Origin of the sequence: Priestia sp. 40 (assembly GCF_049368575.1) — a bacterium.
In the GTDB taxonomy this organism is placed as follows: Bacteria; Bacillota; Bacilli; order Bacillales; family Bacillaceae_H; genus Priestia; species Priestia zanthoxyli.
Window position 1 is genome coordinate 1,630,683 of record NZ_JBMPZA010000005.1, and the last position, 57,032, is coordinate 1,687,714.

Annotated in this window: 63 protein-coding genes, 1 other RNA gene and 1 riboswitch (2 of these 65 cut by a window edge); of the genes, 17 read left to right on the forward strand and 47 right to left on the reverse strand. The window is 38.9% G+C overall.

The features are described from left to right. Window positions 1-316 carry the end of a M23 family metallopeptidase gene (locus ACO1DI_RS09595; RefSeq protein WP_016765822.1) on the forward strand. 686 nt of this gene lie to the left of the window's left edge, so 316 of the gene's 1,002 nt are visible here — the last part of the coding sequence; its start codon lies off the left edge, out of view; it ends in the stop codon at window positions 314-316. Between the two features lie 30 nt (window positions 317-346). Here the strand turns inward: ACO1DI_RS09595 and ACO1DI_RS09600 are convergent, their stop codons facing one another. From ACO1DI_RS09600 to ACO1DI_RS09705, 22 genes are all read right to left on the reverse strand, one after another. Further along, complete coding sequence (locus ACO1DI_RS09600) at window positions 347-463, reverse strand: methionine/alanine import family NSS transporter small subunit (protein ID WP_107918137.1); 117 nt, start codon at window positions 461-463, stop codon at window positions 347-349. Then, on the reverse strand, window positions 463-1,977 hold the full coding sequence (locus tag ACO1DI_RS09605) for a sodium-dependent transporter (RefSeq protein WP_014457892.1): 1,515 nt from the start codon (window positions 1,975-1,977) through the stop codon (window positions 463-465). Before ACO1DI_RS09605 ends, ACO1DI_RS09600 begins: the two co-directional genes overlap by 1 nt. 248 nt (window positions 1,978-2,225) lie before the next feature. After that, window positions 2,226-2,978, reverse strand: coding sequence for a sporulation protein YunB (gene yunB / locus ACO1DI_RS09610; RefSeq protein WP_013085335.1), 753 nt, complete (start codon window positions 2,976-2,978; stop codon window positions 2,226-2,228). Between the two features lie 89 nt (window positions 2,979-3,067). After that, window positions 3,068-3,370: a YunC family protein gene (locus ACO1DI_RS09615; protein ID WP_423145211.1), complete on the reverse strand. Its 303-nt coding sequence runs from the start codon at window positions 3,368-3,370 to the stop codon at window positions 3,068-3,070. Between the two features lie 120 nt (window positions 3,371-3,490). Further along, window positions 3,491-4,345: a DUF72 domain-containing protein gene (locus tag ACO1DI_RS09620; RefSeq protein ID WP_014457889.1), complete on the reverse strand. Its 855-nt coding sequence runs from the start codon at window positions 4,343-4,345 to the stop codon at window positions 3,491-3,493. A 101-nt stretch (window positions 4,346-4,446) separates the two neighbouring features. Continuing rightward, window positions 4,447-5,844 carry a Fe-S cluster assembly protein SufB gene (gene sufB, locus ACO1DI_RS09625; protein ID WP_013059643.1) on the reverse strand — a complete coding sequence of 466 codons (1,398 nt, stop codon included), beginning with the start codon at window positions 5,842-5,844 and terminating at the stop codon, window positions 4,447-4,449. 45 nt (window positions 5,845-5,889) lie between these two features. Continuing rightward, the gene (gene sufU / locus ACO1DI_RS09630; RefSeq protein WP_013085338.1) at window positions 5,890-6,324 is read right to left on the reverse strand and encodes a Fe-S cluster assembly sulfur transfer protein SufU; all 435 of its coding nucleotides are present in this window, start codon (window positions 6,322-6,324) and stop codon (window positions 5,890-5,892) included. Beyond that, window positions 6,314-7,534: a cysteine desulfurase gene (locus ACO1DI_RS09635; protein WP_014457888.1), complete on the reverse strand. Its 1,221-nt coding sequence runs from the start codon at window positions 7,532-7,534 to the stop codon at window positions 6,314-6,316. The genes sufU and ACO1DI_RS09635 overlap by 11 nt, the downstream gene beginning before the upstream one ends. Next, the gene (gene sufD, locus ACO1DI_RS09640) at window positions 7,534-8,841 is read right to left on the reverse strand and encodes a Fe-S cluster assembly protein SufD (RefSeq protein WP_226701655.1); all 1,308 of its coding nucleotides are present in this window, start codon (window positions 8,839-8,841) and stop codon (window positions 7,534-7,536) included. Before sufD ends, ACO1DI_RS09635 begins: the two co-directional genes overlap by 1 nt. A gap of 17 nt (window positions 8,842-8,858) precedes the next feature. Continuing rightward, a complete protein-coding gene (sufC, locus tag ACO1DI_RS09645) occupies window positions 8,859-9,644 on the reverse strand; it encodes a Fe-S cluster assembly ATPase SufC (protein ID WP_013059647.1) in 786 nt (261 codons plus the stop codon). Between the two features lie 240 nt (window positions 9,645-9,884). Beyond that, complete coding sequence (locus tag ACO1DI_RS09650) at window positions 9,885-10,250, reverse strand: carboxymuconolactone decarboxylase family protein (protein WP_013059648.1); 366 nt, start codon at window positions 10,248-10,250, stop codon at window positions 9,885-9,887. 123 nt (window positions 10,251-10,373) lie between these two features. Further along, complete coding sequence (locus ACO1DI_RS09655; protein ID WP_014457885.1) at window positions 10,374-11,210, reverse strand: MetQ/NlpA family ABC transporter substrate-binding protein; 837 nt, start codon at window positions 11,208-11,210, stop codon at window positions 10,374-10,376. Window positions 11,211-11,227: 17 nt separating this feature from the next. Further along, window positions 11,228-11,896: a methionine ABC transporter permease gene (locus ACO1DI_RS09660; protein WP_013085342.1), complete on the reverse strand. Its 669-nt coding sequence runs from the start codon at window positions 11,894-11,896 to the stop codon at window positions 11,228-11,230. After that, the gene (locus ACO1DI_RS09665) at window positions 11,889-12,914 is read right to left on the reverse strand and encodes a methionine ABC transporter ATP-binding protein (RefSeq protein ID WP_014457884.1); all 1,026 of its coding nucleotides are present in this window, start codon (window positions 12,912-12,914) and stop codon (window positions 11,889-11,891) included. The genes ACO1DI_RS09660 and ACO1DI_RS09665 overlap by 8 nt, the downstream gene beginning before the upstream one ends. A gap of 131 nt (window positions 12,915-13,045) precedes the next feature. Continuing rightward, a riboswitch (SAM riboswitch) is annotated at window positions 13,046-13,153 on the reverse strand. Between the two features lie 180 nt (window positions 13,154-13,333). Then, entirely contained in the window at window positions 13,334-13,633 is a 300-nt protein-coding gene (locus tag ACO1DI_RS09670) for a thioredoxin family protein (protein ID WP_042991833.1), read from the reverse strand. Between the two features lie 14 nt (window positions 13,634-13,647). After that, the gene (locus ACO1DI_RS09675) at window positions 13,648-13,998 is read right to left on the reverse strand and encodes a toprim domain-containing protein (protein ID WP_025752660.1); all 351 of its coding nucleotides are present in this window, start codon (window positions 13,996-13,998) and stop codon (window positions 13,648-13,650) included. 181 nt (window positions 13,999-14,179) lie between these two features. Beyond that, on the reverse strand, window positions 14,180-14,425 hold the full coding sequence (locus tag ACO1DI_RS09680) for a YusG family protein (protein ID WP_014457881.1): 246 nt from the start codon (window positions 14,423-14,425) through the stop codon (window positions 14,180-14,182). 79 nt (window positions 14,426-14,504) lie between these two features. Continuing rightward, entirely contained in the window at window positions 14,505-14,888 is a 384-nt protein-coding gene (gene gcvH, locus ACO1DI_RS09685; RefSeq protein WP_014457880.1) for a glycine cleavage system protein GcvH, read from the reverse strand. A 135-nt stretch (window positions 14,889-15,023) separates the two neighbouring features. Beyond that, window positions 15,024-15,380, reverse strand: a complete 357-nt coding sequence (locus ACO1DI_RS09690) for an arsenate reductase family protein (protein ID WP_115655035.1) — start codon at window positions 15,378-15,380, stop codon at window positions 15,024-15,026. A gap of 115 nt (window positions 15,381-15,495) precedes the next feature. Then, window positions 15,496-17,280 carry an acyl-CoA dehydrogenase family protein gene (locus tag ACO1DI_RS09695; RefSeq protein ID WP_042991832.1) on the reverse strand — a complete coding sequence of 595 codons (1,785 nt, stop codon included), beginning with the start codon at window positions 17,278-17,280 and terminating at the stop codon, window positions 15,496-15,498. A gap of 23 nt (window positions 17,281-17,303) precedes the next feature. Continuing rightward, the gene (locus ACO1DI_RS09700; RefSeq protein WP_014457877.1) at window positions 17,304-18,482 is read right to left on the reverse strand and encodes an acetyl-CoA C-acetyltransferase; all 1,179 of its coding nucleotides are present in this window, start codon (window positions 18,480-18,482) and stop codon (window positions 17,304-17,306) included. Window positions 18,483-18,494: 12 nt separating this feature from the next. Next, window positions 18,495-20,876, reverse strand: a complete 2,382-nt coding sequence (locus ACO1DI_RS09705) for a 3-hydroxyacyl-CoA dehydrogenase NAD-binding domain-containing protein (protein WP_423145250.1) — start codon at window positions 20,874-20,876, stop codon at window positions 18,495-18,497. Between the two features lie 184 nt (window positions 20,877-21,060). Here ACO1DI_RS09705 and ACO1DI_RS09710 point away from each other — a divergent pair, with 184 nt between their 5' ends. Further along, window positions 21,061-21,210 carry a YuzL family protein gene (locus ACO1DI_RS09710; protein WP_013059660.1) on the forward strand — a complete coding sequence of 50 codons (150 nt, stop codon included), beginning with the start codon at window positions 21,061-21,063 and terminating at the stop codon, window positions 21,208-21,210. Between the two features lie 79 nt (window positions 21,211-21,289). On the opposite strand, the gene ACO1DI_RS09715 is transcribed toward ACO1DI_RS09710, so the two are convergent. From ACO1DI_RS09715 to ACO1DI_RS09740, 6 genes are all read right to left on the reverse strand, one after another. Then, window positions 21,290-22,207: a proline dehydrogenase family protein gene (locus ACO1DI_RS09715; RefSeq protein WP_115655037.1), complete on the reverse strand. Its 918-nt coding sequence runs from the start codon at window positions 22,205-22,207 to the stop codon at window positions 21,290-21,292. A gap of 177 nt (window positions 22,208-22,384) precedes the next feature. Continuing rightward, window positions 22,385-22,642 carry a YusU family protein gene (locus tag ACO1DI_RS09720; protein WP_182421424.1) on the reverse strand — a complete coding sequence of 86 codons (258 nt, stop codon included), beginning with the start codon at window positions 22,640-22,642 and terminating at the stop codon, window positions 22,385-22,387. Continuing rightward, window positions 22,635-23,312 (reverse strand): IucA/IucC family C-terminal-domain containing protein, encoded by a 678-nt coding sequence (locus ACO1DI_RS09725; RefSeq protein WP_423145212.1) that lies wholly within the window; start codon window positions 23,310-23,312, stop codon window positions 22,635-22,637. The genes ACO1DI_RS09720 and ACO1DI_RS09725 overlap by 8 nt, the downstream gene beginning before the upstream one ends. 82 nt (window positions 23,313-23,394) lie before the next feature. After that, window positions 23,395-24,222: an ABC transporter ATP-binding protein gene (locus tag ACO1DI_RS09730; RefSeq protein ID WP_013059664.1), complete on the reverse strand. Its 828-nt coding sequence runs from the start codon at window positions 24,220-24,222 to the stop codon at window positions 23,395-23,397. Window positions 24,223-24,248: 26 nt separating this feature from the next. Next, window positions 24,249-25,298 (reverse strand): FecCD family ABC transporter permease, encoded by a 1,050-nt coding sequence (locus tag ACO1DI_RS09735; RefSeq protein ID WP_116741526.1) that lies wholly within the window; start codon window positions 25,296-25,298, stop codon window positions 24,249-24,251. Next, window positions 25,295-26,299, reverse strand: coding sequence for a FecCD family ABC transporter permease (locus ACO1DI_RS09740; protein WP_014457871.1), 1,005 nt, complete (start codon window positions 26,297-26,299; stop codon window positions 25,295-25,297). Before ACO1DI_RS09740 ends, ACO1DI_RS09735 begins: the two co-directional genes overlap by 4 nt. 179 nt (window positions 26,300-26,478) lie before the next feature. On the opposite strand from ACO1DI_RS09740, the gene ACO1DI_RS09745 reads away from it, so the two are divergent. Then, on the forward strand, window positions 26,479-27,465 hold the full coding sequence (locus ACO1DI_RS09745; RefSeq protein WP_226556351.1) for an ABC transporter substrate-binding protein: 987 nt from the start codon (window positions 26,479-26,481) through the stop codon (window positions 27,463-27,465). Between the two features lie 112 nt (window positions 27,466-27,577). Next, entirely contained in the window at window positions 27,578-27,751 is a 174-nt protein-coding gene (locus tag ACO1DI_RS09750; RefSeq protein ID WP_013085357.1) for a YozQ family protein, read from the forward strand. 33 nt (window positions 27,752-27,784) lie between these two features. Here the strand turns inward: ACO1DI_RS09750 and ACO1DI_RS09755 are convergent, their stop codons facing one another. After that, window positions 27,785-27,922 carry a hypothetical protein gene (locus tag ACO1DI_RS09755; RefSeq protein ID WP_014457868.1) on the reverse strand — a complete coding sequence of 46 codons (138 nt, stop codon included), beginning with the start codon at window positions 27,920-27,922 and terminating at the stop codon, window positions 27,785-27,787. 36 nt (window positions 27,923-27,958) lie between these two features. Further along, window positions 27,959-31,069, reverse strand: coding sequence for an efflux RND transporter permease subunit (locus tag ACO1DI_RS09760; RefSeq protein ID WP_209368002.1), 3,111 nt, complete (start codon window positions 31,067-31,069; stop codon window positions 27,959-27,961). A 268-nt stretch (window positions 31,070-31,337) separates the two neighbouring features. Between ACO1DI_RS09760 and ACO1DI_RS09765 the strand changes: the two genes are divergently transcribed. Beyond that, window positions 31,338-32,210, forward strand: coding sequence for a TetR/AcrR family transcriptional regulator (locus ACO1DI_RS09765; protein ID WP_014457866.1), 873 nt, complete (start codon window positions 31,338-31,340; stop codon window positions 32,208-32,210). 24 nt (window positions 32,211-32,234) lie between these two features. On the opposite strand, the gene ACO1DI_RS09770 is transcribed toward ACO1DI_RS09765, so the two are convergent. Further along, window positions 32,235-32,819, reverse strand: coding sequence for a DUF502 domain-containing protein (locus ACO1DI_RS09770; RefSeq protein ID WP_014457865.1), 585 nt, complete (start codon window positions 32,817-32,819; stop codon window positions 32,235-32,237). A gap of 171 nt (window positions 32,820-32,990) precedes the next feature. Here ACO1DI_RS09770 and ACO1DI_RS09775 point away from each other — a divergent pair, with 171 nt between their 5' ends. Further along, the gene (locus tag ACO1DI_RS09775; protein ID WP_025752640.1) at window positions 32,991-33,785 is read left to right on the forward strand and encodes an SDR family oxidoreductase; all 795 of its coding nucleotides are present in this window, start codon (window positions 32,991-32,993) and stop codon (window positions 33,783-33,785) included. A 129-nt stretch (window positions 33,786-33,914) separates the two neighbouring features. After that, entirely contained in the window at window positions 33,915-35,117 is a 1,203-nt protein-coding gene (locus tag ACO1DI_RS09780; RefSeq protein ID WP_116741534.1) for an MFS transporter, read from the forward strand. Window positions 35,118-35,154: 37 nt separating this feature from the next. Here the strand turns inward: ACO1DI_RS09780 and ACO1DI_RS09785 are convergent, their stop codons facing one another. From ACO1DI_RS09785 to ACO1DI_RS09795, 3 genes are all read right to left on the reverse strand, one after another. After that, window positions 35,155-35,586 (reverse strand): carboxymuconolactone decarboxylase family protein, encoded by a 432-nt coding sequence (locus ACO1DI_RS09785; RefSeq protein WP_014457862.1) that lies wholly within the window; start codon window positions 35,584-35,586, stop codon window positions 35,155-35,157. 136 nt (window positions 35,587-35,722) lie between these two features. Then, window positions 35,723-36,616: a LysR family transcriptional regulator gene (locus ACO1DI_RS09790; RefSeq protein WP_014457861.1), complete on the reverse strand. Its 894-nt coding sequence runs from the start codon at window positions 36,614-36,616 to the stop codon at window positions 35,723-35,725. A 157-nt stretch (window positions 36,617-36,773) separates the two neighbouring features. After that, window positions 36,774-37,400, reverse strand: coding sequence for an FMN-dependent NADH-azoreductase (locus ACO1DI_RS09795; protein ID WP_226556353.1), 627 nt, complete (start codon window positions 37,398-37,400; stop codon window positions 36,774-36,776). Between the two features lie 213 nt (window positions 37,401-37,613). Between ACO1DI_RS09795 and ACO1DI_RS09800 the strand changes: the two genes are divergently transcribed. Continuing rightward, window positions 37,614-38,327 (forward strand): FTR1 family iron permease, encoded by a 714-nt coding sequence (locus ACO1DI_RS09800; protein ID WP_014457859.1) that lies wholly within the window; start codon window positions 37,614-37,616, stop codon window positions 38,325-38,327. 34 nt (window positions 38,328-38,361) lie between these two features. Here the strand turns inward: ACO1DI_RS09800 and ACO1DI_RS09805 are convergent, their stop codons facing one another. From ACO1DI_RS09805 to ACO1DI_RS09815, 3 genes are all read right to left on the reverse strand, one after another. Then, window positions 38,362-39,717 (reverse strand): sensor histidine kinase, encoded by a 1,356-nt coding sequence (locus ACO1DI_RS09805; protein WP_014457858.1) that lies wholly within the window; start codon window positions 39,715-39,717, stop codon window positions 38,362-38,364. Further along, complete coding sequence (locus ACO1DI_RS09810) at window positions 39,695-40,420, reverse strand: response regulator transcription factor (RefSeq protein WP_042991828.1); 726 nt, start codon at window positions 40,418-40,420, stop codon at window positions 39,695-39,697. Before ACO1DI_RS09810 ends, ACO1DI_RS09805 begins: the two co-directional genes overlap by 23 nt. Window positions 40,421-40,578: 158 nt before the next feature. Continuing rightward, window positions 40,579-41,715, reverse strand: a complete 1,137-nt coding sequence (locus ACO1DI_RS09815; protein ID WP_423145213.1) for an MGDG synthase family glycosyltransferase — start codon at window positions 41,713-41,715, stop codon at window positions 40,579-40,581. Window positions 41,716-41,868: 153 nt separating this feature from the next. Here ACO1DI_RS09815 and ACO1DI_RS09820 point away from each other — a divergent pair, with 153 nt between their 5' ends. The 4 genes from ACO1DI_RS09820 (at window position 41,869) to ACO1DI_RS09835 (ending at window position 44,076) form a co-directional block, all read left to right on the forward strand. Then, a complete protein-coding gene (locus ACO1DI_RS09820; RefSeq protein ID WP_209368010.1) occupies window positions 41,869-42,495 on the forward strand; it encodes an undecaprenyl-diphosphatase in 627 nt (208 codons plus the stop codon). A gap of 30 nt (window positions 42,496-42,525) precedes the next feature. Beyond that, complete coding sequence (locus ACO1DI_RS09825; RefSeq protein ID WP_226556356.1) at window positions 42,526-42,672, forward strand: hypothetical protein; 147 nt, start codon at window positions 42,526-42,528, stop codon at window positions 42,670-42,672. A 297-nt stretch (window positions 42,673-42,969) separates the two neighbouring features. Next, complete coding sequence (locus tag ACO1DI_RS09830; RefSeq protein ID WP_013085370.1) at window positions 42,970-43,407, forward strand: MarR family winged helix-turn-helix transcriptional regulator; 438 nt, start codon at window positions 42,970-42,972, stop codon at window positions 43,405-43,407. Between the two features lie 27 nt (window positions 43,408-43,434). Next, a complete protein-coding gene (locus ACO1DI_RS09835) occupies window positions 43,435-44,076 on the forward strand; it encodes a nitroreductase family protein (RefSeq protein WP_013059680.1) in 642 nt (213 codons plus the stop codon). Window positions 44,077-44,108: 32 nt separating this feature from the next. Here ACO1DI_RS09835 and moaD read toward each other — a convergent pair whose 3' ends face one another. The 5 genes from moaD to ACO1DI_RS09860 are packed head-to-tail and all read right to left on the reverse strand — an operon-like array spanning window position 44,109 to window position 47,620. Continuing rightward, entirely contained in the window at window positions 44,109-44,342 is a 234-nt protein-coding gene (gene moaD, locus ACO1DI_RS09840; protein ID WP_209368012.1) for a molybdopterin converting factor subunit 1, read from the reverse strand. 2 nt (window positions 44,343-44,344) lie between these two features. Then, window positions 44,345-44,809: a molybdenum cofactor biosynthesis protein MoaE gene (locus tag ACO1DI_RS09845; protein ID WP_140451778.1), complete on the reverse strand. Its 465-nt coding sequence runs from the start codon at window positions 44,807-44,809 to the stop codon at window positions 44,345-44,347. After that, window positions 44,806-45,333, reverse strand: a complete 528-nt coding sequence (gene mobB, locus ACO1DI_RS09850) for a molybdopterin-guanine dinucleotide biosynthesis protein B (RefSeq protein ID WP_209368014.1) — start codon at window positions 45,331-45,333, stop codon at window positions 44,806-44,808. The genes ACO1DI_RS09845 and mobB overlap by 4 nt, the downstream gene beginning before the upstream one ends. Next, on the reverse strand, window positions 45,321-46,586 hold the full coding sequence (glp, locus tag ACO1DI_RS09855) for a gephyrin-like molybdotransferase Glp (RefSeq protein ID WP_423145214.1): 1,266 nt from the start codon (window positions 46,584-46,586) through the stop codon (window positions 45,321-45,323). The genes mobB and glp overlap by 13 nt, the downstream gene beginning before the upstream one ends. Window positions 46,587-46,603: 17 nt before the next feature. Then, window positions 46,604-47,620: a molybdopterin-synthase adenylyltransferase MoeB gene (locus ACO1DI_RS09860; RefSeq protein WP_140451779.1), complete on the reverse strand. Its 1,017-nt coding sequence runs from the start codon at window positions 47,618-47,620 to the stop codon at window positions 46,604-46,606. Between the two features lie 161 nt (window positions 47,621-47,781). Between ACO1DI_RS09860 and mobA the strand changes: the two genes are divergently transcribed. Next, window positions 47,782-48,351 (forward strand): molybdenum cofactor guanylyltransferase, encoded by a 570-nt coding sequence (gene mobA / locus ACO1DI_RS09865; RefSeq protein ID WP_209368018.1) that lies wholly within the window; start codon window positions 47,782-47,784, stop codon window positions 48,349-48,351. A 12-nt stretch (window positions 48,352-48,363) separates the two neighbouring features. Here the strand turns inward: mobA and moaA are convergent, their stop codons facing one another. The 3 genes from moaA to ACO1DI_RS09880 all read right to left on the reverse strand — a co-directional run bounded on the left by moaA (window position 48,364) and on the right by ACO1DI_RS09880 (window position 50,584). Beyond that, window positions 48,364-49,380 (reverse strand): GTP 3',8-cyclase MoaA, encoded by a 1,017-nt coding sequence (moaA, locus tag ACO1DI_RS09870; protein ID WP_209368020.1) that lies wholly within the window; start codon window positions 49,378-49,380, stop codon window positions 48,364-48,366. A 46-nt stretch (window positions 49,381-49,426) separates the two neighbouring features. Beyond that, window positions 49,427-50,173: a formate dehydrogenase accessory sulfurtransferase FdhD gene (gene fdhD / locus ACO1DI_RS09875; protein WP_405083487.1), complete on the reverse strand. Its 747-nt coding sequence runs from the start codon at window positions 50,171-50,173 to the stop codon at window positions 49,427-49,429. Window positions 50,174-50,239: 66 nt separating this feature from the next. Further along, window positions 50,240-50,584, reverse strand: a complete 345-nt coding sequence (locus tag ACO1DI_RS09880) for a DUF2294 domain-containing protein (protein ID WP_013059689.1) — start codon at window positions 50,582-50,584, stop codon at window positions 50,240-50,242. 364 nt (window positions 50,585-50,948) lie between these two features. On the opposite strand from ACO1DI_RS09880, the gene fdhF reads away from it, so the two are divergent. The 4 genes from fdhF to modB all read left to right on the forward strand — a co-directional run bounded on the left by fdhF (window position 50,949) and on the right by modB (window position 55,966). Further along, on the forward strand, window positions 50,949-53,888 hold the full coding sequence (gene fdhF / locus ACO1DI_RS09885; protein ID WP_209368023.1) for a formate dehydrogenase subunit alpha: 2,940 nt from the start codon (window positions 50,949-50,951) through the stop codon (window positions 53,886-53,888). A gap of 11 nt (window positions 53,889-53,899) precedes the next feature. Beyond that, complete coding sequence (locus ACO1DI_RS09890) at window positions 53,900-54,379, forward strand: DUF1641 domain-containing protein (RefSeq protein ID WP_014457848.1); 480 nt, start codon at window positions 53,900-53,902, stop codon at window positions 54,377-54,379. 125 nt (window positions 54,380-54,504) lie between these two features. After that, window positions 54,505-55,302: a molybdate ABC transporter substrate-binding protein gene (modA, locus tag ACO1DI_RS09895; protein ID WP_209368025.1), complete on the forward strand. Its 798-nt coding sequence runs from the start codon at window positions 54,505-54,507 to the stop codon at window positions 55,300-55,302. A 7-nt stretch (window positions 55,303-55,309) separates the two neighbouring features. Further along, window positions 55,310-55,966: a molybdate ABC transporter permease subunit gene (modB, locus tag ACO1DI_RS09900; protein ID WP_014457846.1), complete on the forward strand. Its 657-nt coding sequence runs from the start codon at window positions 55,310-55,312 to the stop codon at window positions 55,964-55,966. Between the two features lie 129 nt (window positions 55,967-56,095). On the opposite strand, the gene ssrA is transcribed toward modB, so the two are convergent. Continuing rightward, window positions 56,096-56,457, reverse strand: a transfer-messenger RNA (tmRNA) gene (gene ssrA / locus ACO1DI_RS09905). 142 nt (window positions 56,458-56,599) lie between these two features. Next, on the reverse strand, window positions 56,600-57,032 hold the 3' portion of the coding sequence (smpB, locus tag ACO1DI_RS09910; RefSeq protein ID WP_013059694.1) for an SsrA-binding protein SmpB. 35 nt of this gene lie beyond the right edge of the window; the window shows 433 of its 468 coding nt (coding positions 36-468); its start codon lies beyond the right edge, outside the window — the gene reads right to left on this strand; its stop codon occupies window positions 56,600-56,602.

The window sequence follows — 57,032 nt, forward strand, 5'->3', positions numbered from 1 at the left end:
TATTGAGCTTAAAGGATGGAATAAATACGGAGGCTGGCGAATCGGTATTCGTGACCTTCATAATAACTATCACTATTTAGCTCATTTAAGCGGATTTGCAAAAAATTTAAAAGTAGGACAAATTGTAGAACCAGGAACACTCATTGGCGGAGTAGGAAGTTCCGGTTATGGACCTCCTGGAACTTCTGGGAAATTCCCTCCTCACTTGCATTATGGAATGTATAAAGATAACGGCAAAAATGAGTGGTCGTTTGACCCATATCCTCAGTTAAGAACGTGGGAACGAAATGATCGTTTAGAACTAAAGAAAAAATAAAAAAACAGGAAGCTGATGCTTCCTGTTTTTTTATCCTGATGCTTTACTTTCTTTTGCTTTTTTCACAGCATGAGCAATACTTGCGGCCAAGCCGCCCCATATGATGACCATCCCTACAACCATCATTGTCATTGAACTTCCATCCATTATTTAGAAACCCCCTTCTCTTTAACTGACAAACGAATCGTCCCATCTTTCCATCGTGCAAAAGAAAAAGCAATGCCTAAAATAACAGCCAGAGCTGCCACGCCCCAACCAAAAGGACCTACAAAAGCCGTTGCATACTGCTCGTAATTTTCCGAAATATTTTTTCGGAAGTTATCAAACATCATATACCCAAGTACAAGTGGTGTAACTACTCCTAAACATATCTTCCACCATGAACCGATTCGGATATCAGAAACTTCGTTTGCATGCTGCTGAAGGCTGCTCAGCTTTTTAAATACCCAAGCAACTAATACAACTTCTACTAAGCCTGCTAAAGCAACCCCGAAGTTATTAATGAAATAATCGACCACATCTAAGAAATAAAGTCCGCCTTGTGTTGCAAATAATAGCGAGCAAATTGAAGCGATTCCTCCGCCTATTAATACAGATTTTGTACGTGAGATAGTAAATTTATCTTGAATGCCTGCTACAAATGTTTCAATAATTGAAATAAGCGACGTTAATCCTGCTAATGTTAAGGAAGCAAAGAATAACATTCCAAACAGCTGTTTAAAGGCCGGAAATTCATTAATAATTTGCGGGAAAACAACAAAGGCTAGTCCTACCCCTCCCTGAACCACCTTATCGATTGGGATACCTTGCTGAGTAGCCATAAAACCAAGTGCGCTAAACACACCGATTCCTGCTAGTAATTCAAAAGCAGAATTACCGAATCCAGTAATAAACGCATTATTAGTTAAATCAGATTTTTTTGGAAGGTAACTGGAATAAGTGATCATAATAGCAAAACCAACAGATAAACTAAAGAAAATTTGACCATATGCTGCAATCCAAACCTTTCCATCTCCAATTGCGCTCCAGTTTGGTTTAAAGAAAGCGTGCAGACCTTCCATTGCTCCGTCCAATGTTACTGCTCGAATGACAATGATTAAAAATAGAACAATTAGTGTTGGTAAAAAGATTTTGTTTGCTGCTTCAATTCCTTTTTTGATTCCCTTTAATAACACACCTAATGTTACAATCCATACAAGTACAAGCGGAATTAAAACATGTAATACGATGCTTCCTGTTTGTCCTGGTGCTTCAGCTAATTTTAAGTAATCTCCATATAAGAACGCTTCCGTGTCCTTTCCCCAGCTTAACTTAAATGAAAAGATAAAATACGACATCGCCCATGCGATAATGACAGAGTAGTAAACGGAAATAAAAAATGAAATAGCTACTTGCCACCAGCCCAGCCACTCAGCCTTTGGACTTAGTCTCGCTAACGATAAAGGAGAGGAACCTTTATATTTATGACCTATAGCAAACTCCATGATTAAAATAGGAATTCCTGCCGTCAACAAAGCAAATAAATAGGGAAGAAAAAATGCTCCTCCTCCGTTTTCATATGCAGTAGCCGGAAACCTCCATATATTCCCTAGTCCAATTGCTGACCCTGCTGCTGCTAAAATAAACCCTGCTCTTGATCCCCACTGCGGCCTATTTTCCACTGTAATTCCCCCTCTTGTTCTCTCTCTACTCTCTTTTTATCGTAGATCAACGATAATTTTTATAATTTTTAGATTATTCTTTCTATAAGTTCCTATCTCAAATTATAGAAGGGAGAAGATAGTATGTCAAAATATTTTTTATAGAAAATTCAGACAAATATCCCAATGAATAAAAGCAGGTATGAAAGTCTTTTTGAACTTCCACACCTGCTTTTTCAATAACACTTTATCACGTTAATATAATATTGTTAATTTTTCTTCGGAAGTTCAATCGCTGGAGAAGACGAGTTTCCACCGTTAAAATAGTCAGGAACATTTCCAGGAATAACGGTGCCTCCGACTGGGATTGTAGCCGTAACGGTTGTTTTTTTAGTTGCAAATGGGATAATGATTTGCATGTTTACTTTTACTTTGATAGATACTTCAAGAAACGCATTATTTATTCCATACTCCTCGATTTTTCGCACTACGTCTGTTTGAACGTCACCAATAGCATGAAATTTAACCGGAATCAGCGGACCTAGATTTCCAAGCAGAGCATTATTCGTAGCCTGCCCAAGCGGGACTTGGTAGACAATTCCTTGATTCCGCAACTTTTCACTTTTTTCAATACGAATATCTGTTGGAAGTTCAAGGGCATCTAAATTCCCTTTCTCTGCTTCTTTTAAGTTAGCCTGGACAAATGACGTAGTTTGAGCTCTAACTCGGTTCACAAGCGCTGTGTCAATTTTGGCTACTTGACCGTTAGGTGTAGATTCCACTTTAATGACATCTACGTCGAGCTGATCGAGTACCTGTTTATTCACCGCTTTATTAATAACTAAAGTTGCAATCTCTTTTGTTTGTGCTTCAGCATATTTCATCAACGTTGGTTCAATCCCTCTATTAATTAGCCATAATCCTACCCCTGTGGAAAGCATAAAAAAAAGAAAGGTGAGCAACAGAACGTAACGAAAAGGAAGCGGGCCTTTTCTTGTTAATTTCCGACGAAGTTTAACCAAAAAAAATCCCTCCTTACAAGCTATATGTATGCATGTATAAGGAGGTTCACGCTTCTTTTAAAAAGTTTTATCTTAAATTCTCGACTATATTAAAGCATTTTCAATAAAGCATCTTTGCCAATTGTGCCTTTAAAAATCCCTCTTTTTTCAGATTCAAGCGTTACAGATTCAAGCGGCGCTTCAAGAAGCTGCTCAATTGTACGTACACCTACAGCTCTTCCAGCTATTATTTGACGATCAGCTAATTTATCATTTAATAGACCTACGTCTAGTGCTCCGCACATAATGTAGCCTTTATCTGATGAAATTGTTAACAAAGTTGTTTTTGGCAGCAATACGGTAACTGCATTAAACGTATGACCTTCAATTACGATAGGCGATAAGGTAATCATAGTAGCTCACTCCTTTCTTAATCAATTTATGATATTGAAAGAAAAAAGTGAGGTTTTACATATACTTTTCTACCTATTTAACGTTTAGAGTAATCCTCACACATTTTATAGAACTCGGTGCTAAAATTCGTTAAAAAAATCTAGTTGCTTAGGAGCTAAATTCTCGTATTCAATATTTAATAAACTCATGAGCTGTTTGGCATTATGTACAGCATCTCCGCCGGAGTTATTATTAAATAACAGGTAAATGTCCTTCGTTTGTTTTTGCAGCTTTTCAAGACGTTCTTTCCACTCTAGGAGCTCTTTTTCATTGTAACGATACAAAAACCTTACCGCTCGCCAATTTCCTTCTGCTGGCTTGTTCCAACCATGTACGTTTCGTCCATGAAAACGTATGAGTGTTTTCTGTTTATCTGTAGCATGAATCACAATGGGAATAGATCCTTCTCCTGCTTGCGGTTCATCACAAATACCATGAATCCACTTCTCTTGTTCCATAAACGTTAGCGTTTTATCGTAGAAAAACGGCTTAAACCAAGACTGATTTCGAAACTCAAGGGCTACTGGCAAATCTCCAAACTTTTCACGGCTATATCTCAAATATGCTACGTTTTCTTTTGTACAGTCAAACCACGGTGGCATTTGAAATAAAATCATGGCCAGCTTATTTGAACTTACGTACGGCTTCACTGATTCTAAAAATGCATGAAACATTTCTTCTTTGCTATCAAACGGATTTCCTTCTCTCATATGCCCTGTCATGCCTTGATAGGCTTTTACCACAAAACGAAAAGATTCGGGTGTATCATTCACCCACTTTTCTACATTTGATTTAGGTTGAATTGCATAAAAAGATGAATCGACTTCAACAATTGGAAAATGGCCTGCGTATACGGCAAGCTTGTCTCTTGATGAAACGCCCGCTTCATATAATGAATCATGATCTCCCCAGCCTGTGACTCCAATATAAATCATGCCATTCCTCCTCTATTTCCTTAGATTGCTTTTCTTTATTTTAATACAAACGATACAAAAAAACTCGTTTGCATAAACAGCAAACGAGTTTTTATCTATTATTAACCGATTGAACCTTCCATTTCGAATTTGATTAGACGGTTCATTTCTACTGCATATTCCATTGGAAGCTCTTTTGTAAATGGTTCAATAAAGCCCATTACAATCATTTCTGTTGCTTCTTCTTCAGAAATACCGCGGCTCATTAGATAGAATAATTGTTCTTCAGATACTTTCGATACCTTCGCTTCATGCTCAAGTGAGATGTTATCGTTTAAAATCTCATTGTACGGAATTGTATCAGAAGTTGATTGATTATCCATAATTAGCGTATCACACTCAATGTTCGCACGTGCACCTTCTGCTTTACGGCCGAAGTGTACGATACCGCGGTATGTTACTTTACCGCCTTGTTTTGAAATTGATTTTGATACGATCGTTGAAGATGTGTTCGGTGCTAAGTGAATCATTTTTGCACCAGCATCTTGGTGCTGTCCTTTACCAGCAAGGGCAATAGATAATGTCATACCACGTGCACCTTCACCTTTTAAGATAACAGCTGGATATTTCATTGTTAACTTAGAACCGATGTTTCCATCAATCCATTCCATTGTTGCGTTTGCTTCACAAACTGCACGTTTTGTTACAAGGTTGTATACGTTGTTCGCCCAGTTTTGAATTGTTGTATAGCGGCAATACGCATCTTTTTTGATGATAATTTCTACAACGGCACTGTGAAGAGAGTTTGTTGTATAAACAGGTGCTGTACAGCCCTCTACATAGTGGACGTGTGAGCCTTCATCAGCAATAATTAACGTACGCTCAAACTGTCCCATATTTTCAGAGTTAATACGGAAATAAGCTTGTAATGGTGTATCTACTTTTACGCCTTTTGGTACGTAAATGAATGATCCACCAGACCAAACCGCTGAGTTAAGAGCAGAGAATTTGTTATCCGTTGGCGGGATAACTTTTCCAAAATGCTCGCGGAAAATATCTTCGTTTTCTTTTAGCGCCGTATCTGTATCTTTAAATACGATACCTTGCGCTTCAAGATCTTCTTTCATATTGTGATAAACAACTTCAGATTCGTACTGAGCTGATACACCCGCAAGATACTTTTGCTCTGCTTCAGGAATACCTAGTTTATCAAACGTTTGTTTAATTTCTTCAGGAACTTCATCCCAAGAGCGTTCAGACTTCTCAGATGGTTTTACGTAGTACGTAATTTCATCGAAGTCTAAGCTTGCCATGTCTCCGCCCCACTGTGGCATTGGCATGTTGTAGAAGTGCTCTAGAGATTTCAAACGGAAGTCAAGCATCCATTGTGGTTCCTCTTTCATACGAGAAATTTCTTCTACGATTTCTTTTGTTAAACCGCGTTTAGAGCGGAAAATTGATACGTCTTTATCGGAAAATCCATATTTATAATCGCCGATTTCTGGCATTTTTTTAGCCATCTTTTATTACCCCCTACTTGATAGGATTGGGAATGAATGAAGGTCTTATTTTTGTTCGTTAAGACCTTTTTCCATCGCTTTCCACGCTAGTGTTGCACATTTAATACGCGCAGGAAATTTTGCTACACCTTGAAGTGCTTCAATATCTCCTAAATCTATACTATCATCATACTCTTTACCTTGCATCATGTCAGAGAAGATATGGGCCATTTTAAACGCTTTGTCTACTTCTTGACCTTTAATTGCTTGTGTCATCATTGAAGCTGATGACATTGAAATTGAACATCCTTCACCTTCGAACTTTGCATCCACCACTTTGCCGTCCTCTACTTTTAAAGAAAGCTCAATGCGGTCTCCGCACGTCGGGTTATTCATATGAATGTTCACAGTATCTTCATTCAACGTTCCACGATTACGCGGGTTTTTATAATGGTCCATAATTACTTGACGATAGAGAGTATCTAAATTATTAAAAGCCATTTGTAAAATACTCCTTCGTTTTTATTAATGATGACACCAATTTATCTACTTCTTCTTCTGTATTATACAGATAGAAGCTCGCACGTGCAGTAGAAGATACGTTTAAATATTTCATCAGCGGCTGCGCACAGTGATGACCTGCACGAATCGCAATTCCATCAGCGTCTACTACTGTTGCAACGTCGTGCGGATGCACATCTTCAATATTAAACGTCACAACACCCGCTCGCTCTTTCGGTCCGTAAATCGTAATTCCATCTACTTGCGATAAGCGATCCAGTGCATATTGCGCTAACTTGTGCTCATGTGCTTGAATGTTATCTAAACCAACTTCTTCTAAGAAATCAATCGCTGCACCTAAACCAATTGCACCTGCAATGATTGGCGTACCCCCTTCAAATTTCCAAGGAAGCTCTTTCCACGTTGATTCGTATAGGTTTACGAAGTCAATCATTTCGCCACCAAACTCGATTGGTTCCATTTTTTCAAGAAGCTCTTTCTTTCCATAAAGAGCGCCGATTCCAGTTGGTCCGCCCATTTTATGTCCAGAGAAAGCAAAGAAATCACAGTCTAAATCTTGTACATCCACCTTCATGTGAGGTGTACTTTGCGCACCATCCACAACCATTACTGCACCGTTAGCGTGTGCAATTTCTGCAATTTCTTTTACTGGGTTAATCGTGCCCAATACGTTAGATACTTGCATAATCGATACAATTTTTGTGTTAGATGTAATCGTGCTTTTTACCTCTTCTAGTGAAAGTGCATGATCTTCTGTTAATGAAATATATTTTAACGTTGCACCTGTTTCCTTGGCAACTTGCTGCCAAGGAATGATGTTACTGTGATGTTCCATATAAGTAATCACAATTTCATCACCAGGTTTAAGATTCGCACGGCCATAGCTTGCAGCTACTGTATTAAGAGCTGTCGTTGTACCGCGCGTAAAGATAATCTCTTCCGTTGATTTTGCATTAATAAACTTACGAACCTTTTCACGAGCGCCTTCGTATCCGTCTGTTGCTTTTGTACCAAGCGTGTGAACACCTCGGTGTACGTTTGAGTTATATTCTTTGTAATACTTCTCAATTGCTTCAATTACAGCAAGCGGCTTTTGTGAAGTTGCTGCACTGTCTAAATAAACGAGTGGGCTGCCATTTACCTCTTGGTCTAAAATAGGAAATTGTTTACGAATATCAGAGATATTCATTATCGAACTTTCCTTTCAATTAAATCTGTTAATTGCTTTTTAACCGTTTCGATTGGCAACTCGTTTACCACTGGTGCTAAGAACCCGTGAATAACTAGACGTTCTGCTTCTGTTTGCGGAATACCGCGGCTCATTAAGTAGTAAAGCTGAATTGGATCTACGCGTCCAACAGATGCAGCGTGTCCTGCTGTTACATCATCTTCATCAATTAGAAGAATTGGGTTTGCGTCTCCACGTGCTTTTTCACTTAACATTAACACACGAGATTCTTGCTCTGCGTTTGATTTAGATGCACCGTGTTCAATTTTACCGATACCGTTAAAGATTGAAGACGCGCTTTCTTTCATAACGCCGTGTTTTAAAATGTAGCCTTCAGAATGTTTTCCGAAGTGTACGATACTTGTTGTTAAGTTTTGAGACTGCTCTCCACGTCCAACTGTTACCGTTTTTGTATCTCCATATGAACCGTCGCCCATTAGATACGTTGTATTTTCTGAAACTGTATTTCCTTCACTCATTAAGCCTAAAGCCCACTCAATGCGACCATCTTTGCCAGCTACACCTCGGCGGTTCACATAAGTAGTTGTACCTTTAGCTAAGTAGTCAACAGCTCCAAACGTTACTTTTGCATTGCTGTTAGCGAATACTTCCGTCACGATATTGACAACACCGTTTGACTCTTCAGCAGTAGCAATGTAGTTTTCTACATATGTTACTGAGCTGTTGTCTTCAGCTACAACGATAACATGGTTGAATAAAGCTGCTTCTTCATCTTCACGGACAAATACAGCTTGAAGAGGCTCTTGTACTTCTACATTTTTAGGAACGTATACAAATACACCGCCGTTTAATAACGCTGCGTTTAATGCAGTTAAACGGTGCTCATCTACTTTAACTCCGTCTTTCATGAAGTACTTCTCAACAAGGTCGCTATGCTCTTTAGCAGCTGTTTGAATATCTGTGAAGATAACGCCTTGAGACTTTAGCTCTTCTGTTAATGTTGAATATGCAGCTGTTTGGTCACACTGAACATATAGATTTTTAACAGCTTCTGTATCAATCAGTGCTTTAACCACTTCTGGAAGCTCGTCTACAGATGAGATTGTGCTTGCCTGTGAAGTGTGCTTGTCAAATGCAGTAAAGTTCCATTTCGAAATGTTTGTTTTATCTGGCTTTGGAAGTGCAAGATCTTCTGCTTTCGCAAGAGCTTGTAAGCGAAGATCTAGCAGCCAACTTGGTTCATTAGCTTCTTTTGAAAAGCTGCTGATGTACTCTTGATCAAATGGTAATTTCGTATCAATAGTCATAGAGATCCTCCTAACTCTTAAGCTTCTTGCTCTACAGTTTCGTCTTCAATACCTAATTCTTGTTTGATCCAGTCATAACCTTCTGCCTCTAGACGCTGTGCTAATTCTGGTCCGCCTGATTTTACAACGCGACCTTGCATCATAACGTGAACTTTATCTGGTGTAATATAGTTTAGTAAACGTTGGTAGTGAGTAATCATTAAGCAACCAAACTCGCTGCCGCGCAGTTCATTAATACCTTTTGATACAACTTTTAACGCATCGATATCTAAACCAGAGTCGATTTCATCTAAAATTGCAATTCCTGGTTGAAGCATCATTAATTGAAGAATTTCATTACGCTTCTTCTCACCGCCAGAGAAACCTTCGTTTAGGTAACGCTGAGCCATGTCTTGATCCATTTCTAAGAAATCCATGTTTTTGTCTAATTGACGGATGAATTTCATTAGTGAAATTTCTTCGCCTTCTTCACGACGAGCATTAATTGCTGAACGTAAGAAGTCAGCATTTGTTACCCCGCTGATTTCACTTGGATATTGCATCGCTAGGAATAGACCTGCACGAGCGCGCTCATCTACTTCCATCTCAAGTACATCTTCGCCGTCTAGCGTGATGCTTCCTTGTGTAACCTCGTATTTAGGATGTCCCATGATTGCTGAAGATAATGTTGATTTACCAGTACCGTTTGGTCCCATGATTGCATGGATTTCGCCGCCCTTAACTTCTAAATTAACACCTTTTAAAATTTCTTTACCTTCAATTGCAACATGAAGATCTTTAATTGTTAAAGTTGACCCTGCCATATTAAAACCTCCAGTTATAGACGTATATAGTAAAAAACGATATACCTATATCTTTTTAATTATTCTCATTTTATTCTCATTACAATCTTATAACAAATGAAAACTTATAGCAACCTTTTGACCCAAAAGGTTTTAAACCATTATGTACGTTTTTTCAGACTAAATTCAATCATAAAAAAGTTGCCTTAAAAGACTCTGCGGAGCCTTCTAAGACAAGCTTTTTTTACGTGTTATATTTACTTAGTGCGTGTGGCTAGTCAGTTCTGAAATACACTCTTGGACAAGTGTAACGGACTGACTCATCGCTGCGCCTCCGCCAAATGCTGCTGACACTCCGCATGCTTCTAAAATTTCTTGCTCAGTTGCACCTTGATCAATGCAGCCTTTTGTATGATAAATCATACAGTACTCGTCTTGAGCTACTACGCTGATTCCTAGCGCGATTAACTGCTTTTCTTTTTTAGAAAGAGAACCTTCTCCAAAACATGCTTCAGTAAACGCATTAAACGTTTTTGTTACTTCCGGCAATTTTTCACTAAATTTCCCAACACCCATTTTATAATCATGAAGTGCTTGCTCAGTTGAATGACGTGCTTCTTGCTGCATAACGTCAGCTCCCATCATCAGTAAAGTTTTCACGGTTAGTATGCGTGAGAAAAATAAGAGTTATTCGTTTTGCGGCATACAAAAAAAAGCACTTGCCCAGAGGGGACAAGTGCTTTTCTTCTATTATTTATTTACCGGCAGTACTCCGCCTTTGTATTTTTCTTTAATATAGTCTTGAATTTCTTTAGAGTGAAGAACTTTCACTAAAGCTTTCACTGTATCTTTATTTTCGTCACCTTTGTGAACCGTAATGATATTTGCATAAGGGTTATTTTCTTTGCTTTCCACTGCGATCGGATCTTTTACTGGATCTAAACCAGCATCGATAGCATAGTTAGCATTGATAACAACAGCGTCACCTTCATTGTTTTTGTACATTTGAGGTAACAATCCGCCTTCAACATCGGCTTTAAATTTTAAATTCTTAGGGTTTTCCACAATATCTTTAATTTGTGCGTCTGTTTTCTTTACGCCTGGTTTTAATTTGATCACGCCAGCTTTTTCAAAAATCGATAAAATACGTCCTTGCTCTGCTACTGCATCACGCATAATAACTGTGCCGTTTTTCGGAAGATCTTTTAAGCTTTTGTATTTTTTAGAGTAGATACCAATTGGTTCAATGTGAATGGCACCGGCACTTACAAAATCATACCCTTTTTCACCTTTATGATCTTTTAGCACTGAATTCATATAAGGAACGTGCTGGAAATAGTTTGCATCAATTTCATTGTTTGCAAGAGCTGTGTTCGGTAAGATGTAATCTTGGAATTTTTTAATTTCTAAGTCAATTCCTTGTTTTTCTAAAATCGGTTTTGCTTGTTCTAAAATTTCAGCATGAGGCGTATTAGATGCACCCACGACAATTTTCTTTTCATCTTTCGATCCATTGTTAGATCCACATGCAGCTAATCCTACTACTAGCGCAGATGTTAATGCTAAAGCTGAAAGCCATTTCTTCATAATAAATAGTCCTCCCTTTATCTTTTATCAATTTTTGCAGTAATCGCATCTCCAATAAGTTGGATAATAAATACAATAATCAAAATTAAGATCGTAGCGGCTAGCGTTACGTCATTATGACTGCGCTGGAATCCTTCTAAATATGCAAGGTTTCCAAGACCTCCAGCTCCAATCACACCCGCCATTGCCGTATAACCGACTAACGCAATGGTTGTTACTGTCAAACCGGAAATCAAAGCTGGCAGCGATTCAGGTAACAGCACTTTAAAGATAATAGTGCTTGTTGTGGCTCCCATTGATTTAGCAGCTTCAATAACACCTTTATCAATTTCACGCAGACCAATTTCTACAAGACGCGCATAGAATGGTGCTGCTCCAACAATTAAAGCCGGTAACGCTGCGTTAGCGCCTAAAATACTTCCTACCAACGCTTTGGTAAATGGAATCAGTAAAACAATTAAAATAATGAATGGAATGGAACGAAAAATATTTACAACTGCTGACACAATGGCATATAAAGGTTTGTTTTGCCAAAGCTGTCCTTTGGACGTTAAAAATAAAAGCAACCCCAATAAAATACCTAGAACAAACGTGGCTATAACTGAAATAGCCGTCATATATAGTGTTTCATTTGTCGCTTGAATAAAATCATCTAAAATAACGTTTGGAAATAGTTTCTCAAGCATTCGTCATTACCTCCACTTCTACCTGCTGCTCATGAATGTATGCAATGACTTTTTCAACTTCTGTTAATTCTCCGTCTAAATGAACGAACAACGTCCCGTATGAACCTGTTTGTGTATGAGAAATCTTTCCTTGCAAAATATTAATCGTTACATCAAACTGTTTTAAAATCGTTGTAATGAGCGGTTGCTCTGCTTTTCCGCCAACAAACGTCAGCTGAATAATTTGCCCGCTTGGATACAGCTCTTTTACTTGTTCAATCGTTTCAAACGTTTCCTCTGGTTCAGAAATCTGTTGAACGAATCGTTTTGTAATCGGCTGCTTAGGTTTTCTGAATACTTCTAGCACTTGTCCTTCTTCTACTACTGCCCCATTTTCCATAACGGCTACTCGATGACAAATTTTACGAATGACGTGCATTTCATGAGTAATCAATACAATGGTTAACCCAAGCTTTTCATTAATATCTACTAACAGATCTAAAATGGAATCTGTCGTTTGGGGATCAAGCGCTGATGTTGCTTCATCACAAAGCAATACTTTTGGATTGTTCGCTAGCGCTCGAGCAATCCCAACACGCTGCTTTTGTCCGCCGCTAAGCTGTGATGGATAAGCATCTTCACGCCCTTCAAGCCCGACCAGCTTAATAAGTTCGTCTACTCGTTTCATTCTTTTTTCTTTTGAAATCCCTGCTATTTCTAACGGAAAGGCAATATTTTCTCGTACCGTACGTGACCACAAGATATTAAAGTGCTGAAATACCATACTAATTTCTTGTCTAGCTTTTCTGAGTTTTCCGCCTTTAATTTTTCCAATATCATTACCTGCTACTTCGACCGTTCCTGTCGTTGGTGTTTCTAATCCGTTTAGCAAGCGAATCAAAGAACTTTTCCCCGCTCCGCTATAACCAATAATTCCGTAAATTTCACCTTGGTTAACGGTTAGATTCACATTATCAACAGCTGTTACTCGACCGCTTTTAGCCTGATAAATTTTTGTAACGTCTGTTAATGTAATCATATTTCTTCACCTTCTTTAGTAAAAACTTGATTATGTTAGGTTGCCCTATAGAATGAAAAAGCCGTAAAACATTTTTCCCCATCAAAAAAGCCTCTCTGCGCATGACAGAAAGGCTCGATATTTAATCCTTTCTCTCATCTTTCAAAGCGCATAGCTTTGCAGGAATTGGCACCATTTCAGTTAGTCTGACGGTTGCCGGGTTTCACAGGGCTCAGTCCCTCCACCTCTCTTGATAAGAGTTCGCAACAATTATTTTGTTTTTGGGAAATATTCATTCATTTATGAACATTCATGAGTGTGATTTTAGCATGTGTCAGATAGGCTGTCAACAGATTTTACCCTTGGGATAATATCCCAAGATTTCAACAGCCCCAACGGTTCGCTCTCTTTCCATTTCTTCATTTTAAACAAACGTTTGATTATCGAAGTTCTTCAAGCACGTGCTCGATGGAATGAAACGCATAAAGTTTTTTTATCATTTCGCCATTTTTCACTTCAATCAAACAAGGTACACTTTCAATGGAAAATAACTCTGCTTTTGAAGGCATATAATTTAAATTGCTCATTCCGATGGTTACATCCGGCAGCATCGCTTCTGCCACGGTTAACATTTTTTTTGCCAGCTGACACGTTCCGCAAAAAGGCGTATGGAAAAAGATAAAGGCTCTTTCTCCTTCTTTTAACTGATCATCAAGCTGTTTTTCGCTCCATTCTTGCATGTTGCTCATTCCTTTTATGTTAAAAATTCTGCATTAACATCGATATTGGCACTCAGTAATACTGTTGCTATGTGATGTCTAGGGGCGGCAGCAACTTCTCGGTACATTTTATCAATATATAAATGCTCTGCTTCCGGAAGCTCTCGTTTAAATTGTTTTCTCAGCTTATTCCCTGAATCATCAGAGTCAACGAGTATGTATACCTCTTTGTTAAACGTACAGTCAATAATTTCATCCAGCTTTGATAAACTAATCGTACCGTTTGTACAAATAATTTCAATTGGTTCTCGAATGATATCTTGAATACGCTTTTTATCTGATTTTCCTTCGACAATAATTACTTTTTCAATTTCAATTAGCCCCATTTTCATCACCCGTAATCGTCAGTTGTATAGTAACATCATTTCTTTATGCTATACAATATTCGTTAATGTATCACAGTTCACCTGTTTTTTAAAAGAAATTTGCAAGAAAGAACTCTTTTAAAAGGCAGTTTAGGCCATATTATTTCCATAAAACAAGAAAAACAGCGGCAGTTGCCACTGTTTAGCACCATCCTGCTTCTTCGTCGCAGTCTGTATATTTTTGCGTTTCACCTTGTTTTTGTACGTCCGCATATTGATAGAACTTATTATTTTCTTGCGAATATCCTTCTTCAAAGCGGTATTCATTGCCGCTTGTCCCATAACTAACTTCACCAATTGGCTGCTTATCAACATATAATTTCATACCGCCGTCATGAAATTTAGCTGTAACGCGATCTGTAACGTCCATTTTTTGTTTTTCAAACATAAAAAGACACTCCTTTAGCTTGTTTACTAATAGAGTGTCCAGTCAAAAACTTTTCATAAAGACAATTTATGGAGGAGTATTATCCTTCGTTTGTCATTTCTTCGTATTGCTCTGCTGTCATCAGCTTGTCTACTTGAGAAGCATCAGATGGTTTGATTGTAATCATCCATGCTTCTTCGTATGGAGATTCATTAACAAGTTCAGGGCTATCGCCTAAGTTGTCGTTTACTGCTACAACTTCACCGCTAATTGGTGCATAAAGCTCAGAAACTGTTTTTACTGATTCAACGCTACCAAACGGCTCGTCAGCTTCTACTGTTGCTCCTACTTCTGGCAGTTCAACGAATACGATGTCTCCAAGCTCAGCCTGAGCGAAATGTGTAATACCTACGCGGACAACGTCTCCTTCTGTTTTTACCCATTCATGCTCTTCAGAATAACGCAAATCTTTTGGTGTACTCATCTTAATCCCTCCAAAATATGTATCGTAATTTGTTTATATAAAAAGCGCCTTCAACGTGGAGAACACTTTCTACAACCTAAAATAACTTCCTATTAACAGTGTAACGTAAAAGGTAAAAATTTTCTATTTGAAAACTTACTTCCACACGTTCTCAAACTGCTCTTCTTTGAAACCAAGCGTTACTTTTTGTCCATCTGTTAGCAGCGGACGCTTAATTAACATGCCATCTGATGCAAGAATCGATAGAAGTTCATCTTCACTCGCACTGCTTACTTTATCTTTCAGTCCTAATTCGCGATATTTTTTACCGCTTGTATTAAAGAATTTTTTTAATTCTAAACCGCTGTTCTGATAATAAGACTGCAGCTGCTCTTTTGTTGGCGGGTTTTCTACAATATGAATTTCTTCATACGCTACTCCATTATCATCCAGCCACTTCTTTGCTTTTCGGCACGTGCCACACTTTGGATATGAATAAAAAAACAATGACATTTCGTCAACCACCCTTTATTTTAAGCTTTTTTCGTATTTTAACACATCCTTTATCATTTACCTAGATAGAGGCTTCTTAAACAAAAAGGAGCTCGTAAAACGAGCTCCTTTTTTCTTAAACTGTGAACTTCTCTACTTCTAGAAGTGTTTTTGCAATCTCGCGCTTTACGCTAATTACATTAATTGGTGTATAGCGAGTTAACTTACGAAGAGACGAAAGCATAACTCTAAGCGTATCACCTTGTTCAACGCCAATTAACGTTTCTTTTGCATCTGCTTCGATTCGATTAAATGCTTCTTGGCAGAATACTTGCGTATATTTTACTTTTAAGCTGTTTTGATCTACTCCTGTTTTGGAAATGGCTTTTTCAGTACGTAAAACAGTGGATTCCATTGCATATACGTTACTAATCATATCGGAAATATTAACGAGAATTTCTTGTTCTTTCTCTAATTCTTTACCGTATTTCTGTGCAGCTAGACCTAAAAGCAAGAGCGCAATTTTCTTCCCATTTTGCACAAGCATTTTTTCTTGATCTAACGGCTCATTCCCTACTTCCTGCGGCATAAGCATCATCAATTCTTCTTGAAGCGTTTGTGCTTTTTGAAGCAGCGGAAGCTCTCCTTTTAGCGCTTTGCGTAAATATGTGCCTGGTACTAAGAGACGATTAATTTCATTTGTTCCTTCAAAAATACGGTTAATGCGGGAATCACGATACAGGCGCTCGATTTCATACTCACTCATAAAACCATAGCCTCCGTGAAGCTGCACCCCTTCATCTACGATATAGTCAAGAGATTCCGTTGCAAACACTTTATTTAATGAGCATTCAATGGCATATTCAGCAATGGAAGCGGCAATTTGCTTTCCGTCTTTTTGCTGTTCTTCGGAAAGCTGGCCCATATGGTCTTCAAAAAGTCCTACCGTACGGTAAACAGAGCTTTCAGTTGCATACAATTTAGAAGCCATTGTGGCTAACTTTTCTTGCGTTAATGAGAATCTAGCGATTGGCGTTTTAAACTGCTGACGCTGGTTAACATATTGAGACGTAATTTCTAACGCACGTTTCCCTGCTCCAACTGCTCCAACTCCAAGCTTATAGCGTCCAATATTTAAAATGTTAAAGGCAATCACATGGCCTTTTCCAATTTCACCTAACACGTTCTCTTTTGGGACAAGCGCATCTTCAAGAATCAACGTTCTGGTTGATGAGCTTTTGATTCCCATTTTCTTCTCTTCCGGTCCAACCGAAACACCTGGAAATTCGCGTTCAACGATAAAAGCAGAAAATTTATCGCCGTCAATTTTCGCGTACACGACGAACACATCAGCAAATCCGGCATTCGTAATCCACTGCTTTTCTCCATTTAACACATAGTGTGTGCCTTCTGCGTTAAGGCGAGCTGTTGTGCGAGCACCGAGGGCATCGGAACCAGAACCAGGTTCTGTTAACGCATATGCTGCTATTTTTTCCCCTACCGCTAAAGCAGGTAAATATGCTTGTTTTTGCTCTTCTGTTCCAAATAAGACGATTGGCAATGATCCAATTCCTACATGAGCACCATGAGTGATGGAAAATCCGCCTGCTCGAGACATTTTTTCAGCAATTAAAGCCGAGGTAATCTTATCTAAACCAAGCCCACCGTATTCTTCCGGTACATCTGCACCAAGCAACCCTAATTCACCAGCTTGTTTTAATAGCTTTACAGAACGGTCAAACTCATGCTTTTCTAAATATTCCACTTGTGGAAGGACTTCATTTTCTACAAATTCATCTGTCGTCTTGGCAATCATCTTTTGTTCAGATGTATAATCCTCTGGCGTGTAGACGCGGCTTGCATCGCCTTCTTCAATTAAAAAACTTCCACCTTTAATCATTTGTTTTGTTTTATTTGACATGTTCATATCCCCCTTTAAAATGATTATGCTAACAATTCAAATACACCAGCAGCTCCCATTCCTCCGCCAATACACATGGTGACAATTCCAAACTGCTCATTTCGACGCTGCATTTCGTGCATTAAGCTAAGAGTCAGCTTAGCTCCAGTACAGCCTAATGGATGACCTAAGGCAATAGCGCCTCCGTTTACATTTACTTTATCTTCATTAATATTTAATTCACGAATAACGCCAAGTGCTTGAGAAGCAAATGCTTCATTTAATTCAAACAATCCAATATCAGAAAGCTCCAGCCCTGCTAGCTTAAGAGCTTTAGGGATGGCAGCTACCGGGCCAATTCCCATTACTTCAGGCGGAACTCCTCCAACTGCAAATGAGCGAAACTTAAGCAAAGGCTTCAAGCCTTCTGCTTCAGCTTGTTCTTTATCCATTAGAAAAACGGATGCAGCTCCGTCACTTGTCTGCGAAGAGTTTCCAGCTGTTACGGATCCTTTAATCGAAAAGGCTGGACGAAGTTTTCCTAATACATCCGCAGTTGTGCCGGGACGAACTCCTTCATCTTGAGAGAACATCAGCTTTTGTTCACGGAGCTTATTGTTTTCATCGATTTTTCGAAGCGTCACTTCCACGGGAACAATTTCGTCGTTAAACTTCCCTTCTTGAAGTGCTTTTGCTGCTTTTTGATGGCTGCGTACAGCAAATGCATCCTGGTCTTCACGTGAAATGCCGTATTTCATCGCCACTTGTTCTGCTGTATGTCCCATGCCCATATAATATTCCGGCGCATTTTCAACCAGCTGAACATTCGGACGTGCTACGTTTCCAAACATCGGAACAAAACTCATTGATTCTGCTCCTCCAGCTAACACTGCTTTGGCTTGCCCTAGCATAATTCGTTCTGCACCGTAGGCAATACTTTGCAAACCTGATGAACAATAACGATTAATCGTTATTGCTGGCACCGTATAAGGCAAACCCGCAAGAGCGCCAATATTTCGAGCCATATTCAAACCTTGTTCCGCTTCAGGCATCGCACAACCAATAATTAAATCATCAATTGGCCCTTCGTATCCGCCTGCTCGTCGAAGAGTTTCTTTAACCGCGATAGCTCCCAAATCATCAGGTCTAACACTTGCCAGTGAACCTTTTTTTGCTTTTCCGACCGGTGTCCTAGCACCTGCTACAATAACTGCTTCTCTCATTTTTTCTCCCCCTTAATTACGCAGTGGTTTTCCTTTAACTAACATGTGCTGCATACGTTCTTGAGACTTTACTTCTCCAACAAGGCTTAAAAATGCTTCTCTCTCTAAGTCCAGCAAATACTCTTCATCAACTTCCGAACCAAACGCTACACGTCCTCCGGCTAACACAAATGCTAACTTACTAGCAATTTTATAATCATGTTCTGATATATATCCTGAATATTTCATGGATTGAGCTCCTAGCAGCAACGTTGCATATCCTGTTTCTCCAACCACAGGAATCTTAGTTCTTACAGGTGGTTTATAGCCCGTGTCATGTAAAGCAAGGACTGAGTTCTTCGCATCATTCAGCAAGTGATCTCCGTTTACGCTGATAGCATCATAGCGATTTAAAAAGTTTAGCTGTCTAGCTTCAGCAGCAGAAGTGGATACTTTTGCAGTAGCAATGGTTTCAAATGTTTTATTAGCAATTTGCTGAAGATCAAGCGTTACACCGTTCGGTAAACCATTTAGCTGTTTGATATAAAGCTCCTTGTTACCTCCTCCGCCAGGAATTAACCCGACTCCTACTTCTACAAGGCCCATGTAAGTTTCAGCAGAAGCTTGGATTTTAGCTGACGGTAAGCAAATTTCTGCTCCGCCTCCAAGAGTCATCGCAAATGGAGCTGCAACAACCGGCTTTTCATTGTATTTCACCTTCATCATTGCCTGTTGAAATTGTTTAATGACAAGCTCAACTTCAAAATAATTGTCATCTTGTGCTTCCATCAAAATCATAGCTAAGTTAGCGCCAACGCAGAAATTTTTGCCTTGGTTTCCTATGACCAGCCCCTTATAATTCTTGTTCACTTCTTCAAGAGACTGATTTAATAAGCTGATAATATCTAGCCCAATCGCATTGTTAGGAGATGTAAACTGCAGGCACGCCACATCATCTCCTAAATCAATTAAACTCGCTCCGCTGTTTTCTAAAATGACATTATTTTGAGAACGTAAAGATGACAGATGAATTACCTTTTTATTTTCTTTTACCGCTTTATACTCATCATCTTCGTAGTAAAGCGTTTGACCTTCCATTTCTTTATAAAAGCTTGTAAATCCATTTTCTTGCATTTGTTTTATCCACTGCGGAACTGCTAAACCAGACTGCTCCATCTTCTCCATTGACTTTTCTAAACCAATTGCATCCCACGTTTCAAAAGGACCCATTTTCCAGCCAAATCCCCACTTCATAGCTTGATCAATGGCCACGATATCGTCGGCTATTTCATTTTTTAACTGTGCTGCATATACAAGAACGGGACTGATCACATTCCAAAGAAGCTGTCCAGCACGATCATCAGAATATATAAGCGCTTTCATTTTATTTTTCAGCCCTTTTGCCTGCTTGCTTAATTCGGTAGAAGCTGTTTTTAACTTCTTTCTCTCGACGTATTGAAGTGTATTAGGATCAAGTTCTAAAATTTCCTTGCCTTTCTTTAAAAAGAAGCCTTGCCCCGACTTGCTTCCCAGCCAGCCATTTTCCTGCATTTGTTTCATAAATAAAGGCACATCAAACACTTCTTTTTCTTTGCCTTCCACTTTGTCAAATACATTGTTGGCCACATGAATAAATGTGTCTAGTCCCACTACGTCTAACGTTCGAAACGTTGCGCTTTTTGGTCTTCCAATTAAAGGGCCTGTCACAGAGTCAACTTCTCCCACACTGTAATTACCTTTTAACATTTCTTGAACGGTCACAAGTAAACCGTACGTACCGATACGGTTGGCGATGAAGTTAGGCGTATCTTTTGCAATAACTACTCCTTTACCTAATACATCTTCACCAAACGTTTTCATATATTCAACAATTTCTGGTTTTGTGTCATGAGTTGGAATGATTTCTAATAACTTTAAATAACGCGGTGGATTAAAAAAGTGCGTTCCTAAAAAATGCGCTTTAAAATCTTCTGAGCGTCCTTTAGCCATTTCGTGGATCGATATTCCCGAAGTATTTGAACTTACGATACTTCCTTTTTTTCTTACACTGTCAATTTTTTCAAACAACTGCTGTTTAATCTCAAGACGTTCGACTACTACTTCAATAATCCAATCACAGTCGCTTAACTGCTGTAAATGATCTTCAAGATTTCCTGGCGTAATTAACGATAGTGACGACTTAGACGTTAAAGGCGCTGGTTTTTGCTTCGTTAATTTAGCTAGAGCAGTTGTACTCAACCAATTTCTCACTTGCCTATCTTCAAGCGTTAGCTGTTTTTTTTCCTCGTCTGCTGTTAATGAAGTTGGAACCACGTCTAGCAAAAGCGTTGGAATTCCTACATTCGCTAAATGAGCTGCAATTCCAGATCCCATAACTCCTGAACCTAAAACGGCGGCTTTTTTTATGTTCATAATTATCCCCACATCCCCTTTAATATATTGAATGAATGGTCATTCATTTTATGCGTAAAAAAAGAGAGTCACTGTTAATCTCTGTTTTTACTATAAAACATTTTTTAAATTTTCGCAATATATTCACAATATTATCTCTAACTATTTTTAATGTGTTTGGTTATCTTAATACACAGGAGGTGATTTTGTGAGCAAATTAAAGAAGGATCCATCGTCAGCAGGCGTAAGCGCAGCAAGCGTTAAGGGAAATGCTGGACCTGTCAATGAACCGCACGGCCGTGGCAAAAAGACATCTCAAAACCAACAGTACACAAAGCATAATACACAAGGACATTAACCTCAAAATCGAACATGAGTAATCGAATCATGTTCGATTTTTGATTATTTCTTACTTTGTCATCACGACCATTTCATTATTATTTTTTTACGATTCCTTTTAAGACAAATGCGACATTTGCAGGTCTTTCTGCAAGCCGTCTCATAAAATATCCATACCAGTCCGTTCCATAAGGAACGTACACTCTCATTTTATATTGTTCTGCTACAAGCTGAACCTGCCTTTCTGATCGAATGCCGTATAGCATCTGAAATTCAAACTGATCGATTGGAATTCCATGCTTTTTAACAAACTCTTTTGTATACTGAATGATTCGTTCATCGTGAGTAGCAACTGCTGTGTAGTGACCGTTTAATAGGTGTAGTCCAATTATGTTTTTGAAGTTTTCGTCTACGTCTTCTTTATCAGGAAACGCCACGTCTGCTGCTTCTTTGTATGCACCTTTCACTAACCTTAATTTAGGAGCATAAGCATCTAATTCACGGACGTCACTTTCTGTTCGATATAAGTATGCTTGAAGCACCGTCCCTACGTGTTCATACTCATTTTTTAATTGTTTAAATAGCTTAATCGTCTTGCTGCATCTCTTATAGTCCTCCATATCAATCGTCACAAATACGCTATGTTTTTCCGCTTCTTCAAGAATACGCCGCATATGATGAAGCGCCAAACCTTCTGAAATATCCAGTCCCATAGACGTTAATTTTAAAGAAATTTCTGAATCTAATCTTTCTTTGTGTATAAGGTGAATGGCCTTTATGCATTGAGCTGCAGCATGATCAACTTCAGCCTCACTTTCTACAAACTCGCCAAGATAATCAATCGTTACTTTCAATCCCTGTTCATTTAGCTTTCTTATCACACTAACAGCTTCATCGATGGTTTCCCCTGCAACAAATCTTGCTGCTCCAAAACGTAAGCCATAGCGCTTAGCCAGCTTTGTTAACTTTTTGCTTTTTGATAACAATAAAAAAAAGTTTCTTATCGTTTGTTCCAAAGCAACCCCCCGCCTTCACTTGTCATACGCCTCACAAAATTTATTTAATTATCATTAATTTTACCATTTTTCAAACTAGATAGATAGGCACCCTTTATTAACATATGCATACAAAATCAAAAAGCGACCGAGAGCTTTTAGATAAAAAAACATCCATCAGCTTTGTGATGAATGTTTTTATTCTGGTTTTCGCTCTGACGCTCGATGCGCTTCATTCAGCTCTTTTATTTCCTTCACAATCTCGACCATTTCCGCTTTTGCTTCTGGATATAATTGATTCCAATGCTTTGTTAAAGGCGGCATAGATTTTGAGATATGGTTGTAAAGTGCCCACATTTTCACTTTTTCCTGCAGCTGTTCGTCACTTTCTCCAACCATTAGTTCCGTATACTTTGCAATCAAACCGTCGAATTGCTCTTGAAAGGTTTTACTCATGCGCAATCACTCCTTTCTTTGGTTTACAAATAACCGGACACGTTCGACAATAAGTCTCTTTGGCTCCTGTTTGGTAGGACAAACAGCACGTTTGCCGTCCTCTTATCTCCTGCTTTTGTTTCTCTATATATTGAGGAGATGAACTGTACCGAGCAAGCGGATTATGATGATATGAACCAAAGTGACGGCCCTCAGCTTCTTCTAACACGTATCGTAAATTCTTTTGCACTTGCACATTGTCTATTTCTTCGTTTGCTAAAAGCAAATCATCAAGCCAGTGAATATAAACAGCTACGTTTTCCCACAGCGTCAGCTTTGAGATTTTTGTCACTTTACGCAGTACTGACCATATCGGCTCAATTTGATGAGCAAACAATTCATCAAGAAGTTCATCAAGAAGAATTTCGCGATTATCCTCTGTTACTTCTGTCGTCTCAATTTCTGAGATAAACACTTTTGGAAGCCACACCGTTTCAACTTCTTCGGTATGCAAAGATACATTTTTAGTCGATGCATTTATCTTTTTTTGAAACACAATAAATGAATACAAAGCCGCAACCACAACAAAACTATACCGCTTCGCTAACATTGAAGCAGCTGCTCTCAAACTAGCGGCCTCCATCGTCTCTTGAATCCATAACAGCTGCACCTTCACCTTACTTTCATCCATGCAGCTGGCAGGAGACAACCTGTACAGCGAGTTATCTTTAAACGTACAGCGGAATTTTTCTGCTAACTCGCTTTGCTCTTTCTTATTGAGCATGCTGCGTTTCAACTCGCAGCTTATTCACAATACATCGTCCGCGCCCATGAGGAATACAAAGAGGCGTTCCAAATAACGGATCCACCGTCACTTCGCAGTTCATATTAAAGACTCGCTGTACTAAATCACAGTTAATGACTTCTTCTGGTCTTCCCTGCGCATAGATTTTTTTATCTTGAAGCGCTACAATATGATGAGCATAGCGGCAGGCTAAGTTTAAATCATGCAGCACCATTACGATGGTACGATTTTCTTTTTCATTCAGTTCAAATAACAAGTCCAAGATCTCAATTTGATGCGTCATATCTAAATACGTTGTCGGTTCATCAAGTAAAATAATATCCGTATCTTGTGCTAATGTCATGGCAATCCATGCGCGCTGACGCTGCCCCCCAGAAAGCGAATCAACTTGACGATCTGCCAAGTCTGCTAAACCTGTTGCCTCGAGTGCATTTTGTACTTTTTCTTCATCTTCTTGAGACCACTGACGGAACCAATTTTGATACGGATAGCGCCCTTGTTTAACAAGCTGCAGCACTGTCAACCCTTCAGGTGCAACAGGACCTTGCGGAAGAATTGCTAGCTGCTTTGCAATTTCCTTGGTAGGAAGAGAGGAAATTTTAGAGCCTTCTAGTAAAATAGAGCCGGCATGTGGCTTCAACAACCTTGCTAGTGAACGCAGCAGCGTAGATTTTCCGCATCCATTACTGCCGATAAAAACTGTAATCTCACCCTTTGGGATGGTAACGTCAAGCTCATCTATAATCATCGCTTCTCCATATGATAATGTTAGCGATTTTGTTTCTAACGAATGCATGCGAATCGCTCCTTCTACAAAGAATGCTATACGTTTCTTTGTTTATATAGTAAATAAATGAAGTACGGTGCGCCAATTGCAGCTGTAAATACACCTGCTGGCACTTCGATTGGCAAGAAAAATGTTCGGCCAATTAAATCTGCTGCCGTGATTAAAATCGCTCCGATTAATGCCGATAGCGGTATTAAAGCTCCAAATGACGAACCAACAAGCTTTCGGGCAATATGAGGAGCAAGTAATCCTACAAAGCTAATTCCACCGGCAAATGCAACGGCACTTCCAGTTAAAGCTGTGCTCATCAGCAATAGTGCCAATCGATTTTTTTGAACGCGACTTCCAACGTTAGTCGCAATTTCTTCACCTAATTCTTGAACATTTAAATTTCTAATCATTAAAATCGTGATTATAACCAGCCCTATTGTAACAGGAACTAGTACGGAAACACTGGCCCAATTTGAACCATACACCGTTCCGGTAATCCAAATATTTGCCTGACTGGCGCGGTAGATAGGACCCATAATCATAAACAGCGTGGTCATAGCTTTCGTTAACGCTGTTAATCCAATTCCTATTAATACTAGTGTAATAGGAGAGACGCCATTTTTCCAGGCAAACACATAAAGCAAAAGCGCCACTGCCACGGCACCTAAAAATGCGCTAACAGGCATCCAATTAATACTTACGGTTAACGAGTTGCTTTTATCACTAAATAGTGTCAAAAATAACACTACACCAACTGACGCTCCTCCTGTTAATCCAATTAAGTCTGGTGAAGCAAGCGGATTTCTCACAAGCCCCTGCAAGATAGCGCCCGCAATAGCTAGACAAATACCAGCACAAATGGCAACAATAATACGCGGTAGTCTAAAAGATGTAACAACTAATCGTTCAAACTCCAACCCATGACCCGCTAAAATTTTAATTACACGAAGTGGATTAATAAATAAGTCACCCGTACCTGCACTTAACAAAAAGAGTGCAACAAGGAAAGCTGAAAATCCGGTAATGATTAGAGTAGCTTTTATATTAACTAAAAATGAAATTCTCTTTAAGCGAAGAGATAAGTATGTTTTCATGACGCCTTTGCCCCTTTCCTTGCCATATAGATAAAGAAAGGTGTACCAATAACAGCAGTCATGACTCCAACAGGGATTTCTTGAGGCATAATGACATACCTGGCCGCAACATCAGCTAATAAAATTAAAATCCCGCCCACAACCGCACTATAGGGAAATACCCAGCGATAATCTTGTCCTACGATTGCTCTTACAACGTGAGGAACAATAATTCCGACAAAGCTAATGGGACCGGCTACTGCAACGGCTCCCCCGGCTAAGATCGCAATAATGATGCCGCTTATAATTTTGACAAGAGCTGTTCTTTGACCTAATCCTTTGGCTACGTCTTCACCAATCGTTAAAATATTAATTTTTGAAGCGATAAAAAAAGTAACAACAATTGCTGGCACTACATAAGGCAGTATGCCATACAGCATTTCAACCTTGCGTCCTTGCACAGACCCAGCCAGCCAAAAGAGGACTTGATCAAGCGAAGATTCATCCACAGCCAGCAGTCCTTGTGTTAAAGAAGAGAAAAAGGCTGCAATAGCCGCTCCTGCAAGCGTTAGTTTAATAGGCGTTAACCCTTCTTTTCCAATGGACCCAAGAAAATAGACAACCACTACGGTTAATGCCGCTCCTACAAATGCAATCCATGTAAAAGCTTGAAGTGAATTGACCGAAAAAATCATCACTGCAACAACGATAAAAAAGCTGGCCCCAGCGTTCACACCAATAATATCCGGTGAAGCAAGTGGGTTTTTCGTTAACGCCTGCATCATTGCTCCTGCAATTCCTAAACAAATACCTACCACAGCACCGATTATAGCGCGCGGCAATCGAATATTTTGAATAACTATGTGCTCATTCGAACCGTTAAACGCTTGAAAAGCTTCAAATGCTGTTTTGATACTTGTATCTGTGTATCCGAGTACGATACTTAATCCAATACAGATTAAAAGCAGCATGATTCCAATGATGAGCCCCATTACTTTCATTTGAACACTGCGTAGCATCATTTTCATTGCTCTCCTCTAAGATGATTCCTATATATATCTAACCTTTAGTTTAGGAAACATTGAAAAAAGTGTCAATGATTTTGAGAATCATTTTCAACTTTTAATTGACACCGCTTAAAAGTTAGAATATTATCTTAATTGTTAATGAAAATCATTATCACTTACGAGGGGGAAAAGATGTGAATACATATTCTAAAGGCAAGTTGTCATATTTGTTATCCATTCTTACCATTATGACACTGCTTGTGCTGGCAGCCTGCGGTAATTCAAACAGCGCTGACGGGGATAAAAAAGAAAAAACTGAGGGTTCTAGCGAAACTTATACAGTAAAACACGCAATGGATAAAACAGATATTAAAGGAACGCCTAAACGAGTGGTCGTTTTAACAAACGAAGGTACTGAAGCTCTTCTTGCAATGGGTGTAAAGCCTGTTGGTGCTGTTCAATCATGGTTAGGAAATCCGTGGTATGACCATATTAAAGGTCAAATGAAAGGCGTTAAAAGTGTGGGTACAGAAAGCGAACCAAGCTTAGAAGCAATCGCTGCTTTAAAGCCTGACTTGATTATCGGAAATAAGATGCGTCAAGAAAAAGTTTACGATCAGCTAAGTCAAATTGCTCCGACTGTATTTTCTGAAGAGCTGCGCGGAGATTGGAAATCAAACTTTGAGCTATATGCAAAAGCGGTAAATAAAGAAGAAAAAGGTAAAGAAGTATTAGCTGACTATGACAATCGCGTAGCAGATTTAAAGAAACGCCTTGGAGATCAGTTAAAACAAAAAATCTCAGTTGTACGCTTTACAGCTGGAGACGTTCGTATTTATCATAAAGATTCATTCTCAGGCGTTATTTTAGACCAGCTTGGATTTGCTCGACCTGAGTCTCAAGACAAGGATGATTTTGCTGAAATGAATGCAACAAAAGAACGCATTCCGGCAATGGACGGCGATCAGCTATTCTACTTCTCTTATGAAACGGGAGACGGTGAAGCAACAAAGCTTGAAAAAGAATGGATAAACGATCCTCTCTTTAAAAAGCTAAAAGTGGCTCAAGAAGACCATGTTCATAAAGTAGATGATGCTACTTGGAATACAGCAGGCGGTGTTTTAGCAGCTAATATCGTACTTGATGATATTGAAAAAATCTTCTTGGATAAAAAACAATAATAATATGAAAGAAAGAGCTTCGACGAATCGAAGCTCTTTCTTTCATGTATAATGTATTTCCTTTCATCGCACACTAACCGTGGTCTCACTTTATTAAATAGGAGTGGTGAAAATGAATTCAAAAAAACAGCCTAAAAAGCAGCCAGATACAAATGAAATGGCTGACCGCCAGTTCGAAACAGAAGATTATAACCGACAAGATGCACTCTCACAAGGTCTAGCAGAAACACATGAGCAAGTAAGCGATGCCTATCAAGAAGGATCATTTGAAGATACAGATCGTTAATAAAAAAAGAGCTGACTCTAAGTCAGCTCTTTTTTATTTTGAATGCTGCCATGCCGTTTTAGGCAATGACATGGACATCCACTGCTGGCGCTTTGATTTATCAATCGTTACTTTCTTTGCTTTAATTCCTTGTTGAATCAGCTGTTTCATTAGTTTATCAATTGACTTCATCGCTATTCACCTCAAAAGCGGAAATTTGTTTTGCTTCTACTCTTTTACTTTTTTGCGCTTGAATTTCATAAAAAGCTCATAGACAATTGGAACGATAATGAGCGTAAGCAGCGTAGAACTTGTTAGTCCTCCAATTACCGTAACCCCTAGCCCTTTTGAAATAAGGCCTCCACCTTCAAATCCAAAAGCTAGTGGAAGCAGTGCACCAATCGTTGCAATAGCTGTCATTAAGATCGGGCGAAGACGTGTCATTCCAGCTTCTAGTAACGCTTCACGCGTTGAAAGACCCTCTTGCTCTTTATGAATCACGCGGTCAATCAGAACAATCGCATTTGTTACCACTATTCCAATTAGCATAAGAGCTCCAATCATCGAAGAAATACTAATCGTTTCCCCAGAGATTAAAAGCGCCACTAGCGCACCAATGAGTGTAAATGGAAGTGAGAATAAGATAGCAAATGGTGCTAAACCTCCACCAAATGTCAGTACCAGTACGAAGTACACGATACCAATGGCTGCGAGCATAGCAATTCCTAATTGACTAAATGAGTCATTAATTTGCTCTGATGCTCCGCCAAAGCTGATATCCATATCACTTGGCAAATCAATTTTCTTCACTTCTTTTTGGACGTTAGAAGAAACGCCGCCTACATCGTCACTCTTAATATCGGCACTTACCTCTGCATAAATTTTATTATCACGGCGCGTTACCGTATTCGATGTTTTACCTTTTTTAATGTCGACAACTTCATCTAATGTAACTTCCTGTCCAGTTTGAGAGGTCACTTTTGTGCTTGAAAGTTCGGCAAAAGTAGAGAAATCCTCTTTTTCTTTTGGAAGGTACACGTTAATTTCGTTTCCGTCTTTTTGAATAGTTGTTAATACTTCACGCTGTCCAAGGTTGGAAATTTGCATGCCGATTTGACTAGCAGACAAGCCGAGTTCAGCAGCTTTCTTTTGGTTCGGTACTAGCGTATATTCATCAAACGTATCTGAAAGCGTAGAATCGACATTTTTCAGCTCTTTATGCTTTTCTAAAACATGCTGAACTTTATCAGCATAAGGTTTGATTTCATCTAAGCTATCTCCGTAAATAAGGACGTTTAATGAATTATTGCTGCCGCTAGACGCCGTATTCATTGAGCCCCATTCACCTTGATTCGCTTGTTTATTAAGAGCTTTTAATACTTTATCCTGCTCTTTATCAAAGTTTTGTGTATCCTCGTCATATTGCACAAATGTTAAAACGTTATTTTTGCTTCCCGGATTAAAAGAGTTACCTTCACCGAACGAATACTGAACCGTTTTGACACCATCTCGCTTCATCAAGTACGCTTCTGCACGATTCGCTGCTTTTTCTACGTCGCTTTGAGACTGTCCGGCTTTCGGTGTATACGTAAGCGTCAGCGTTTTTTCTTGATCGGATGATAAGAAGCTTACGCCAATAGAAGGAACTAAGAATAAACTTCCTACTAACAGTAGTACGGCTAACCCAAAGGAAATAAGCTTATGGTTTAGCGTCCAGTTCAAAATTCGCTTATATCCGTGTGCTAGTTTGCTTGGCTTTTCTTCTTTTACTTTTACATTTGTTTTAAATAACGAATGAGCAAGCATTGGCACGAGTGTTACCGCTACTAGCAGTGATGCTAACAGTGCAAAAACAACCGTTAAAGCAAATGGTAAGAATAGCTCTCCTACCGGTCCTTCTACGAGACCTAACGGTAAGAATACGGCCACGGTTACGACTGTAGAAGAGAAAATTGGAACAAACATTTCTTTCGTCGCCGCGACAATTAAATCTTTTCCTGTAAGCTTTTCTTCCTGATAAGCCATGCGGCGGTAAATATTTTCAATAACGACAATGGAATCATCTACCACCCTTCCGATGGCTACAGTCATCGCTCCAAGCGTCATAATATTTAAAGAGATATCCATTGATTTGAGCGCCAAAATGGCGATTAATAGCGAAAGCGGAATTGAAATAACGGCAATAATCGTTGAACGAATATCACGTAAAAACAAAAGAATAATAATAACCGCAAAGACCGCACCGATAATAGCTTTATTTAGCATCGTATGAACAGAATCTTCAATCGGTTTACCTTGATCAAAAATATTGTCAACGTGGAGGTCTTTATTTTTCTTTTCTAGGCTATTCATTTTTTCTTTAATATCATTTACAACATTTACTGTGTTCGCATCCTTCGCTTTGACAACTTGTACAGCAATTGAAGGTTTTCCGTTCGTGCGAGAAATAGATTCTGCTTTCCCCGTCACTTTAACGTCCGCAATTTCTTTTAATTTCACAGTTGGAATCGAAGCTGCGGACGGCGCCTGCTGCACGGCTCCTTGTGTCTGCTGCTGGCTCATTCCTTGTTGCTGATTTTGAGCAGCTCCTTGACTAGGCACAGCTGGAATCTCTAAGTTTTCTAAGTCTTTTTCTGTTGTCATCTTTCCGTCTACCACAACGGATTTCTGAGATCCATCCATAGTATACGTACCAGCCGGCACTTTTGCATCAGATGCTTGGATCAGCTTTTTCACTGTATCTTCATCGAGTCCCAGCTGCTTGAGCTTGTCTTGTTTGAATACAAGTTCTGCTTCTTCAACTTGTTCTCCCGATACGCTGACCGAAGAAATTCCCTGCACTTTTTCAACTTGTGGAACAACGGTATTTTTCACATACTTCGTTAAGTCTTCTAATGACTTTTTATCATCTGAAACACTTAATGAAATAATCGGAAAATCACTGATGCTTTGTCTTGAAACATTTGGTTCCTCTACATCATCTGGCAGATCGATGTTTGAGAGAGCGCGTCTAACTTCGTCTTCTGCCTTCTCCATATTTTTACTAAAGCTATATTCAACTTGAATGGTAGCCATATTTTCATAAGAAGACGAGCTAACTGTGTCAACGCCGCTCAGTCCCTGAAGCTTTTGTTCAATCGGCTTACTCACCTTATCTGCCACTTGTTCCGGAGTGGCTCCCGGATAAGTTGCACTTACTGTTACAACAGGCGTTGAAATATCAGGAATGGTCTCTAGCTTCATATTAAATCCTGAATACAGCCCTGCAATAATGACAAAGAGTGTTAACAGCCATACTGCAAATTTATTTTTTAATGAAAATTTAATAAACTTCCCCAATGCATATCCTCCTTTAAATGTATGTATACTAATAAAATTGACTGATCGGTCACAACAACTTAAAATATAAATGACTAACCGGTCAGTGTCAACCCTAAGCAGGCTCTCTCCTGACTTGTTCATAATAAAGACATATTTATGATCATCGTTTTTTAAAGGAACTGACTCTCGTTCTCAACTTTGATATATACCTTTATCTTTTTTAGTGTATGATACTATTATCTAACGAAATGAATGGCCAAATTGTTCAATAAAGGAGGTAGAATACGTGAAAGAAAAAGAGAAAAAAATAATTGAAGCAGCGATTAAGCTTTTTGCCAAAAAAGGATTTAATGCTACCTCTGTGCAAGAAATTGTAGATGAATGCAATATTTCCAAGGGCGCGTTTTACCTGCACTTTAAGTCTAAGGATGCACTTTTATTATCGATTCTAAACTTTTACTATGAAAAGCTTTTTAGTTCTGTTTATGCTCTCGACGAGGAAGTAAACGATGCCCGCAGCCGCTATATGAATCAGCTCATCTATTTCTATGAATTTATTACAGAGCACAGAGATTTTATTATCATGCAAATCCGTGAAAAGTCTATTCCATTTAACAAAGAAGTGGAGACCTTTGTTCATAAAATGCAGCGAGAAACGTTTTACTTTCATCGTAAAAGCCTCGTTAGCGTATACGGAGAAGACGTAACTCCTTATATCTCGGATTTAACAAAAATGATTGAAGGTATTCATCATTCCTTTTTAGAAATTATTATCTTCAATCAATACGAGCTTACCTTTAAAGAAGTAGCGCAGTACATAATGGACCGAGTTGATGTATTAGTAGAAGATTTATTAACTAGAAAACCTCGTCCCCTTATTCCAGCTTCTTTTGGTGAAGACATATACGGAAAGGAACGAACGACTTTTCTAAGTAAAAATGAGCAGGTAAAACAAGCTCTTGAGGAAATTAAACATCTGCTAGACACCAGCGATCATATTTCTGATGAGCACGCAGACAGCTTTCACATTTTAAAAACGGAACTTAAAAAAGATAAGCCTACTGCTGCTATTGTAAAAGGCATGGTGGGGAATTTAACGGAACTTAAACCGTTGGAAGAACCGCTTAATCTTTTAACAACCTTACTCCAACAAAAATAACAGAAGGCTTCAACAAGCCTTCTGTTATTTTTCTGCTTTTGAACTAGATACTCCCCCAGATAACACGAACTTCATTGCCTCTTCCGGCTTAATATCTAACCATTCAATTTCTTCTTTTGGAATCAAAAAAGTAAAGCCCGCTACTTGAAAAGTTTGTGGAACATAGACGGCTACGTGTTCTTTTAATGAATGAATCACCTCGTCTACTTCTTCAGACGTTACAAATCCAATGACTTTCATTGACGTGCCAGGCATCGTCACTAAAGCGACTTTTGAAAATGACTTTTTCTCTCCAAGAAAAGATTGAAACGTGTCTTTAATAACACTATATAGCGTTTTAACAAGTGGTATTTTTTCTAACAATCGATCAATTAAGTTAATAATTTTCCCCGCAAAAAAACGAGTGGATAACCATCCTAAAAACGTAATTAAAACAAGAGTCACCAAGATTCCGATCCCAGGTATATAATCCTGCTTCATATAGGGCTTCAATACGTTTCCTAAAATGCTGTCTAAAAAATTAAACACTCTTACCAAAATATAAATAACAAGGATAATAGGGACAATAGTTAAGAGTCCATTAATAAAACTTTTTATGATTGCTTTCATGCAAACACCTCATTTTTTCTGACATACTGCTGTTCATTATACAATGGATTGGCTTCATCTGCGTCTCTTTATTTTTATTCACATACGTATAAACTAGGGACGTTTTATCAAAATAATAGATGGGTACATGAACATACATACTTATATATTTATTTTTTCGGAGGGATACAATTGGGACGTTTAGAATCAAAAATTGCTGTTATTACAGGGTCAAGCTCTGGTATAGGAAAAGCAACTGCTGAGCGCTTTGCGAAAGAAGGCGCGGTTGTTATTTGTGCCGATATTAATTTAGACGGTGTGAAAAAAGTAGCTCAAGAAATTAAAGACGCTGGCGGTGAAGCCTACGCCTACTATATCGATGTAGCTGAAGAAGAAAAAGTAAAAGAATTCACAGCAGAAATTGAAAAGAAATTTGGAAAAGTAGACATTCTTTTTAATAATGCAGGGACAGACACAGAAGGCGGCAAACTTCACGAATATCCAGTAGAACTTTGGGATCGCTTAATGTCGGTAGATTTACGCGGAACATTTCTTGTAAGCAAATACGTTATTCCGCTGATGTTAGAAAATGGCGGATCGATTATTAATAATTCATCCGTATCCGGACTGGCAGCAGACTTAGACCGTTCTGGCTATAACGCAGCGAAAGGTGCTATTACCAACTTAACAAGAACCATGGCAATTGACTACGCTCGTGAAGGTATTCGCGTTAACTCAATCGCTCCTGGAACAATTGAAACACCTCTTCTTGATGATTTATCAGGCGCTGAAGAAGGAAAAAAATTCAGAAAAGCATATGAATGGGTGGATCCGATGGGCCGTTTAGGTAAACCGGAAGAAGTAGCCGGGGCTGTATTATTTTTAGCATCCGATGACAGCTCATATGTAACGGGTGATTGCATTACGGTAGATGGCGGTCATATGGCGTATACATGGCCTGGAAAAATGCTTTACGATAAAATGTGAGAATACAATTAGCTCTATACCACAAGGTATAGAGCTTTTCCGTTTGAATTTTTTCTTTAAAATAGACGTGACATTATGTCAAGACAGGTGTAAACTTAAAGCAAAATTCTTTGCTTCTAGGAGGAAGACATGAAAACAAAACAATTATCAGAACGTCAGCTTCTTGGCATCGCAGGGCTCGGATGGCTCTTCGATGCAATGGATGTTGGCATTTTGTCTTTTATCATTGCAGCTCTTCACGCTGAATGGGGACTTTCCCCTACTGAAATGAGTTGGATAGGCAGCGTTAACTCGATCGGGATGGCCGTTGGAGCTCTGGTGTTCGGGTTGCTTGCTGATCGAATTGGGCGAAAAACCGTTTTTATTGTGACTCTTGTTCTTTTTTCAGTGGCAAGCGGCCTTTCGGCTCTTACTACTACCCTTGCTGCTTTTTTAGTATTTCGATTTTTAATTGGAATGGGTTTAGGAGGAGAGCTGCCTGTTGCTTCTACACTTGTTTCTGAGACCGTGGCGCCGGAAAAACGGGGTAAAGTGGTCGTCTTGTTAGAAAGTTTTTGGGCGTTCGGCTGGCTACTGGCAGCGCTTATTTCTTACTTTGTAATCCCAGCTTACGGGTGGCAGCTAGCTCTTATCCTAACGGCTATTCCAGCGTTTTATGCCATTTATTTGCGCATCAAACTGCCAGATTCTCCTCAGTTTGTGGAAGCGACAAAAGAAAAGAAACCGTCGATTGCGGACAATGTAAGAAGCGTGTGGTCTAAGCCTTATCGTCAATCTACGATTATGCTGTGGGTTCTGTGGTTTTGCGTTGTATTTTCATATTACGGCATGTTTTTATGGCTACCTAGCGTCATGGTCATTAAAGGATTTAGCTTAATCAAAAGCTTTGAATACGTATTGATTATGACATTAGCTCAGCTGCCTGGCTATTATACGGCTGCTTGGTTTATTGAACGCATGGGCCGAAAATTCGTATTGGTCACATATCTGTTAGGTACGGCTGCCAGCGCATATATCTTCGGAAATGCGGAGTCACTTTGGCTGCTGCTAACAGCAGGAATGTTGTTGTCTTTCTTCAACTTAGGCGCTTGGGGAGCTTTATACGCGTATACACCTGAGCAATATCCGACATCTATTCGAGGCACAGGAGCTGGAATGGCCGCTTCTTTTGGACGAATTGGAGGAATTCTAGGACCGCTGTTAGTTGGGTATATGTCAACTCAAGGTGCTTCTTTAACCGTTACGTTCTCAATCTTTTGTGCAGCTATTTTAATCGGTGTTGGTTCGGTTGTTTTTCTAGGAAAAGAAACCAAACAAAAGCAGCTCGCATAAAAAAAGACGCTCTTTTAGAGCGTCTTTTTTGTGCTTATTATTTATTTTCTACTAGCTCTTTTTCGCCTGTCTCTACTTCCACGTCACGCTGAGCGAATACTTTCTTAGCTACGCTTAAAGCATTTAACACGCGAGGGAAACCTGTGTATGGAATTAATTGAATGATGCTTTCCACAATTTCATTCGGCTCTAGCCCAGCTGTTAAACCTGTGTTTAAATGCAGCTCAAGCTGAGGCTCTGTACCCTGAGTAACCAGTGATGAAATGGTTACTAATGCTCGCTGCTTATTCGTTAAACCTGGTCGTGAATAAATGTCTCCATAGGCAAATTCAATAATATATTTCCCAACGTCAGGAGCTAGGTCTTTTAAGTCTTCCGTAATTTTTAAATGAGTCGAAATATCATCGTTACTCGTTAACGTATATTCCATTAATTTATCTAAACCTTTTTGATAACTATTTTGTGCCATGTAAAATCAGCCTCCGTATTTTTTACTGACACCGCGCGGAATCAATGTTTGTTTTCGTGTATGTTTTCTACACTATCTACTTTAGCGCACATTCTTTCTTTCGTAAAATACATATATTCAATACAACATATGCATTTTATCTATATAAAACAGAATGCTGTTCATTCATATAGTGGAGGAATTGTTTAGAGGCATATGAAATATATTTATCTTTTTTTAAAATCAATCCTAAATCCCATGAAATTGAAGGATTAGTAATAGGAACTGCTTTTACGATAGCAGAATCCACTTTTGCTGCAATGGATTGTGGAAAGATAGATACACCTAAGTTTTCCGCGATCATTTCACCGATAAAATCCCATTGAGAGCTCTCGTAAGCTACATTAGGTTCAAATCCTGCTTGTTGACACGCCTGAATAAGCCGGTCGTGAAGCGTAAAATCTTCATTAAATAAAATAAATTTCTCTTGGGCTAGTTCATTAATTTCCACATGAGTTTTAGAGGCTAAAGGGTGAGAGTGGTGAACATATAAAAGCATTTTTTCAGAGATAAAAGGATTAATGTCAAAAAGATGTTCATTTACTGGAAGCACCGCTACACCTAGGTCTAACTCTCCTTTTTCTACTGCTTTTTGAACACGATTGGCTCCGTATTCAATAAGTTTAATTGTGATATCTGGATAGAGCTGCTGAAACCCTTTAATAATCTTTGGAAAGAACAGCACTCCAATCAATGGAGGAATTCCAATTTTAATCATTCCTTTTTTCAGATTCATCACATCATATAAATAAGTCGATAGCTCATCAATGGATGCCATAACTTTTTGTCCTTGCGCATACACAACTTCCCCGGCATCCGTTAAATCAATCTGTCTTGCGGAACGATCAATTAATTCTACTTCCAATTCTTCTTCTAAGTTTTTCACCATTTTGCTCAAGGTCGGCTGTGAAATATGAAGACTTTGAGATGCTTTAGTAAAGCTCCTTAATTTGGCGACTTCTAAAAAATAATTAAGCTGACGAATATCCATCTCTGCTCCTCCTATAGATAAAGCGAATATCTTTTATCTTATTTATTCATTTTACCTATTAACTTTTAAGATATACAGCAAAAAATCCGAACGATTTATCGTTCGGATATACCTTCACCTAAAATACTTTTGTCCTGTCCTTTTTTACTACGGTTATTTAAAATGTTTTGGCTGCTTGTGCTGCTTGTTCTAGGCCACTTTCAATAATTTCTTGAGCACGATCCGGAAACTGATTATGTCCCTCAATAATAACAGAGTTCACATCCGTAACTCCAAAAAATTGAAATACGCTGCTGACATATTTAACGGCCATTTCGACCTCAGCTGATGGACCTTCTGAATATACTCCGCCTCGCGCGTTTAATAACATCACTTTTTTATCGCCCAGTAATCCCACAGGACCTTCTGGCGTATACTTAAACGTTTTGCCTGCTTGATTTAAATAATCAAAGTACGTATGAAGCACTGCTGGCACAGTAAAATTCCAAAGCGGAAAGGCAATGACAATTTTATCAGCTTTCACAAATTGTTCTAAGTAATGATTAGCAATTTCTGCTGCTTTGTTTTCCGCTGCCGTCACTTCTAGCCCTCTTGCTAGTTTAAACTGACCGTTTATCATATCGGCACTTAGATAAGGAAGTTCTTCTTGAAACAAATTTAGTTCTATTATTTCTTCACCTTGGTGGGATTGTTGATAGCTTTCTAAAAACGCATTATATAATTTCACGCTAACCGCTTCACTTGCCGATCTATCATTTGCTTTTATAAAAAGAGTATAACTCATACTAAAACCTCCACTGATTGTTGATACTCTTATTTTATTCGCTTTGTCCTTACGTTTCGAACGACTTTATAATGAAATACTCTCATACTTTAGTCTGAAAAATCCTATATAAGAATTTATTAAAGAGCCAAAAATCACATTGACAACGATAATCATTATCATTAAAATTAGAGGGAAATTGATTGTTATCATTTAAAGTAAGGGGAGCTTTTTATGTGGTCAAGTTTGGCTTTGTCGCTTCGTGAAGGTTTAGAAGCATCACTTATCATTGGAATTATTTTAGCTCATGTTACAAAAGTAGGCCGAAAAGATTTAAAGTATTCTGTCTTCATCGGGGCTGCTGCTGGTCTTATCTTCAGCTTAGTATTTGGCTTCATTGGCTTCAATGAGGCGAAAGAGTTAGAAGAAGAGTCAGAAGAAATTTTTGAAGGAGTGATGATGCTTTTAGCTGCAGGTCTTATCGCTTATTTTATTCTATGGTTGCATCGAAGCAAAGAAATGACTTCTTCGGTCACATCAAAAATTTCCAGCAACTCTTCTAAATGGGGATTAATTACCTTAGCCTTTTTATCTGTCTTTCGTGAAGGAACAGAACTAATTATTTTTAATCTGACACAAGTAAATCAACACGCCTCTTCTATCGCATTTGGAAGTATAAGTGGTATTTTGCTGGCCGTCGTTATTACATACATTCTGTTTAAAACGGCTATTAAGCTGAACCTGTGGATTATCTTTAAAGCGCTTGGTGTTTTTCTTATTTTTATTGGCGGAGAGTTATGTGGTGAAGGTTTGGCTAAGCTATTTGAAGCTGGTGGAGAATCACTTGAAATAATTGGATTTAGTATCTTTACAGTTGCATCACTTTATCTGTTTTTCCAAACGGACTTGAAAAAATTACGAGTAAGAAAACAAAAATCGGCATCATAATTACACAAAAGCCGCCTGTTAACAGGCGGCTTTCTTAATTTGTAGATGAAACGGGAAGGTGAATCACAACTTCCGTTCCTTGTTCTTCTTCACTATTAATAAAAATCTCGCCTTTATGCTGACGGACAATAGTTTGTGCAATCGATAGTCCAAGCCCCGTTCCTCCCGTAGCTCTGCTTCTAGCTTTATCGACTCGATAGAAACGTTCAAAAATATGTGCAAGATCTTCCTTTGGAATACCAATTCCATAGTCTTTTACTTTGATAATGACATCTTCCTGCTTTTTTTCAACGGTCACTTCAATTTTATCCGTACTGTATTTAATTGCATTATCAAGCAAAATAATCAGCACTTGCTTCATTTTTAGTTCATCCACTTCAATCATAATTGGCGTTTGATCATAATGAAGAACTAATTCTCTTTTGTATACCTGCTGCAGCTGCTTAACGATTTGTTCAAAAATAAGAACAAGATCTGTTTGCTTCATATCAAGCGTTTGTTCTTTTTCCACACTTGCCAGATCAAGCAGCGTTTCAATCATTTTTTGCATTTTGGTTGCTTCCGCATAGATGGTGTCGATCGCATCTAGCGTAATTTCTTCATTTTTAATCCCTCTTCTTCTTAATAAATTAGAATAACTGCGAATAACGGTTAGAGGGGTTTTTAATTCATGAGAAGCATCGGAAACAAACTGGTTTTGCTTTTCAATATTTTCTCGCAAGCGGTCAATCATATGATTAAACGTAACAGTCATACCCTGCAGTTCATCTCTCGTCTCCGTTTGAATGAGAACTTTTTTAGGAACACCGCTCTCTTCAATCTCTTTCATTGTTGTGACCATATTTTTAATAGGATGCATAATGACGCGTGATAACCATCTTCCTCCTAAAAGCGACAGTAAAATGGAAACAAGCGAACAGAAAATCAAAATCGACAGCAAAATATCTTTACGGGTTTCAAAACCAGTCAGGAGCTCACCAATCTCAAGCGTTTCAACGACTTGATTATTGACTTTGACAGGCATGCGAATAACCAATACTTGCTTTTCTCTGATTTTGCGAAGTTTCACCTTTTTTTTCTTTGAAAATTCGGGCTTAATTTTCACTAGATGAGGATCATTTGATACTTGGTTAATGACCGTAGAATTTTCTGAGACTGTTCGGATAAATGAATGATTGGTCAAATAAAATTTTAGTAACTCCGGCGAGAGCTCCACGGAATGATCTTGTTGACCTTTTTGAATAATCTCGCGTGCTTTTTCGAATAAAATGTCCTGTTCCATATTCACCGTAGATTTAGTGAAGGAGAAAAAAACAACGATGTTCATGATTAATAAAATAACCACTAGCCATGCTGTTGTCAGCAAATTAATCTTCGTCGTGATCTTCATGTTTCTCCTCTTTCATCATATATCCTACGCCTCGCACCGTATGAATGAGAGAAGTAGAAAAACCTTCATCTACTTTTTTTCTTAAGTGACGAATATACACATCAATTACGTTCGTTTCTCCTTCATATTCATAGCCCCAAACGTTTGTGAGAATTCCTTCTCTCGTGACAATTTTATTTTTATTCGTAAGCAAATACACGACTAAATCATACTCTTTCGGTGTCAGCGTAATGGATTCGTTGTTTCTAAGGACTTCCCTTGTTTCAAGATTAATAGTCAAATCACTTATCGTTAAGAGCTCCGCTTCAGCTTCTTTCGTTCCTGATGCTTCTACAAGCGAACGATAGCGAATACAAGAGCGAACCCGTGCTAACAGTTCTTCAATTTCAAACGGTTTTGTCACATAATCATTAGCCCCTTGATCTAAGCCCATTACCTTATCCAGCGTCGTGTTTCTGGCAGTTAATAAAATAACTGGCGTAAATACTTCCGCTTTCCGAAGTCTTCTTAACACCTCTATACCGCTCAGACTTGGAAGCATCACGTCTAGCAAAATGAGGTCATATTGAGCGGATATTGCCGTCTCTAACCCCGCTTTCCCGTCGTACTCAATATCTACTTCATAATCTTCAAATTCCAATTCAATCTTTAACACTTTCGCAATTTGCGCTTCATCTTCCACAATTAAAATTTTCTCTTTCATGTTATACACCTCTCACCATGTGTCTTAAGTGAAAGAATAGCTTCTTTAGATAAAAAAACAACACCTTTTTCAAAAGATGTTTGTTTTTTTATCTAAACCCTACTTTTTCAACATACTTGTTCTTTAGCTTATCCTTATTGTTTATAAACATGAATGTTTTACGCATGAAGACCAATTGTTTGCTTTTCACCTAAAATCCAATTGACTACTGCTAAAAGTTCTTCAGGCGTTTGTGCTTCGATTTCTTTATGATAAGCAGCAATGGCGTTATATAATGTGTTCATTTTATCAGCATCCTGCAGCACTTCCTGTAGCTGATTTTCTAACGATTGATCTGTCTTTAGTTCTTGAACTAAGTTTCGCTCTGTTAAATAGCGTAAATTTACTTCTTCTTGACCCGGTAAAGCAGAATGAACAAAAATCGGTAAATTTTTGCGAAGAGCTTCACTGACCGTGATACCACCTGGCTTTGTTACAATAGCATCCACTTGTTCATACAGTTCATTCATTTTTGTGCGTGATGAAATGTACGGAATTGGTGTAACGTGCTGTAATTCCCATCCCTTGATTTCTTCGTATAACTTTTGATTTTTGCCGCATAAAACAAAATAATGAAAATGGCGCGCTTCTTTTAAATCATTGTAGAAATCCATAATATTACCTAGGCCGCTGCTGCCTCCGGCAATTAAAATATTTTGGTTACCATGATGCTTAACAGTTCTTGTTTTTGTTATTTCTTCATGTACCGGTATTCCTGTGACCAACATATTTTGAAGTGGGATTTCACTTTGAGCATGAAGCCCTCTTTTTACTTCTTCACTCGGAAGAAAGTGAAAGTCAATTTCTTCTTTCCCCCATAAATTATTAATAAAGAAATCCGTGTAGACATTTATAATAGGAACATTGCACTTTCCTTTTGCTTTTAATTGACTGAGCAAATAAGAAGGAAATCCATGTGTGCATATAATTAAATCCGGATTTTCTTCTTTAACTAAGTGCTCCATTTTTTTTGCGAATACGTGATGATACCATTTGAATGAATGAACAGGCGGTTCATAAAAGAGATGTTTGTATGCCATATTGTACGTTTCTGGAGCATAACGAATCCATTTCAAATACGTGCCTGTAACCACTTTTTCTAATAGTTCGTTCGTGTAACTTAATAAATCTATTTTTTTATAACAAATATTTGTTGTTCTTCTTTCCATTATATCCATTAACGCCTCTGCCACTTGATGATGGCCAGAAGGCATTTTTAGAAGAGGTAAAAATAAAACCTTTTTCAACTGTTTCATCTCCTATTCTAAAAGCAGTTTCTTCCTCTCCTTTTTATATCATTAAATACCCTTAAATTTCTGATTTTAATTGATTTTTAATGTGAAATTCATCGTTTTTTTAGAGTGTCAATCTAAACTAAGAGTGAAAAGTACTGTATAAGGAGAAAACAAATGAACCTCAATTACGAAGTATTTCAGTGGATTAACTCGTTTGCTGGTAAATCCAGCGCAATGGATTCTGTAATGGTTATGATTACGAATAGCGTTCCTTATTTTATAATGGCTTGTTTGCTTTTGCTTTGGTTTAGCGGAAAAACAGAAAGAACAATTTATCACCGTTACACGGCTTTATACATCTTGTTTACAATTGTACTTTCTCTATGTATCAATGAAGTCATTCACTTGGTCTATTACCACCCGCGTCCGTTTGTAACTCATCACGTTCATAAGCTGATTCCGCACCCGGCTAATTCATCTTTTGTTAGTGATCATTCGATTTTAGTCTTTTCTGCTGCTTGGATCATGTGGTTACGAAAAAACAAATGGAGAAGCATCATTTTTATATGGGCTGTCATCTCGGGCCTTTCACGCATTTACGTAGGTGTCCACTATCCAGCAGATGTACTTGGAGGCATGGTAATTGCGGGAGCTATCAGCTGCTTTGTTATCTATCTTTCAGATAAAACAGCTCCTCTTATCCAGCGATTATTCTGGATTCACGATGTGATTATCAAGCGTATTCCGTTTCTGTCTCCTTACACGCATGAACAAATTAGTAAAAAAAATCATTCAGCTTAAAGACGCTGAGACAAAAATAGTATAGTTGAAGTGAAAAACGAACCATTAATCAAACCGTTTGATCAGTGGTTCGTTTTTTTGGGTTACGATGAACGTAGATTTTATCTGTTTCGTTCCTTCTGGCAGTTGATTGGAGGGCAAAGAGAAGACTCCTGCGGGAACAGCGGAACAGGTTAGATTCCGCAGAAGCGCAAGCGACGAGGAGGCTCACCGGCCGCCCGCGGAAAGCGAAGTCTTGCACGGAAATCAACTGCCGTGTCACAAGCGGTCCATAAGGGCTCATTTATCCGATTTGTTCGTCTTTAGATTAAATTGATTTCGTTATATCTCACTCTCTTTTTATTATTTATAAAAAAAGATTATTCACTTTCTTGACTTTCACTTTTATTTATTTTATATTAGTTGATGTATCAAACATTGATGTATCAAATATTAATTCATCAATAAATATCATAGAAAAAGGGAGCGACTTTCTTGTCACATTCATGTTCTGAAAAAGCAAATGTTCTGTATGCTCTGCAAGAAGTTAATAAACAAATTAATCAAAAGTTTGAGCATTGTACCGGTGTTAGCCAATCACGTCTTGATATTTTACATCAGCTTTATGAAACAGGTGAAATGAGTCAAAAGGCGCTTCAACAGCAAGTGAACATTGACAATGCTGCAATTACAAGGCATTTAAAGCAGCTCGAAGAAAGAGATGTTGTATCACGCCGTAAAAACCCTGATGACAACCGCGTAACATTTGTAAAGCTTACGAAAAGCGGACATGAAAAAATCGGTGCATTTCGAAACGAAAAAGCTCGCTTTATTGATGAAGCATTTAAAGATTTCAGCGAAGAAGAACAGCTGCTGCTTTCCAAAATGCTTGAGCGTTTAAAAGTAAACATTTCGGCCATTGAACGGTCATAACATTTTTAACATAAAGGAGAGTTCATCATGACACAAACAAAAACACTAAACAATGATTTCCAAGATATTATTACAGGGCGCAGATCTATTCGTTATTACGATCCATCTGTCAAAATCAGCCGTGAAGAAATGAAAGAAATTTTAACAGAAGCGACGCTAGCTCCATCTTCTGTTAATGCACAGCCTTGGCGCTTTCTAGTAATTGATAGCCCTGAAGGAAAAGCAACACTAGCTCCGCTTGCTAAATTTAATCAGTCACAAGTAGAAACATCGGCAGCTGTTATTGCGATATTCGGCGATTTAAAAAGTGAAGAAAATTTAGATGAAATTTACGATAAAGCTGTTGAACTAGGCTATATGCCACAAGAAATTAGAGACATGCAAATTCCTAAAATTAAAGCGCACTACGCAGCTGCTTCTGAAGAATTAAATAAAGAAACGGTATTAATTGACGGCGGTTTAGTATCTATGCAGTTAATGCTTGCTGCACGTGCTCACGGTTATGATACAAACGCTATTGGCGGTTATGAAAAAGATCAAATTGCCGAAGCATTCGGTTTAGACAAAGAGCGCTATGCACCGGTTATGTTACTTTCAATCGGCAAAGCAGCAAATAGTGGCTACCCGTCTGTACGTTTACCAATCGAAAAAGTAGCTCAATTTAGATAATAAAAAAGGTGCTGTGTATTCAGCACCTTTTTTTATCCTCCACTAACAGGCGGAATAAATGCAACGGTATCTCCCGTTCCAATGGTTTCTTCATCTGTTACAAACTCTTCGTTGACTGCTGTCATCGTTTGCTTTAGAGAGGACAGCTTATACGTTTTTTGTACATATTCCTTTAATTCCTTCACTGTTATACCTTGCTTATCAACTGTTACTTGTTCCACTCCAGCCTCTTCACGTATAGCAGCGAAAAATAAAACGTTAATCATTTTTACATCTCCTTCAATGGCTTTCCTTCAGGATATTCTTTCGTTTCTAACTGATCTCCAATCCATTTTGTTCCGTCTTCCCAAAATTCTTTTTTCCAAATTGGCACAATTTGCTTAATACGTTCAATAGCATACTCGTTTGCTTCATAAGCTGTTTTGCGATGCGGAGAAGAAACGGCAATAACTACTGCAACTTCTGTTATATCAAGCTTCCCGATTCGATGAGTAATAGCTGCCAAAGCATCGGGCCACTTTTCCTGAATTTCGTCACCAATTTGGCTCAGCATTTTCACTGCCATTGGCACATAGGCTTGATATTCAAGAGATAGGGTCTTCTTGCCTTTTGTAAATTCTCTTACCGTTCCAATAAATGTCGTAATAGCTCCCGCGTCTCTTCTAGAAACTTTTTTAATTATTTCATCTACGGCAATTGGCTGATTTACTACTTCAAATAAGTGCTGGTTCATCTTCTTTCCCCCACTTCTTTCAATAAAAAATTAAGATAAAGCTCGTCTTCTTGTAAGTGAAACATTGGATATACTCCCTGCACTTCTTTTTTAAGCGGAACGTGACTAATTACGCATATAATATTGGTTAGAGAGGAAAGCAGAACAAGATCTTCTTCACTTCGAATCAAGACTGCTTTTGGATAGGATTCTTTTTTATATCCTTCAACAAAAATGATCTCTGGCGAGAAAAATTGATAAAAATCAATCAGCTTTTTTAGGCTCCAGTCTTTACTATCTGCCGTAAGCTGAAGGATTCCACCTCCTTCTACACCTGCCACATCGGCACCTGCTCGCTGGTGGCGATGACTGTCTTTTAACCCGCTGCTGCTATCTGGAGGTCCACCGTGTCCATGGTGCTTAATAGAGCCTACACATAGATTGAATTGTTTCGCTTTTTTAATTAACTTTTCCACTAAAGTAGTTTTTCCGCTATTTTGAAATCCAACTACTTGTAAAACGGTGCAACGTGCTACCAAGGCCATTCACTTCCCTGTACGTCATCTAGCAATAAGACGTCAACCAGCATTCCTTTTTTGTACCCTCTCGTCCCTCCAGGAAATATAATTAACGTATCCGCATGAGCTAAAGACGAAACCGCACTAGATTTTGTAAAGCTTAATGGAGAAGCAATTAGCTGCCCTTCCCTGTATGAAAGCCTGCCAGATACAAATCGCATAAAAGGATTTGGCTTTAAGAAGTCTTTTCCTAACAAAGCTTTTTCTTTCCGAAGATGAGGGGTGCTTTTACCCGCATATGTACTGATTACCGGACGTGCCAGAAGTTCAAAACCGACATAGCACGCTGTAGGATTTCCCGATAGGCCAAATAAAAGCTTCTCTTCCATACGAGCAACCGTTGTTACACTGCCTGGCCTCATCGCTATTTTATTAAAAAGAACTTCGGCTTGTAATTGCTTATAAACATCGGGTAGATAATCATAGTCTCCTACTGAAACGCCACCCGTTGTAATCAGCATGTCCACTTCTGACAGTGCAGATTTTACCGCGTTGTAGCACTGACTTAAATCATCGGGCATGATACCAAAATAGTTCACTTCGCCTCCAGCTTTTTCAATTTGGGCACGAAGCATATGAGCATTGCTATTACGAATTTTCCCTAGCTGAACAGGATCACTCACTTCCACTAGTTCACTTCCAGTTGCAAGTAATCCAACTACAGGCTTTTTGAAGACAGCTACGTTATCATAGCCAAATGTGGCTAAAAGAGCAGATACTCCCGGAGTGATATATGTTCCTTTTGAAGCTAACATAGTGCCTTTTGTTGTTTCTTCTCCTTGGAAAGAAACGTTATCTCCGCTGTTAAACGAACGCTTGATTTGAACGATCGGCTGATCGTCTTTCGTATATTCTTTTGTTACTTCAAGCATCGCAACCGCATCGCAGCCTTTTGGAATAGGCGCTCCTGTCATAATACGCACAGCCTGCATCGCGTTGACTGTATGTTCAAAAACAGAACCCGCTCCTATCTCTCCTCGAACAGCCAGTTCTACTGGATGAAGTGATGATGCTTCTTTCGTATCTTGCGATCGAACGGCAAAACCATCATATGGAGAACGATCAAAAGCAGGGATATCATGATCTGCTATTAAATCTTCAGCTAAAAATCTGCCGTGAGCTTCTTCAAGGGCAATGATTTCTTGCTTTCCGTTTTTTGCATACTGCATCACTCGTCCAACGCATTCTCCAACAGGGATAGGAGTTCGCTTTTCTCTCATTCTTTTCACTCCTCTACTCATCCTAGTAAACGATAATATAAGCTTTTCGCAAATTGAATATCATTCGTTCCATGAATAAATACACGGCCATCTTGAAAAATTACAAAGCGCTGCTCTGGAAGCTGACATGACAGAAGGTATGGATTGCGGTCCACTTCCCCCTGTTTTTTTAACCGCTTTTCCAATTCATCAAAGTTGTGTAAATGCTGCTGTGAGGGTCTGATTTGAACCGTCTCTCTGCCGCAAAGAACTTCTGTTTTAAGCTGATTTTCATACGCTAAGTACGGATACGTTCGGGTCGATCCGCAAGAAGAACATTTATCACTTTTCATTTTGCCCGTCTTAAATTCAGCGTGCTGATTATTCCAGACGTCAAAGGTTAAAAATGTGTGGCGCAAAGCTTCAACATCTTCGACTAAAATTTTTAATGCTTCGGTTATTTGATAGGCTGCCACGATTTGAACAGCTGGACTGATAATTCCTGCTGTCTCACAGGTTGCTCCTCCGACAGGCACTTTTTTCAATATGCAGTGCAGACAAGGGGTTACATTTGGGATAACGGTATAAGTGGTGCCATAGCTTCCCACACATGAGCCGTATATCCAAGGGACTTCATGCTTATGTGACAAATCATTTAAAATAAAACGGATGTCGAAATTATCTGTTGCATCGATGATCACATCAGCTGTTTGGACGATATTTTCTAAATTAGCAGGCTGAGCATCCATCACCAGCGCTTCAATCTTCACTTCCGTGTTTATTTGACGCAAACGATTTTTTGCTGCTACAGCTTTAGGTAGTTTGTTTTGCGCATCTTGTTCTGTATAAAGCTGCTGACGCTGTAGATTACTCCATTCTACATAATCACGATCTACAAGAGTCAATTTTCCAATTCCAGCACGCACAAGGGCTTCTGCGCTAGCGCTGCCTAGAGCCCCTGCACCTACAACTAAAACATGCTTACTTCTAATTTGCTGCTGCCCTTTGTTTCCAACTGGCTGGAAAAGCTGCTGACGTGAATAACGTTCTGTCACTCTTTTCTCTCCCTTTCTCATTCAATCTCTCACTTCACTATCTATTCCTTCGTCAAAGATATTTCTTTAAAAACATGCTATTATACACATAAAGCTAAACTGCTTCACGGAGGATTTTTTGCATAAATATACAAATATATTTTGATGGAGGTATTTAATAGATGTCCATTGCCGGCATTGTATTAGCAGGAGGGAAATCTTCTCGCTACGGTCAACCAAAAATGTTTGAAACCTATAACAAGAAATCATTTTACGAATACAGTATAGATGCATTAAAAGAAAATCACGTTACACCTATACTTGTGTCTACCAACCAAGATTTACTTCCTTATTTTCAAAGAAAGGATGTTACATTTGCAGTTGAAAAATGCCCGTATCAAGGACCTTTGTATGCAATTCATCATGCTTTAACTGCAATTGATTGCCGTGCTGAATGGTTCTTTATTCTTTCGTGTGACATTCCTTTTGTTAACGCTGAGTTTGTTCATAATATGATTATCCTAACTCAGACGAACTCAGCTGATATTGTTCTTCCTGTTCAGCCAAATCACATGCACCCGCTTCTAGCACTCTATCACCGTAGAACGCTTCCTCTTATTGAACAACTCGTTACGCAAGGTGAAAGAAGGCTTACAGGATTGTTGAATCGGACAAACGTCCTTCGCGTGCCTTTTTCAGCAGAAGATCCCACTTTTATAAATGTAAATCATCGCAGTGATTGGCATGTATAAAGCTTTTTTGAATTATCCACCAATATGAGACATTTCTACTTTTTCAGCGCCTTGGACCTGTCTTCCGTTAGCCCGCTCATCTGAGTAACGATCTTTCCGATGATTCCAGATATCAGAAATGGTCTCACAAACAGTATGATCAGATGCTTCTGACCGTATCAGTGTCCGGAGGTCATATCCTTTTGACGCAAACAAACAGGTATAGAGCTTTCCTTCAGCCGATACTCTTGCGCGTGAACAAGTGGAACAGAATGAATCTGTGACAGATGAAATGATACCAATTTCCTCTTCTGTCCCGACATACCGATACCTGGTGGCTACTTCTCCTGTGTAATGAGGCGGTATTTCTTCAAGAGGCATTTCTTGTCCAACTATATCAAGAATTTGTTTCTTTGTTATAACCTCATCCATTTTCCATCCGTTTGAATTTCCAACATCCATATATTCAATAAAACGGAGCGTATGTTTTTTGCCTTTAAAATATTGGGCCATCGGAAGGATATCCTGCTCGTTCTTACCCTTTTGGACAACCATATTTATTTTGACTGAAATTCCCGCAAGAGCTGCTGCCTCTATTCCTTCTAATACTCGTTTGACGCTTCCTCGGTTTCCATTCAGCTCTTGAAATCTCACCTCATCAAGCGAGTCTAAGCTGACGGTTACTCTTGATAATCCCGCTTTTGATAAGGCTTCTGCATGCTTCTTTAACAGTGAGCCGTTTGTTGTGATCGCAATATCATCTATCCCCTCAATTTGCTTCAGACGATTGATTAGATCTGGCAAGCCTTTTCTTAGTAGCGGCTCTCCTCCCGTTATACGCACTTTTTTTACTCCTAGCGATGCGAATAATCTAGTGAGCCTCTCTAATTCATCAAACGAAAGAATGTTTTCGGCAGGTAAAAATGGATAGTCTGCTCCAAAAATTTCTTCAGGCATACAATATCGACAGCGAAAGTTACAGCGATCTGTTACTGACAAACGCAAGTCTCGTAAAGGACGCTTTAAAGTATCAACTATAGCGTATGACATCTGCCTCATCTCTCCTCTCTCTAGCTGTCAGCTTCTTCACAGCAGATTAACTCTCTCTTAAAATTCTTTCCGGGCATGTATAAATATTCAACGAATCATTTCGAATAAACCCTACCGTTGTAATTCCCAATTCTTCTGCAAGATTTAAAGCAAGTTCAGTCGGAGCAGATTTTGAAAGAACCACTTCACACCCGATCTTCGCCACTTTCAGCAAAATTTCTGAAGAAATACGGCCGCTGAAAACGACTACTTTATCTCTAATTGAAATATGGTGTTTTAAGCAATACCCGTATAGTTTATCTAGGGCATTGTGCCTACCAATGTCCATTCTGCTAAGCATAAAACCATTTTTATCACAAATGGCAGCGTTATGAACGCCACCCGTTTCTTGAAACGTAGCAGCAGATTGCTGAAGCTTATTCATCAATTGAAAACAATCCTTAATTGAAAGTTCTACCGATATATCATTCATTTTTTTAGCAGTCAGCGCATCATTTATAAAGACAAACCCTTGTCTGCTCGCCCCGCAGCAAGACGTGATATATCGTTTATTTTGAAGGTTTTGAAAATATGGGTTTAATTTATCTATTGTAACATGAACATACCCTTCTTTTTCTTGAACCCATATGTTTTTAATATCTTTATATTCTCGAATAACCCCTTCAGATGCTAAATAGCCAATTACCATTTCTTCAATGTATTGAGGGCTACATACCATCGTGACAAACTCTTCTTCATTAATTTTTACAGTCACAGGAAACTCCGTTACAATTTTATCTTCGAAGCTTTCCATTTGACCATTTCTAAATCTAAGAACTGTACGCTTCTTAACGGTCGAGTTCATGTGATGTCTCCTTTTTTAAATAATGTTTTTATCAAAAACGAATACGGAAACCGCTATATTTTCTTTTATTTTCATATCTGAAAATAAATTAACCAACTTTGCTCCTACCAATTCTTCTAGCCCTTCCGGCGGATTCGATGCATATACATCTTGGATCATTTTTGTTCGAGCTAGATGAACCATGTCACATCCTTCAGAAGTGCTTGCAATAAATGTTTCTGTCGGAGTTAAATTTCCATACAGTGTTGAGACAGCCATATTTTCAACAAAAACCGTATGTATTCTTTCCGGTCCTTTTCCAAATAAATCTTTTCGAAGCTTCCGAATAATATCATTAAATTCATGAATAGTTTTTGACATAATCAACGCTCTCCCACCGATTAAAATTAAATTGTGCATTTTATTCCTACAGTTTTTTTATCATAAATCAACACTTCAAAAAATAAAAGCCTAAAATCTTTGCAGCAAAACTTTTGAAGAGAGTTGGGTATTTAAAAAAGTTGTGCATTTAAAAACGTAGCGATATAATTATAAATAACCGAGATGGAATAATAATAATGAATTGTTATTACTCTATCACTTTTTCTTAACGATATAAATGGGCCGGATTGGCATATTAGTAAGACCTGCTAGTAAACTATTCCACCATGATTGCACTTCCCTTATTTGATTAGGCGTGTGTATTCATGGTGGTTTTTTGTTTTTATATAAAGGAGGAAAACACATGAGTCGTGAAACCATCACTGTTCATATAAATGGCAACGAATACAAGGCAGCTTCAGGCTCTACCATACTCGAAATTATTAATCAGCAAAGCATTGAGCACCCTCAGATTTGTTATGTGCCTGAAGTGGACCCTATTCAAACTTGTGACACATGTATTGTTGAAATGAATGGCGAATTAGTTCGTTCTTGTTCTACAAAAGCTGAAAACGGCATGAAGATTGAATTACAATCAGCACCCGCAAAAGCGGCACAGACGGAAGCAATGGATCGTTTATTAGAGAATCATTTGCTATACTGCACCGTTTGCGATAATAACAACGGAAACTGTAAATTACATAATACAGCCGAAATGATGGAGATCGAACATCAAAAATACCCCTATACGCCAAAGGCCTCAGAGGATGAAGTCGATATGTCTCATCCGTTCTACCGTTATGACCCTAATCAATGCATTGCTTGTGGACAATGTGTAGAGGTTTGTCAAAATCTTCAAGTTAATGAAACGCTCTCTATCGACTGGGAAGCGAAACGTCCCCGCGTTCTCTGGGATGATGGTGTAGCAATCAATGAATCTTCTTGTGTGAGCTGCGGCCAATGTGTAACAGTATGCCCTTGTAATGCCTTAATGGAAAAATCTATGCTCGGAGAAGCTGGATTCATGACTGGACTTCCAAAAGGCGTTTTGGATCCAATGATTGATTTAGTTAAAGAAGTGGAACCAGGGTACAGCGGAATTTTTGCTGTTTCAGAAGTGGAAGCAGCTATGCGTGAAACTCGGACGAAAAAAACAAAAACCGTCTGTACATTTTGCGGAGTTGGATGTTCATTTGAAGTGTGGACAAAAGGCCGTGAAATCCTTAAAGTTCAGCCTAGCTCAGATGCTCCTGCAAATGCTATTTCAACCTGTGTGAAAGGAAAATTCGGCTGGGATTTTGTAAACTCTGAAAAACGTATTACTAAGCCTTTAATCCGAAAAAATGGCGCATTTGTAGAGTCGTCATGGGAAGAAGCGCTCGATTTAGTAGCAAGCAGGTTAAACTCTATCAATCAGCAGTACGGACATGGATCCGTTGGTTTTATCTCTTCTTCTAAGATTACAAACGAAGAAAACTATGTTATTCAAAAGCTGGCTCGCCAAATGTTTGAAACAAATGACGTAGACAACTGCTCTCGCTACTGTCAGTCTCCTGCAACCGATGGATTATTTCGAACAGTGGGAATGGGAGGCGATGCCGGCACGATAAAAGACATCGCAAAAGCTGGACTGGTTATCATCGTTGGAGCTAACCCTGCTGAAGGTCACCCTGTATTAGCAACTCGTATCAAACGCGCGCATAAGCTTCATGACCAAAAACTAATCGTCGCAGATTTGCGCAAAAACGAAATGGCTGAACGCTCTGACATTTTTATCAGTCCAAAACAAGGTACGGACCAAGTATGGCTAATGGCTGTAACAAAATACATGATTGATCAAGGATGGCACAACGAAAAATTCATCCAAGAAAACGTCAACTATTTTGAAGACTTTAACTCTTTGCTTGAAAAGTATACGCTTGAATATGCTGAACAAATTACGGGTATTTCAGCAGCAACACTCATTCAAATAGCTGAAATGATTCGAGACGCCGATGGAACCTGTGTGCTGTGGGGTATGGGCGTGACGCAAAATACAGGAGGCTCTGATACATCAGCGGCTATCTCAAACCTGTTGCTTGCTACTGGAAACTATCGACGCCCTGGTGCAGGCGCCTATCCGCTCCGAGGCCATAATAACGTGCAGGGAGCCTGTGATATGGGAACTCTTCCTGCTTGGCTTCCAGGCTATCAACATGTCACAGACTCAGTCGCTCGAGAAAAATTTGAAAAAGCATACGGCGTAAAAATTAAAGACAAGCCGGGTCTTGATAACATTCAAATGCTTCACTCGATTGATGAAGGAAAAATGAAAGCCATGTACCTCGTTGGAGAAGATATGGCCCTTGTCGATTCAAATGCTAATCATGTGCATGAAATATTATCAAACCTGGACTTTTTTGTCGTTCAAGACATTTTCCTTTCAAGAACGGCTCAATATGCTGATGTTGTATTGCCTGCTGTTCCTTCTCTTGAAAAAGAAGGAACGTTTACCAATACGGAGCGACGTGTACAAAGATTGTATCAAGCATTGCCAACGCTTGGTGATTCAAAGCCGGATTGGTGGATTGTTCAAGAGATTGCAAACCGCTTAGGTGCAAATTGGACGTATACACACCCTGGTGACATCTTTGCAGAAATGGCTAGTCTATCACCGCTATTCAGCCAAGCCAGCTACGAAAACCTTGAAGGTTGGAATAGCTTCTTATGGGGGAGCTTAGAGGGAAAAAGCACGCCTTTACTTTACGTCGATGGGTTTAATTTCCCAGATAGAAAAGCGCGCTTTGCTTTATCAGATTGGGTGCTTCCTGCTGAATTTCCAGAGGAATATGATTTGCACATTAATAACGGACGAATGTTAGAACATTTTCATGAAGGGAATATGACCAATAAATCGAGCGGTATTCAATCAAAAGTACCGGAAGTATTTGTAGAAATTTCACCTCAGCTTGCCAAGGAGCGTGAAATTGAAGAAGGTTCGCTTGTCAGATTAATCTCACCGTTTGGAGCAGTAAAAGTACGGGCATTAATTACAGAGCGAGTAAAAGCAAATGAGCTGTATCTTCCAATGCACTCTGTTCATAAAGATTCGGCTATTAACTTCTTGACGGGACCTGCAGTCGACCAACGCACAAATACGCCGGCTTACAAACAAACAAAAGTACGGATGGAAGTATTAAGTAAAGGTGGAGAAACGCCTTTACCGTCTACAAATCCGCGTAACAAAAAACGCCATCCTCAAAATGGGGTCGAGGTTCAGCGTAAATGGAACCGTCCTGGCTACGTCCATTTAACAAGTAAATAGGAGGAGAAAAGATGGCACAACCTATTACAGAAATTAAGAAACCTCTTCTAAGCGAGGAAGAAGAAAAACAACAAAAATTAGAAGATTTAACTTCTCTGCTGGCAGATAATGAAGAAGCGTTGAACCGTATTCTCAGTATTGTTGGCGAACTTAACGACATGGGTGTTCTTGAAGCTGCTGATTCAATGATTCAAGCGAAAGAAAAAATCTCAAAAATTGCGCTTCATCAAATTTCCAGAGAACCGGTAACCAATTTAATTAATACTCTTATGGGTGCAAGCAGTGGTTTGATGAAGGCAGATCCAGAGGTAACCGCTAAACTTGTAAATAGCGCAACAGCTGGTATGAACGAAGGGAATGAATATATAAAAACAGGAAAAAAAGTAAGTGCATTAGCTCTTATAAAAGCGCTAAACGATCCAGATGTCAATCGTGCAATTGGATTTGGGCTTCACTTTTTAAAAGGAATGGGCAAAGCGTTGGAAGAATAAATAAGGCAGCGACTTGAAAGTTTTTTCCCTTTCAAGTCGCTGTTTTCTTTTTAGGAAGTCAAATTTTAAATGAACGTGATATAGTTATACTAAATTGCTTTACTACAACTAATTGAGGTGACACGATGCAACAATACTTTAAACCCTTATTCGCACTATTATTTTTAATTATGTTTACTGCTGCTTGTTCGAACGAAACAAATACAGATCAATCCGCAGCTCAGCACAAAAACATCAGCTTAACGATATCCGCTGCGGCCAGCTTAAAAGATGCGCTCACTGATATTCAAAAGCAATATGAAAAAAAGCATCCAAATATAGACTTGAAATTTAATTTTGGAGCTTCAGGCTCGCTGCAGCAGCAAATTGAAAACGGGGCACCGGCTGATTTGTTTTTTTCAGCAGCGGAAGATAAGTTTGATACACTGGTAAAGTCAGGAGCTATTTCTAAAGAAAATGGAACTGACTTGGTTGGCAACGACCTTGTGCTTATCGTCCCAAAGAATAATTCGGCTGCTATCAAAAATTTTGAAGATCTATCAAAGCCTGCTGTTCAAAAAATTGCACTTGGCATACCGGAATCCGTTCCTGCCGGACAGTATGCAAAAGAGACTTTTGAACACATGAATCTGTGGAAAAACATTGAGCCTAAAACCGTCTATGCAAAAGACGTACGCCAGGTGCTTTCCTATGTGGAGACAGGAAACGTTGAAGCTGGGGTGGTTTATAAAACCGATGCCTTGATTTCAAAAAAGGTGAAGATTGTCGCTACTGCAGATAATAGCACTCACAAATCAATTGTATATCCTGTAGGCGTTATTAAGGATTCGAAACACCCACAAGAAGCAAAAGCTTTTTATCAATTTTTACAAAGTAAGACGGCTCTTGACACTTTAAAGAAATACGGTTTCACTGCAAATTGAGGCCGCTATGATTCAAGAATTTTTATCTCCTCTTCAGCTATCGCTTAAAATTGCATTAGTAGCAGGATTTGTCGTTATTATTTTAGGCACTGTTATAGGAAAACTGTTATCCAGGAAACACTTTAAGGGAAAAGTGATGATTGAAACGGCGTTAATGCTCCCGTTGGTGCTCCCTCCGTCCGTAGTTGGATTTTTATTGATTGTTATCTTCGGAAAACACAGTCTACTAGGCCGAGCAATTGAATGGGTCTTTCAACAACCCGTTATTTTTACATGGTGGGCAGCCGTTATTGCATCTGTTGTTGTGGCGTTCCCTCTTATGTATCAATCTGCCAAAACAGGCTTTCAAAGCGTTGATCATGAAATCGAAGACGCAGCTCGAGTAGATGGTGCCAGCGAATGGAAAGTTTTTTGCTTTATTTCCATCCCTTTAGCTGCTAAAGCTATCGTAACAGGAGGTGTGCTGAGTCTGGCAAGAGCGCTTGGAGAATTTGGAGCCACTTTGATGTTTGCTGGCAATATTCCAGGTGAAACACAAACGGTTCCTACCGCTATCTACGTAGCGATTGACTCTGGAAACATGAATCTCGCTTGGCTATGGGTTATTTCAATCGTCTTTCTTTCCTTTCTTATGCTGCTTTTTGTTCAGCTTAAACAAAAGTAAAAAGATGCCTCTTTGTGTAAGAGGCATCCTTTTTACATAAATCGTAAATTAAAAAAGGAGTTAATCAAATGCATCATACATTTGATTAACTCCTATTGTATGTAAGGTAAGCCACCAAAAATATGTATTTGGTGGAGACGGTGGGAGTCGAACCCACGTCCAGAAATATCGCCACTTAAGCGTCTACGAGTGTAGTTGGCATATTGATAATTCGCGAGCTGTTCTGCCTACCAACAGGCGTCCCAGTCGCTAGTCTGATTGTTCTCTTCCTTCGTCCTCAGACGGCGAACTCCGGCGTAGCCCACTTAAAGTGAGTCCCTTACCCTACCACATGGGCGATGGAGGGAGGAACCGCTAAGCTACTATTATGCAGCTAAAGCGAAGTTATTGTTAGATTTGCCAGTTATTATTGGCGTTGATGTTTTAACGAGGCCATCTCCTCGACTCGCAACCTAAGCTCGAACTACCCCTGTCGAATCCGTAACGTCCCCATATAAAATAAAAGGGAGTCGGAATGTGTAAGAAAAAATCTTACATCAGATAGCGACTTCAGTGTGCAAAATGAAATCTAACTGATAACAATATTTATTATATCATAAAATGAGCATTTTGCAATTGTAAGATTTTGTAATATCACATTTTTTGACGATCACGAAATGCTCGTTCGATATCGCGCTTAGCTTCTTTTCGCTTTAAGTCTTCACGCTTGTCATATTTCTTTTTACCCTTACCAAGCCCTAATAAAACCTTTGCGTATCCATTCTTCAAATACACTTTTAAAGGAACTAGTGAATAACCCGTTTCTTTTGAATAACCAATTAGCTTGCTGATTTCACGTTTATGCAGCAATAGTTTTCGTGTACGAAGTGGCTCATGATTGTATCGATTTCCTTGTTCGTAAGGACTAACGTGCATATTGTGTAAAAATACTTCTCCGTTTTGCACACGAGCAAAAGAGTCCTTTAAATTTACGCGGCCATTACGAATTGATTTAATTTCCGTTCCTTGTAGAACAATACCCGTCTCATATGTTTCTTCAATAAAAAAGTCATGGCGGGCTTTTTTA

Bases quoted from the DNA above. Each gene is read 5' to 3' on its own strand.
- ACO1DI_RS09600 (WP_107918137.1), bottom strand. From the start codon at position 463: ATGGATGGAAGTTCAATGACAATGATGGTTGTAGGGATGGTCATCATA.
- ACO1DI_RS09615 (WP_423145211.1), bottom strand. From the start codon at position 3,370: ATGATTACCTTATCGCCTATCGTAATTGAAGGTCATACGTTTAATGCA.
- ACO1DI_RS09620 (WP_014457889.1), bottom strand. From the start codon at position 4,345: ATGATTTATATTGGAGTCACAGGCTGGGGAGATCATGATTCATTATAT.
- sufB (WP_013059643.1), bottom strand. From the start codon at position 5,844: ATGGCTAAAAAAATGCCAGAAATCGGCGATTATAAATATGGATTTTCC.
- sufU (WP_013085338.1), bottom strand. From the start codon at position 6,324: ATGGCTTTTAATAATTTAGATACTCTCTATCGTCAAGTAATTATGGAC.
- ACO1DI_RS09635 (WP_014457888.1), bottom strand. From the start codon at position 7,534: ATGAATATCTCTGATATTCGTAAACAATTTCCTATTTTAGACCAAGAG.
- sufD (WP_226701655.1), bottom strand. From the start codon at position 8,841: ATGACTATTGATACGAAATTACCATTTGATCAAGAGTACATCAGCAGC.
- sufC (WP_013059647.1), bottom strand. From the start codon at position 9,644: ATGGCAGGGTCAACTTTAACAATTAAAGATCTTCATGTTGCAATTGAA.
- ACO1DI_RS09650 (WP_013059648.1), bottom strand. From the start codon at position 10,250: ATGCAGCAAGAAGCACGTCATTCAACTGAGCAAGCACTTCATGATTAT.
- ACO1DI_RS09655 (WP_014457885.1), bottom strand. From the start codon at position 11,210: ATGAAGAAATGGCTTTCAGCTTTAGCATTAACATCTGCGCTAGTAGTA.
- ACO1DI_RS09660 (WP_013085342.1), bottom strand. From the start codon at position 11,896: ATGCTTGAGAAACTATTTCCAAACGTTATTTTAGATGATTTTATTCAA.
- ACO1DI_RS09665 (WP_014457884.1), bottom strand. From the start codon at position 12,914: ATGATTACATTAACAGACGTTACAAAAATTTATCAGGCTAAAAGCGGT.
- ACO1DI_RS09670 (WP_042991833.1), bottom strand. From the start codon at position 13,633: ATGCAAGAATGGAGCGAAAAACAGCTTGATGATCAGTTAAAAGAAGGA.
- ACO1DI_RS09675 (WP_025752660.1), bottom strand. From the start codon at position 13,998: ATGGGGCTAATTGAAATTGAAAAAGTAATTATTGTCGAAGGAAAATCA.
- ACO1DI_RS09680 (WP_014457881.1), bottom strand. From the start codon at position 14,425: ATGTTTGAAAAACAAAAAATGGACGTTACAGATCGCGTTACAGCTAAA.
- gcvH (WP_014457880.1), bottom strand. From the start codon at position 14,888: ATGAGTACACCAAAAGATTTGCGTTATTCTGAAGAGCATGAATGGGTA.
- ACO1DI_RS09690 (WP_115655035.1), bottom strand. From the start codon at position 15,380: ATGTCATTGTTTTTTTATTCATATCCAAAGTGTGGCACGTGCCGAAAA.
- ACO1DI_RS09695 (WP_042991832.1), bottom strand. From the start codon at position 17,280: ATGTCAAATAAAACAAAACAAATGATTAAAGGTGGAAGTTTTTTAATT.
- ACO1DI_RS09700 (WP_014457877.1), bottom strand. From the start codon at position 18,482: ATGAGAGAAGCAGTTATTGTAGCAGGTGCTAGGACACCGGTCGGAAAA.
- ACO1DI_RS09720 (WP_182421424.1), bottom strand. From the start codon at position 22,642: ATGAGTAAAACCTTTCAAGAGCAATTCGACGGTTTGATTGCAAAGTAT.
- ACO1DI_RS09725 (WP_423145212.1), bottom strand. From the start codon at position 23,312: ATGGATGAAAGTAAGGTGAAGGTGCAGCTGTTATGGATTCAAGAGACG.
- ACO1DI_RS09730 (WP_013059664.1), bottom strand. From the start codon at position 24,222: ATGCATTCGTTAGAAACAAAATCGCTAACATTATCATATGGAGAAGCG.
- ACO1DI_RS09735 (WP_116741526.1), bottom strand. From the start codon at position 25,298: ATGAAAACATACTTATCTCTTCGCTTAAAGAGAATTTCATTTTTAGTT.
- ACO1DI_RS09740 (WP_014457871.1), bottom strand. From the start codon at position 26,299: ATGATGCTACGCAGTGTTCAAATGAAAGTAATGGGGCTCATCATTGGA.
- ACO1DI_RS09750 (WP_013085357.1), top strand. From the start codon at position 27,578: ATGAATTCAAAAAAACAGCCTAAAAAGCAGCCAGATACAAATGAAATG.
- ACO1DI_RS09755 (WP_014457868.1), bottom strand. From the start codon at position 27,922: ATGAAGTCAATTGATAAACTAATGAAACAGCTGATTCAACAAGGAATT.
- ACO1DI_RS09770 (WP_014457865.1), bottom strand. From the start codon at position 32,819: ATGAAAGCAATCATAAAAAGTTTTATTAATGGACTCTTAACTATTGTC.
- ACO1DI_RS09780 (WP_116741534.1), top strand. From the start codon at position 33,915: ATGAAAACAAAACAATTATCAGAACGTCAGCTTCTTGGCATCGCAGGG.
- ACO1DI_RS09785 (WP_014457862.1), bottom strand. From the start codon at position 35,586: ATGGCACAAAATAGTTATCAAAAAGGTTTAGATAAATTAATGGAATAT.
- ACO1DI_RS09790 (WP_014457861.1), bottom strand. From the start codon at position 36,616: ATGGATATTCGTCAGCTTAATTATTTTTTAGAAGTCGCCAAATTAAGG.
- ACO1DI_RS09795 (WP_226556353.1), bottom strand. From the start codon at position 37,400: ATGAGTTATACTCTTTTTATAAAAGCAAATGATAGATCGGCAAGTGAA.
- ACO1DI_RS09800 (WP_014457859.1), top strand. From the start codon at position 37,614: ATGTGGTCAAGTTTGGCTTTGTCGCTTCGTGAAGGTTTAGAAGCATCA.
- ACO1DI_RS09805 (WP_014457858.1), bottom strand. From the start codon at position 39,717: ATGAAGATCACGACGAAGATTAATTTGCTGACAACAGCATGGCTAGTG.
- ACO1DI_RS09810 (WP_042991828.1), bottom strand. From the start codon at position 40,420: ATGAAAGAGAAAATTTTAATTGTGGAAGATGAAGCGCAAATTGCGAAA.
- ACO1DI_RS09815 (WP_423145213.1), bottom strand. From the start codon at position 41,715: ATGAAACAGTTGAAAAAGGTTTTATTTTTACCTCTTCTAAAAATGCCT.
- ACO1DI_RS09820 (WP_209368010.1), top strand. From the start codon at position 41,869: ATGAACCTCAATTACGAAGTATTTCAGTGGATTAACTCGTTTGCTGGT.
- ACO1DI_RS09835 (WP_013059680.1), top strand. From the start codon at position 43,435: ATGACACAAACAAAAACACTAAACAATGATTTCCAAGATATTATTACA.
- moaD (WP_209368012.1), bottom strand. From the start codon at position 44,342: ATGATTAACGTTTTATTTTTCGCTGCTATACGTGAAGAGGCTGGAGTG.
- ACO1DI_RS09845 (WP_140451778.1), bottom strand. From the start codon at position 44,809: ATGAACCAGCACTTATTTGAAGTAGTAAATCAGCCAATTGCCGTAGAT.
- mobB (WP_209368014.1), bottom strand. From the start codon at position 45,333: ATGGCCTTGGTAGCACGTTGCACCGTTTTACAAGTAGTTGGATTTCAA.
- glp (WP_423145214.1), bottom strand. From the start codon at position 46,586: ATGAGAGAAAAGCGAACTCCTATCCCTGTTGGAGAATGCGTTGGACGA.
- mobA (WP_209368018.1), top strand. From the start codon at position 47,782: ATGTCCATTGCCGGCATTGTATTAGCAGGAGGGAAATCTTCTCGCTAC.
- moaA (WP_209368020.1), bottom strand. From the start codon at position 49,380: ATGTCATACGCTATAGTTGATACTTTAAAGCGTCCTTTACGAGACTTG.
- fdhD (WP_405083487.1), bottom strand. From the start codon at position 50,173: ATGGAAAGCTTCGAAGATAAAATTGTAACGGAGTTTCCTGTGACTGTA.
- ACO1DI_RS09880 (WP_013059689.1), bottom strand. From the start codon at position 50,584: ATGTCAAAAACTATTCATGAATTTAATGATATTATTCGGAAGCTTCGA.
- fdhF (WP_209368023.1), top strand. From the start codon at position 50,949: ATGAGTCGTGAAACCATCACTGTTCATATAAATGGCAACGAATACAAG.
- ACO1DI_RS09890 (WP_014457848.1), top strand. From the start codon at position 53,900: ATGGCACAACCTATTACAGAAATTAAGAAACCTCTTCTAAGCGAGGAA.
- modA (WP_209368025.1), top strand. From the start codon at position 54,505: ATGCAACAATACTTTAAACCCTTATTCGCACTATTATTTTTAATTATG.
- modB (WP_014457846.1), top strand. From the start codon at position 55,310: ATGATTCAAGAATTTTTATCTCCTCTTCAGCTATCGCTTAAAATTGCA.